46 protein-coding genes and 1 pseudogene (1 of these 47 only partly in view) are annotated in these 57671 nt (G+C 46.1%); 29 read left to right on the top strand and 18 right to left on the bottom strand.

Annotated elements, in window-relative coordinates; all coding sequences use genetic code 11:
* Together SO_RS01865 and SO_RS01860 are read right to left on the bottom strand one after the other, a co-directional pair.
* Positions 1–416, bottom strand: partial view of a hypothetical protein gene (locus SO_RS01865; protein ID WP_164925596.1) — the 5' portion only. It extends 196 nt beyond the left edge of the window; the window shows 416 of its 612 coding nt (coding positions 1–416); it begins with the start codon at positions 414–416; its stop codon lies off the left edge, out of view.
* Positions 400–1689 (bottom strand): tyrosine-type recombinase/integrase, encoded by a 1290-nt coding sequence (locus SO_RS01860; RefSeq protein ID WP_011070748.1) that lies wholly within the window; start codon positions 1687–1689, stop codon positions 400–402. Before SO_RS01860 ends, SO_RS01865 begins: the two co-directional genes overlap by 17 nt.
* 290 nt (positions 1690–1979) lie before the next feature.
* Between SO_RS01860 and SO_RS01855 the strand changes: the two genes are divergently transcribed.
* From SO_RS01855 to SO_RS01815, 9 genes are all read left to right on the top strand, one after another.
* Entirely contained in the window at positions 1980–2804 is an 825-nt protein-coding gene (locus tag SO_RS01855) for a DUF6387 family protein (protein WP_011070747.1), read from the top strand.
* 107 nt (positions 2805–2911) lie between these two features.
* Positions 2912–3160 carry an AlpA family phage regulatory protein gene (locus SO_RS01850; protein WP_011070746.1) on the top strand — a complete coding sequence of 83 codons (249 nt, stop codon included), beginning with the start codon at positions 2912–2914 and terminating at the stop codon, positions 3158–3160.
* On the top strand, positions 3147–3371 hold the full coding sequence (locus SO_RS01845; protein ID WP_011070745.1) for a helix-turn-helix transcriptional regulator: 225 nt from the start codon (positions 3147–3149) through the stop codon (positions 3369–3371). Before SO_RS01850 ends, SO_RS01845 begins: the two co-directional genes overlap by 14 nt.
* Before the next feature lie 128 nt (positions 3372–3499).
* Entirely contained in the window at positions 3500–4150 is a 651-nt protein-coding gene (locus SO_RS01840; protein ID WP_164925594.1) for a YagK/YfjJ domain-containing protein, read from the top strand.
* Between the two features lie 428 nt (positions 4151–4578).
* The gene (locus SO_RS01835) at positions 4579–6408 is read left to right on the top strand and encodes a type I restriction-modification system subunit M (RefSeq protein ID WP_011070743.1); all 1830 of its coding nucleotides are present in this window, start codon (positions 4579–4581) and stop codon (positions 6406–6408) included.
* Complete coding sequence (locus SO_RS01830) at positions 6398–7717, top strand: restriction endonuclease subunit S (protein ID WP_011070742.1); 1320 nt, start codon at positions 6398–6400, stop codon at positions 7715–7717. The genes SO_RS01835 and SO_RS01830 overlap by 11 nt, the downstream gene beginning before the upstream one ends.
* An 87-nt stretch (positions 7718–7804) precedes the next feature.
* The gene (gene rhuM, locus SO_RS01825) at positions 7805–8803 is read left to right on the top strand and encodes a virulence RhuM family protein/type II toxin-antitoxin system death-on-curing family toxin (RefSeq protein WP_011070741.1); all 999 of its coding nucleotides are present in this window, start codon (positions 7805–7807) and stop codon (positions 8801–8803) included.
* A 269-nt stretch (positions 8804–9072) separates the two neighbouring features.
* Positions 9073–12174, top strand: a complete 3102-nt coding sequence (locus SO_RS01820; RefSeq protein WP_011070740.1) for a type I restriction endonuclease subunit R — start codon at positions 9073–9075, stop codon at positions 12172–12174.
* 2 nt (positions 12175–12176) lie between these two features.
* Positions 12177–12890 (top strand): M48 family metallopeptidase, encoded by a 714-nt coding sequence (locus SO_RS01815; protein WP_011070739.1) that lies wholly within the window; start codon positions 12177–12179, stop codon positions 12888–12890.
* 39 nt (positions 12891–12929) lie between these two features.
* On the opposite strand, the gene SO_RS01810 is transcribed toward SO_RS01815, so the two are convergent.
* From SO_RS01810 to SO_RS01800, 3 genes and pseudogenes are all read right to left on the bottom strand, one after another.
* The gene (locus tag SO_RS01810) at positions 12930–14132 is read right to left on the bottom strand and encodes an IS256-like element ISSod4 family transposase (RefSeq protein WP_005054087.1); all 1203 of its coding nucleotides are present in this window, start codon (positions 14130–14132) and stop codon (positions 12930–12932) included.
* A gap of 105 nt (positions 14133–14237) precedes the next feature.
* A complete protein-coding gene (locus SO_RS01805) occupies positions 14238–14531 on the bottom strand; it encodes a glutamine amidotransferase (RefSeq protein WP_011070738.1) in 294 nt (97 codons plus the stop codon).
* Positions 14532–14929: 398 nt separating this feature from the next.
* Positions 14930–15361 (bottom strand): annotated as a pseudogene (locus SO_RS01800) (tyrosine-type recombinase/integrase); the annotation flags it as partial.
* 82 nt (positions 15362–15443) lie between these two features.
* On the opposite strand from SO_RS01800, the gene SO_RS01795 reads away from it, so the two are divergent.
* Positions 15444–16603, top strand: a protein-coding gene (locus SO_RS01795; protein ID WP_141135407.1) for an IS3-like element ISSod1 family transposase whose coding sequence is annotated in 2 segments (ribosomal slippage) — positions 15444–15693 and positions 15693–16603 — 1161 coding nt in all. Because the reading frame shifts where the segments join, the coding sequence is not laid out codon by codon here.
* Here SO_RS01795 and SO_RS01790 read toward each other — a convergent pair.
* From SO_RS01790 to SO_RS01775, 4 genes are all read right to left on the bottom strand, one after another.
* The gene (locus tag SO_RS01790; protein ID WP_164925593.1) at positions 16576–17544 is read right to left on the bottom strand and encodes a tyrosine-type recombinase/integrase; all 969 of its coding nucleotides are present in this window, start codon (positions 17542–17544) and stop codon (positions 16576–16578) included. The genes SO_RS01795 and SO_RS01790 overlap by 28 nt on opposite strands.
* 409 nt (positions 17545–17953) lie before the next feature.
* Entirely contained in the window at positions 17954–18658 is a 705-nt protein-coding gene (yjjG, locus tag SO_RS01785) for a pyrimidine 5'-nucleotidase (RefSeq protein WP_011070735.1), read from the bottom strand.
* Positions 18659–18837: 179 nt separating this feature from the next.
* Positions 18838–19299 (bottom strand): DMT family transporter, encoded by a 462-nt coding sequence (locus SO_RS01780; protein ID WP_011070734.1) that lies wholly within the window; start codon positions 19297–19299, stop codon positions 18838–18840.
* Between the two features lie 22 nt (positions 19300–19321).
* Entirely contained in the window at positions 19322–19813 is a 492-nt protein-coding gene (locus SO_RS01775) for a DMT family transporter (RefSeq protein ID WP_011070733.1), read from the bottom strand.
* Positions 19814–20047: 234 nt separating this feature from the next.
* Between SO_RS01775 and SO_RS01770 the strand changes: the two genes are divergently transcribed.
* Entirely contained in the window at positions 20048–20935 is an 888-nt protein-coding gene (locus SO_RS01770) for a LysR family transcriptional regulator (RefSeq protein WP_011070732.1), read from the top strand.
* A gap of 11 nt (positions 20936–20946) precedes the next feature.
* Here SO_RS01770 and SO_RS01765 read toward each other — a convergent pair whose 3' ends face one another.
* Both SO_RS01765 and SO_RS01760 read right to left on the bottom strand, forming a co-directional pair.
* The gene (locus SO_RS01765) at positions 20947–24114 is read right to left on the bottom strand and encodes a DUF3427 domain-containing protein (RefSeq protein ID WP_011070731.1); all 3168 of its coding nucleotides are present in this window, start codon (positions 24112–24114) and stop codon (positions 20947–20949) included.
* 220 nt (positions 24115–24334) lie between these two features.
* Complete coding sequence (locus SO_RS01760) at positions 24335–25450, bottom strand: Fic family protein (RefSeq protein ID WP_011070730.1); 1116 nt, start codon at positions 25448–25450, stop codon at positions 24335–24337.
* A 304-nt stretch (positions 25451–25754) separates the two neighbouring features.
* On the opposite strand from SO_RS01760, the gene SO_RS01755 reads away from it, so the two are divergent.
* Positions 25755–26573, top strand: coding sequence for a sulfotransferase family protein (locus SO_RS01755; RefSeq protein WP_011070729.1), 819 nt, complete (start codon positions 25755–25757; stop codon positions 26571–26573).
* A 15-nt stretch (positions 26574–26588) separates the two neighbouring features.
* Here SO_RS01755 and SO_RS01750 read toward each other — a convergent pair whose 3' ends face one another.
* The 4 genes from SO_RS01750 to SO_RS01735 all read right to left on the bottom strand — a co-directional run bounded on the left by SO_RS01750 (position 26589) and on the right by SO_RS01735 (position 31697).
* Positions 26589–28013 (bottom strand): MFS transporter, encoded by a 1425-nt coding sequence (locus SO_RS01750; RefSeq protein WP_011070728.1) that lies wholly within the window; start codon positions 28011–28013, stop codon positions 26589–26591.
* A 105-nt stretch (positions 28014–28118) separates the two neighbouring features.
* Entirely contained in the window at positions 28119–29183 is a 1065-nt protein-coding gene (locus SO_RS01745) for a phosphotransferase enzyme family protein (RefSeq protein WP_164925592.1), read from the bottom strand.
* Positions 29167–30048, bottom strand: a complete 882-nt coding sequence (locus SO_RS01740) for a nucleotidyltransferase family protein (protein ID WP_011070726.1) — start codon at positions 30046–30048, stop codon at positions 29167–29169. Before SO_RS01740 ends, SO_RS01745 begins: the two co-directional genes overlap by 17 nt.
* A 158-nt stretch (positions 30049–30206) precedes the next feature.
* On the bottom strand, positions 30207–31697 hold the full coding sequence (locus SO_RS01735; protein WP_011070725.1) for a hypothetical protein: 1491 nt from the start codon (positions 31695–31697) through the stop codon (positions 30207–30209).
* 638 nt (positions 31698–32335) lie between these two features.
* Here SO_RS01735 and gmk point away from each other — a divergent pair.
* Genes gmk through SO_RS01715 form a run of 4 tightly spaced genes read left to right on the top strand, consistent with a single transcriptional unit; the run spans position 32336 to position 35853 of the window.
* Positions 32336–32959 carry a guanylate kinase gene (gmk, locus tag SO_RS01730; protein WP_011070724.1) on the top strand — a complete coding sequence of 208 codons (624 nt, stop codon included), beginning with the start codon at positions 32336–32338 and terminating at the stop codon, positions 32957–32959.
* A 58-nt stretch (positions 32960–33017) separates the two neighbouring features.
* Entirely contained in the window at positions 33018–33296 is a 279-nt protein-coding gene (gene rpoZ / locus SO_RS01725; protein ID WP_007651394.1) for a DNA-directed RNA polymerase subunit omega, read from the top strand.
* Positions 33297–33339: 43 nt separating this feature from the next.
* Positions 33340–35445 (top strand): bifunctional GTP diphosphokinase/guanosine-3',5'-bis pyrophosphate 3'-pyrophosphohydrolase, encoded by a 2106-nt coding sequence (spoT, locus tag SO_RS01720; RefSeq protein WP_011070723.1) that lies wholly within the window; start codon positions 33340–33342, stop codon positions 35443–35445.
* A gap of 24 nt (positions 35446–35469) precedes the next feature.
* On the top strand, positions 35470–35853 hold the full coding sequence (locus SO_RS01715; RefSeq protein ID WP_011070722.1) for a RidA family protein: 384 nt from the start codon (positions 35470–35472) through the stop codon (positions 35851–35853).
* 199 nt (positions 35854–36052) lie between these two features.
* On the opposite strand, the gene SO_RS01710 is transcribed toward SO_RS01715, so the two are convergent.
* Together SO_RS01710 and SO_RS01705 are read right to left on the bottom strand one after the other, a co-directional pair.
* Entirely contained in the window at positions 36053–37906 is a 1854-nt protein-coding gene (locus SO_RS01710) for an alkyl/aryl-sulfatase (protein WP_238560542.1), read from the bottom strand.
* Between the two features lie 106 nt (positions 37907–38012).
* Positions 38013–39215 carry an IS256-like element ISSod4 family transposase gene (locus SO_RS01705; RefSeq protein ID WP_011070721.1) on the bottom strand — a complete coding sequence of 401 codons (1203 nt, stop codon included), beginning with the start codon at positions 39213–39215 and terminating at the stop codon, positions 38013–38015.
* Positions 39216–39689: 474 nt separating this feature from the next.
* Here SO_RS01705 and SO_RS01700 point away from each other — a divergent pair, with 474 nt between their 5' ends.
* The 5 genes from SO_RS01700 (at position 39690) to SO_RS01680 (ending at position 45122) form a co-directional block, all read left to right on the top strand.
* Entirely contained in the window at positions 39690–41354 is a 1665-nt protein-coding gene (locus SO_RS01700; protein ID WP_011070720.1) for an AMP-binding protein, read from the top strand.
* 170 nt (positions 41355–41524) lie between these two features.
* Positions 41525–42475, top strand: a complete 951-nt coding sequence (locus SO_RS01695; RefSeq protein ID WP_011070719.1) for a calcium/sodium antiporter — start codon at positions 41525–41527, stop codon at positions 42473–42475.
* 185 nt (positions 42476–42660) lie between these two features.
* Entirely contained in the window at positions 42661–43359 is a 699-nt protein-coding gene (locus tag SO_RS01690; protein WP_011070718.1) for a tetratricopeptide repeat protein, read from the top strand.
* Between the two features lie 87 nt (positions 43360–43446).
* Positions 43447–44526 carry a sensor histidine kinase gene (locus SO_RS01685; RefSeq protein WP_011070717.1) on the top strand — a complete coding sequence of 360 codons (1080 nt, stop codon included), beginning with the start codon at positions 43447–43449 and terminating at the stop codon, positions 44524–44526.
* Entirely contained in the window at positions 44526–45122 is a 597-nt protein-coding gene (locus tag SO_RS01680; RefSeq protein WP_011070716.1) for a response regulator transcription factor, read from the top strand. The genes SO_RS01685 and SO_RS01680 overlap by 1 nt, the downstream gene beginning before the upstream one ends.
* A 16-nt stretch (positions 45123–45138) precedes the next feature.
* On the opposite strand, the gene SO_RS01675 is transcribed toward SO_RS01680, so the two are convergent.
* Positions 45139–46254, bottom strand: coding sequence for a DUF1963 domain-containing protein (locus SO_RS01675; protein ID WP_011070715.1), 1116 nt, complete (start codon positions 46252–46254; stop codon positions 45139–45141).
* A 216-nt stretch (positions 46255–46470) separates the two neighbouring features.
* Here SO_RS01675 and SO_RS01670 point away from each other — a divergent pair, with 216 nt between their 5' ends.
* From SO_RS01670 to prpF, 8 genes are all read left to right on the top strand, one after another.
* On the top strand, positions 46471–47997 hold the full coding sequence (locus tag SO_RS01670; protein ID WP_011070714.1) for a YifB family Mg chelatase-like AAA ATPase: 1527 nt from the start codon (positions 46471–46473) through the stop codon (positions 47995–47997).
* 100 nt (positions 47998–48097) lie between these two features.
* A complete protein-coding gene (locus tag SO_RS01665) occupies positions 48098–49000 on the top strand; it encodes an acyltransferase (RefSeq protein ID WP_011070713.1) in 903 nt (300 codons plus the stop codon).
* 7 nt (positions 49001–49007) lie between these two features.
* A complete protein-coding gene (locus tag SO_RS01660) occupies positions 49008–49949 on the top strand; it encodes an acyltransferase (RefSeq protein ID WP_011070712.1) in 942 nt (313 codons plus the stop codon).
* Between the two features lie 454 nt (positions 49950–50403).
* Positions 50404–51168 (top strand): GntR family transcriptional regulator, encoded by a 765-nt coding sequence (locus SO_RS01655; protein WP_011070711.1) that lies wholly within the window; start codon positions 50404–50406, stop codon positions 51166–51168.
* A gap of 63 nt (positions 51169–51231) precedes the next feature.
* Positions 51232–52110 carry a methylisocitrate lyase gene (gene prpB, locus SO_RS01650; RefSeq protein ID WP_011070710.1) on the top strand — a complete coding sequence of 293 codons (879 nt, stop codon included), beginning with the start codon at positions 51232–51234 and terminating at the stop codon, positions 52108–52110.
* Between the two features lie 234 nt (positions 52111–52344).
* Positions 52345–53472 carry a bifunctional 2-methylcitrate synthase/citrate synthase gene (gene prpC, locus SO_RS01645; protein ID WP_011070709.1) on the top strand — a complete coding sequence of 376 codons (1128 nt, stop codon included), beginning with the start codon at positions 52345–52347 and terminating at the stop codon, positions 53470–53472.
* 80 nt (positions 53473–53552) lie between these two features.
* Entirely contained in the window at positions 53553–56156 is a 2604-nt protein-coding gene (gene acnD, locus SO_RS01640) for a Fe/S-dependent 2-methylisocitrate dehydratase AcnD (RefSeq protein ID WP_011070708.1), read from the top strand.
* Between the two features lie 86 nt (positions 56157–56242).
* Entirely contained in the window at positions 56243–57436 is a 1194-nt protein-coding gene (gene prpF / locus SO_RS01635) for a 2-methylaconitate cis-trans isomerase PrpF (protein ID WP_011070707.1), read from the top strand.
* Positions 57437–57671 lie beyond the last annotated feature (235 nt).

The raw sequence follows: 57671 nt of genomic DNA, 5'->3' as shown, positions 1-57671 counted from the left end.
AACATTGATATCGCCTTATCTGCTGCCATTTTGGCTGCATCACACTTGTTCACACCACAGTAACTAATCAGTAAAACCATCCACCGTAATTCATTCCAATGGATGCTTTCCTTCTCGATTTTTTTTATTGGTACATTTCTTTTTGCTGACCCATTCAATCTCAAGAACGCTGCACGAGTTAATTGTTTTTGAAGTAATTTAGGGATCGGTTTTCCTGCATTATCTAGCTGAAAAAGCGCCACATCTAAGTGGGATGACTCTCCTTCTAAAAGCCATCGCCATACTCGGTTACTTACATTCCGCTCCACATCATAGGGAACACCAAGCTGATCTAACTCATCCTGTAAGGCATCAGCATAAGACATCATCCCTAATTCAGGTCTACATTTTAACCATTCCTCAGCTTCTTTTGTCATTGCTCGCCCTTAGTAAAAACACGTTGCAATCCTCACCACTAAGCAGTTCATCTAACCTGTTACACCACAACTCAAGCGCTTGCCGCTTCTCTGGTAAGTAATGGCTGCGGTTGTAAATGCCTGCCACCCCCTGAATTGAATGACCTAACAACGACTCAACCACGTGCGGGGCTACACCTAAATCATTTAGCCCTGTAGCCACTGTTCTACGTAAATCATGCAAGCGCCACTTTTGCTCATGCCCCAGCTTTTTCCAGATATTGCCGCCCCAAGCCGATACTGCAGTAGGCTCTTTGAATTCACCGAGTAAGTAACCGCCTTTATTCGCCTCACACAAGGCCACCAGCAACGGCTTAATGCTGTCGGGTATCGGCCTCTTTATCTCGCCACTATCGCCCCTAGCTTGGTCTTTAGCTTGGGTTTTGTTGTGCTCTGCTGGCACTGTCCACACACCTGTTTCAAAATTAAATTCTTTGGTTGTCGCCAATCTTAACTCTTGGGTTCGTGCGCCAAAAGTAATCAATAGTATCAGTAGGTTTTTGTAGTAAGGCAGCATTTCCCCCGCTTCAATCCACTTAAGCAGGTCAATGAGTCGCTGCCAAGAATCATCCTCCACGAGTCGTTGTGAACGTTTGGCTTGGTGTTTTGCACCAATATCATCTAAATCAATATCGAACACTGAACGGTCAAACTCATGCCCAGACTTAGCGCACCACTTTAGCGCCTGCTGTAAGTTTCGGAGAACATAGCCTGCCGCCACAGGGTATTTCTGCGAGCGTTTTTTTAATGCGGCAATCCAATGAGGTTTCTTAATCTCGGCTAAAGGCAAACTGCCAAGGTGGGGAACTATCCAGCGTTCAAACTGCTGTTTGTGCTTACTTGCATTAACTCTTTTGCCATTCGCATACTCACTAATCCAATTGTCCAATACTTCTGCCACCGTTAACGGCTTCACAGCTTTACTCAACTCTAGCTCTAGTTGCGTTTTGGGATCTTTCCCATCGGCAATCCATACCTTGCAGCGTTCGCGTTTTTCTCTAGCACCTGCCAATTTCAAATCAGGATACTTACCAAACACTATCGTTCTTTGTGGCGTCTCTCGCCCACCCATGCGATAACGAAAGATCCACAGCACGTTATTACCCTTACCGTCTTTAGCGGGGGTAGCCCTAGCGGCTAAGCCTCCGCTATCACTTAAGGTCGTTGGTTTGTCCAGCGGCTTATTAGTAAGGCTCACAAGCGCTGTATTGGTCATATTCTTTTTAGTTGCCATAGTCACTAGAGTTACACACCGAGTTACACACAACTAAGAGTCTAACCTAGAACAACCTTAAACAAAACTAAACATTAAATAAACTAAATGATTGAAATAGAAGATATTAGCAAACGTAGCCTGAACATTGAAATACTACGAAAAACATCAAATCACTTTCTACGGCATGAACTAATCTTTTAGATTAAGTGATTGTTAAAAAAGGGGTTAACCTGCAAGGGTTAGCCCCTTTTCGCATTATATGTACCCCCATATGTACCCCGAGATAATTCCTTGCCGAGTTTATATCGATGAAAACATCCACAGCTAACTCAATACGAATTAAGACATCAGACCATCCCAAATGGCCTAATTGGTTTTCAATTAAGAACTATGATTGCCTTGCTGATCTCACTGCTGCGCAATTTCTTAATGAGCTAGAGTTCAGGTTGACCCTTCATAACTCACCGACTTTACCTAATGGTAGAAAGCTGACTGACAGTAAACGGTGGCAACTGATCCAGAATGGCTATGTCATCATCAATTCGAATCCAGTCACACAACCAGACTTTCCGACAGTCATCGCATTGAACCATGTTGATCTTCTCGGGATAACTGAAGAGATTAAACTCCGCAGTGGTGATGACTACTTAGACTTAGAGCCGCAACAACTAATGCCTTTGCAGGGGCAGAGTCGAGACTTAACAGTGGTAGGTATAGACTTAACTAAACCCAATAAAGCGATATTGGGTGACTGTGAGTTCCTGATTAATCAGTTGCGCAAAACCCTATCAATCCCCGAACCCAAAGTGCCTGACAATTTTCAAGCAAATGAGAAAACCTTCAAAAAGCTGCTGACTTATAAGTTGATCCCCTACCTTGATCTCATGATGTATTGCTATAACCATATCCCTTTTTATGAAGATAATTGGCAAAAGCTGGAATTTACACAAAATGTGCTGAGTGAATTACTGCTTGGGGAAGAATCTAAACAAGAGCTTAGAATGGAGCTATATAAAAAAACCTATGCACCGTTTTATCGCAAGATTCTCAGTAACGAATCTCATCTAATGCAACTGCTTGCGAATATCAGGCAAAATACGTGGGCGTTAGGCACTAAAATGCAGGATATTTAAGGGATTAAATTTGGGGTAAAAATCAAATTTCGTTTTTACCCCGAAATCACAATTGCAAACAGGCAAGATACTCCTAAGCCAAACAGAGACAATCTATAGGAGCTTCCATGTCCCTCTTTAGTATCGAAAAATCAGCCATTCAAGACCGTATAGTGCGAGAAACTGAGCGTAAACTAATCACCTCTATCAGTCGCTCACAAGCTTTTCAGCTAGAAAGACTTAACCGTTTCCCTAAACGCATAAAACTTGGCAATCGTTCTGTCGGTTGGCGTCTTTCAGAACTGATGCAATGGGTTCACTCTGGCGGAGAACTATCCGAACAAGTTACTGAGGGGGCAAGGTATGAAACCGAGTAAAAGAACTCAATTTGCCCAATTGCTCCACCAGCAGCGACCAATGGAGCGAATAATCCGAATCACTGAAATGTGCCAATTACTCGGCATCGATAGAACAACACTATACCGACGAGTAAAAAGAAAGGTCTTTATTCAACCCATCAAAAGCCAAAATCGAACAATTGGCTGGTCAGAATCAAGTTATATCAACTGGCTAAACGGCACTAAGTAATATCTAACCAAGGCGGCATTTGCCGCCTTCTTTTGGCCTGTAAACGCAACAAACTGCGACAAAGCTCAACCGAGTGCGATTAAATGCTGACGAATGCAGGCTCTAAATCACGTTTAACCAGCAGAAAAATGCAATCTACGCATCTGCAATACTATGGTAGGTCTCGCTTTACGCCACTTTACAACCCTCACTACGAGCAGGTTATTTATAATATTTCCGCTCTTCGCTTTCCCTTAGAAGATTTTCTATATCAAGAAACCTTATTTAAAGTGATGAGCTTTGAACACGGCATCAGCTCCAGCATTATGAGTGCAGCGATTGATCAACTGCTAACAGCTCTGAGTCACTATTCTAAAATCCTACTCGTCAGATTCGATCTACGAGTCTATACCGAAACACCCAATAACAGCTTAATCAGCAAATACCGCAAAACCCTGTTGAGATTCCTAGATAAGAAGTACCAATCTAAAGCATGGTTATTTTGGGTTAGAGAACAAACACCAAGAAGCGACAAAGCACATTATCACTGTTTCATTCTACTCAATGGGCATAAGGCCAAGTCAGGCTGGGGCGCATTTCAACAGGTTCAGAAAGCATGCTATATGCATCCAGACACTTCAGCGTGGCTACCTGAATCGGCAAGCTACAAAATTGAACGTAACGGGCTTAAAGGTGTTGAGTCTGCAATTCACAGGATCAGCTACCTTGCCAAGCATTACAGCAAAGAACTGACACCGAACAAAATAAAGCGCTTTCAAACCAGCACTAGCCGGAGCTAGTCAAAATTAACAATTTCACAGCAGTTAGGTAAAAGGAAAAAGTTGATCACATGCAGTAAAGCTGATCAACTATGTGTTGATCAGCATAGCGTTAACCTCAAATCAAAACCAAAATAAATTATTATTAAACAATAGATTAACCATGTAAAAAATGAGCGGCCATCAATAATAAAACGCCAAAGATCCAAAACATAAAGACGGTTGACATTTTATTAACAATTCATGTTAATAAAATGTTTCTTTGATTTGTTTCATCTAAAAGACACGACTAAACATCTACCTCCGACTATGACTTAACGCGCATATTTCCCCGCCATAGCGTTGTACCCCTCCCCCCTTATCAGTACACTTTGGCGCATCAATGCACAGGGGACTTTTATCAGCATCACTTAACCCACAGTGCTTACCAAATTCATTAGAGAAAACCAGTGCCAAATCAAATCACTCTCCAACAATTAGAATTGTTCCTATGGGAAACGGCGGATATTCTTCGCGGCAATATGGATGCATCGGAGTTCAAAGACTACATCTTCGGCATGATGTTCCTTAAGCGTCTATCAGATTCATTTGATGAAGCCCGTGAGCAGGTGTTCGAATACTATCTTGCCAAAGGTAAAACCCAAGTCGAGGCCGAAGCACTTGCCAGTGATGAAGATGAGTACGACAGCACCTTCTATATTCCTGAAGTTGCCCGCTGGTCAGCCCTTAAAGACTTAAAGCACAACATAGGTGAAGCGCTCAATACCGCCGCTGAAGCCATTGAAGAGCACAATCCAAACCTTGAGGGCGTGTTAGTCTCTATTGACTTCAATATTAAAAACAAGCTCTCCGATAATAAGCTGCGCGACCTGCTCAGCCACTTTAACAAGTACCGCCTGCGCAATAGTGATTTCGAACGCCCCGATTTACTCGGCACAGCCTATGAATATTTGATTAAAATGTTTGCCGATAGTGCGGGTAAAAAAGGCGGTGAGTTCTATACCCCGAGCGAAGTGGTGCAATTGCTGGTGGCATTGCTCAAACCCCATGCAGGCATGCGAATTTACGACCCCACCGCAGGCTCGGGCGGTATGCTGATCCAAATGCGTAATTATCTTGCGACCCATAACGAGAATGCCGCTAACCTGTCTTTATACGGTCAAGAGATGAACCTCAATACATGGGCAATCTGTAAGATGAACATGTTTTTGCACGGGGTACAAAGTGCCGACATTCGCAAGGGCGATACCCTACGCGAACCTAAGCATACTATTGATGGCAGCCTAATGACGTTTGATCGCGTTATTGCCAATCCGCCGTTTTCGTTATCGAAATGGGGCAAAGAAGACTGCGATAAAGATAAATATGGCCGCTTCCCCTATGGCACACCACCAAAAGACTCAGGCGACCTCGCCTTTGTGCAGCACATGATCGCCAGCACCAATGATGATGGCATGGTCGGCGTAGTCATGCCCCATGGCGTGCTGTTTCGAGGCTCCAGCGAAAAAGACATTCGTAAAGGCATACTCGAAGACGACTTATTAGAAGCCGTGATCAGCCTACCATCAGGCCTATTCTATGGCACAGGCATCCCCGCCTGTTTGTTGATTATCAACAAACAAAAGCCGAGCGAGCGCCAAGGCAAAGTACTGTTTATTTATGCCGAACTCGAATATCACGAAGGTAAAAACCAAAACAGTTTACGTCCGCAAGATATCAATAAAATCGTCACAACCTTCGACAGCTTTAGCGAAATTAAACGCTACTCAGCCGTAGTCAAACTAAAAGATATCCGCGATAACGACTACAACCTCAATATCCGCCGCTATGCCGATACCTCGCCACCCGCAGAAATATTTGATGTGCGCGCCATTCTTCACGGCGGCATTCCAGTGCGTGAAGTAGAAAACGATTATATTCAGGAAGAAATTCTTAAGGGTTTTGATGTCAGCTGTGTATTTGAGCCTAAGCTCAACCATGCAAGCCAGAGCACAGACCAACAGTATTACCAGTTCAAAGCCGAAATCACCACCAAAGAGCAGATCCGCCCGCTTGTAGAAAACAGTGTTGAGCAAGTTAAGGCCATTGAAGACTGTGCTACTGATAACTCAGCAGAGCAAACATCTACAACGGAGCTTGCGTCAGTAACACTCATCGTTGGCCAGTTCGAACGCTGGTGGGACAAGTATCAAGTGTCACTGCACCAACTCGATGCCGAAATGGCAGAAGCAGAACAGGTGATGCAAGGTTACTTGAAGGAGCTGGGTTATGAGTCATAGTATCCTTAGCCCATTTGGTAAAATACCCAATGACTGGGAGTATCAGATAATTATTGATAATGTTGAGTTTTTGACAGGTCCAGCTTTTGATAGCAGCTTATTTAACACCGAATCGCGTGGTGCTAGGTTGGTTCGTGGAATTAACTTGACTCAAGGTTCAACTCGTTGGGGAGAAGATAAGACTAAATATTGGGATGTCGAGTTAAATAACCTTAAAAAATACCAATTAGCCATAAACGATATATTGATCGGTATGGATGGTTCATTAGTTGGTAAAAACTATGCTTATTTAAAACAGTCAGATTTACCAGCATTATTAGTACAGCGAGTTGCTCGACTTAGAGCCAAAAGCAATCTGCACTCTAAGTATCTGTATTATATGTATGCTACTGATTTTTGGTTGGATTATGTAGAGGTTGTAAAAACTAACTCAGGTATTCCACATATCTCTAATGGTGATATTAAGAATTTTAGATTCCCATTTCCTCCACTCCCAGAGCAGCAAAAAATTGCGGCAATTTTGACTTCTGTGGATGAGGTAATTGAAAAAACACAGGCGCAAATCGACAAGCTCAAAGATTTAAAAAGCGGCATGATGCAGGAACTGCTCACAAAGGGTGTTGGCATCAAGCAAGGTGATAAATATGTGCCCCACATCGAATTTAAAGACTCCCCCGTTGGCAAAATCCCAAAGAGCTGGGAAGTTAAACCGTTAAACTCCGTTGTACTCAAGATTATTGATTGTGAACATAAGACCGCTCCATATGTCGATAAATCAGAGTACTTAGTGGTTAGGACTAGTAATGTTAGGCACGGCGAACTTGTATTAGACGATATGAAATACACTCATGCAGATGGTTATGCTGAATGGACAAATAGAGCTATCCCCTCGTTAGGAGATGTCCTTTTTACTAGGGAAGCTCCCGCTGGTGAATCTTGTCTTGTGCCAGAGAATACAAAGGTCTGTATGGGACAACGTATGGTACTTCTTCGACCAGACGCTAATGTGATATTTTCAAATTTTTTCTCTTTATTTTTAACTTCAGAAGCTGCTTCATGTGCTATTTATGAGCGATCTATTGGTACAACGGTTAGTCGGATCAATATAGAGGATATTAAGCGTATCCCATGCATTGTTCCTCCATTAAGCGAGCAACAAGAAATCTCAAAAGCGATACAAAGCGTTCAAAACTCAATTTTAAACAAACAGGAAAAGCTACAATCGTTGAAAAACCTCAAAAAAGCCCTGATGCAGGATCTATTGACGGGTAAAGTGCGGGTTAAGGTCGATAACGATTTAGTAGTCTAATCCCTAGGGACGGCAAAGCATTAACCGCTGTAGCAAAGATACGCAAGCATAAGCGCAGTACAGCCCCTTGAGTTAAAAGGATAAACAGTGGATCACCAACTATCACAACATGATATTTTTATCAGTCAAGACGGTCAGTTGCAGCTTACTGTGGCTGTCGATACCGAGACGGTTTGGTTAACCCAAGCGGAAATTTGTGTATTGTTCGACCGTGAGCGTTCGGTGATCACTAAACATATCAACAACGTCTTTAAAGAAGGCGAACTCGAGCGGGATTCAGTATGTGCAATATTTGCACGTACTGCTGATGATGGTAAAACCTACCAAACTCAATACTTTAACCTTGATGTAATTATTTCTGTTGGCTATCGGGTAAAGTCTAAACGCGGCGTGCAGTTCCGCCAATGGGCAACCAATACCTTAAAACAGCATTTACTCCAAGGTTACACCCTAAACCAGCAACGCCTTGTACAACGTGGTATTGAGTTTAATCAAGCATTAGCGCTCCTTTCAAAGACCTTAACCAACCAAGCCTTGATCAATCCAGACGGTCAAGCGGTTGTGAACGTGATTGCCGAGTACGCCCGCTCTTGGTCACTGCTACAAGGGTACGATGAGCAAAGCCTGACGGAAATCACCCACAAACAGCAACAGATGCAGCCTTTGGCGCTTGATGAGGTATTAGCCGCAATTGCAGCCTTAAAAACGAATCTGATAGCAAAAGGTGAAGCGACTGACTTGTTTGCTCAGCTACGGGGCAATGGCTTAGCGTCCAGCATTGCAACCATTGAACAAGGGTTTGGTGGCGAATGGTTTTACCCGAATGTGGCTAGCCGCGCCGCCCATCTATTGTATTTCATCATCAAAAATCATCCCTTTGCCGATGGTAATAAGCGCACAGGTTCGTTTCTCTTTTTGTGGTACTTACAGCAAAATCAGCATCTGTTAGCTAAACCCGTGAGCGAGCAAATTAATGACACGACCTTAGTAGCTTTAGCTTTGCTGGTGGCCGAAAGTTTGCCAGACCAAAAAGAACTGATGATCCGCTTGATTGAACACTTTATTTTATTGAAAGACTCGGAGTAAACCATGAGAGCGAAATTGATAAAAAATGCTCTAGCGCACTCAACAAATCCAATATAAGTAGCATGATAAAAAGTAATAAGTCAGCGAGGATGCCTACACGAGTCGTCTAAATTTGCATATTTTTGAATTTGCCCCGTATTCAATTGATTTTGTTAGCTGTTATTTGTGCTATGCCTCTGTAATATAAGAGCCTGCATGATTGCATCAAAATCAATCGTATAAAAATCAGATACAAAAGATGTCGTTAATCATCTGGTAAAGGGATGGATATGGATCAGGATGAACTACATAAGGTCGAGTTACCCGCTATTGCCCAATTATCGCTATTAGGTTGGCAGTACGTTGCGGGAGCTAAACTCACGCCTGAATACCATGAGAGACCCTATCTACGGGATGTCGTGCTGGTGGGACGGCTCGAAGCCGCCATTAAAAGAATTAACCCTTGGATCAACGATGAAAACCTGCGCAAGGTTTGCCGTGATATCACCCATCCAAACTTTGTCGGCTTGATGGAATACAATCAGGCCATCTATCAAACCTTAGTGAATTACCTTTCAGTAGAGCAAGACGTTGGTAAAGGGCGTAAAGGCCAAACCGTTAAGTTGATTGATTTTGATAACCTTGCAGCCAATGAGTTTATCTGTACATCACAGTTTAAAGTGGAAGGCGTAAACCAAAATATCATCCCTGATATTGTATGCTTTATTAATGGCTTACCGCTGGCAGTGATCGAATGTAAATCCCCCTACATTTCAGCACCAATAAGCGAAGGGATTAACCAACTACGCCGATATGCCAACCTACGCAATAGCGTCGATGATGAAGGCGCACAGCGGCTTTTTTGGTATAACCAGCTGATGGTATCGACCTGTCGCGATCAGGCCAAAGTGGGCACAATTAGTTCCAATGCATCCCACTATGCTGATTGGAAAGATGCCTATCCCTTTACCGATACCACATTAAGCGAACAAAATTTATCTCAGGCTTTTAGCCGTAATAGCCTCGACGATATGCAGGTTAACGATAACCCTGCACTGTACACCGCCACCAGCTCAAACTACGATGCAATCACTGCGGTAACAGCACAACAACGCTTGATTGCAGGTATATTCAGCCCTGCTAGCTTTCTCGATATATTGCAAAACTTCATTATATTTGAGCCAGTAGAAGGCAAGCTAATCAAGAAGGTTGCACGTTACCAGCAATATAGAGCCGTAAATAAAGTGATTGAGCGGCTTAAAACAGGCCAAGACCGCAAAGAGAAGTCGGGCGTGGTATGGCATACCCAAGGCAGCGGCAAATCACTAACCATGGTTATGCTTGCTGTTAAAATGCGCCGAGATCCTGTGCTTAAGCAATACAAACTTGTGTTTATTACTGATCGTACTCAGTTAGATGAACAACTATCTAGCACCTTCCGCGCTGCCCAAGGCGAAACAATTTATAACGCGGGTTCAGTTGCGGAGCTAAAAGCACTGCTGAAAAAAGACAGCTCAGATCTTGTGACCGCAATGGTGCAAAAATTCTTAGACCTAGAGAAAGAGCTGAGTACTAACAATGAAAACGAAGGTTTTATTAACTTAAACCCAAGTGACAAAATTATCGTTCTTGCCGATGAAGCCCATAGAACTCAGTTTGGCGGCCTTGCCATGACCATTAACGCTGCCCTACCTAACGCTCCTAAAATTGGGTTTACAGGCACACCACTACTAAAAACCCAAAAAATGGATAAAGCTTTTGGGGGCTATATTGATGAATACAAGATCAATCAAGCGGTGGATGATGGCGCAACAGTTCGTATTTTGTATGAAGGCCGCCAAGTAAAGACCGAAGTTGCAGGAGAGTCATTAGACAAACTGTTTGAGGCTTACTTTGGTAGCTATAGCAAAGAAGAACAGCGGGAGATTAAACAAAAATACGGTGTTGAGCGCGCCGTTCGCGAAGCACCTGCCCGCATTCGCTGGGTTTGCATGGACTTACTTGAACACTACCGAAAGCACATACAACCAGACGGTTTTAAAGCCATGATAGTGGTGGGTAGTCGCCATGCGGCCACCATATTTAAAAAGACCTTAGATGAGTTAGGTGCGCCACCTAGTGAAGTGATTATCTCGGGTTATCACAACGATGAAGCTTATATTGCTGTTCATACCGACAAGACAAAGCAAAAGAAGATTATCCAAGACTTTACTAAACCATTATCGGAAAACCCTGTCGCATTCTTAATCGTGAAAGACATGCTACTGACAGGGTTTGACGCACCGATAGCACAGGTGATGTACATCGATCGTAAACTACAAGACCATACGCTGATGCAGGCCATTGCTAGAGTGAACCGTACCTATGCAAAGAAAGAATGCGGCTTTATTGTCGATTACTTTGGACTGTCGAACCACCTTATCGAAGCGATGGAAATGTTCAGCAGTGATGATGTAGAAGGCACGTATCAAAGCCTTAAAGATGAAATTCCCAAGCTAAAAGCTACACACACCCTCGCCATTTCATTTTTTAGACATATCAAGAATAAAGACGTTGATAGTTATGTACTGGCACTCAAAGAGGAAACTGTTCGAGCACAGTTTGATATGGCATTTAAGCGATTTGCAAAGCAAATGAACATCGTTCTGCCCGATGTTGCCGCCGCACCATTTTTAGCCGATATGAAACTGTTGGGCAAAGTCCATAATTCCGCGCGAAACCAGTACCGTGATGCTGGTTTAGATATGACTGATATCGGCGCTAAAGTCCGTAAGCTGGTGGACGAACATATTTTAAGTACAGGCGTTGATCCCAAAATACCGCCTATTGACCTACTTGCCGCAAATTTTAAAGAGAGTATTCGACCAGAAAAATCGGCTGAATCTAAAGCTTCTGAAATTGAAAGCGCGATTAAGCACCATATTACCGTCAAGCTTGAGGAAGATCCCGAGTATTACAAATCACTCAGCCTAAGACTCAGAGACATTATCGAGAAGACCGCAGGGCAATGGGAACAGCAATTAGAGCTGTTATTGGCTATGGTCGACACGATTGAGATCGACCGTCGTAGAGCCGCAAAAGATGCAGGACTTTCCGAAACCGAGTTTGCCTTCTACAACATACTTACTGCTGAAGTGACCCAAACAAGCGACATTGAAGTCATAGACGAGCACCAGTTAATTGAGATAAAGACAATTACTCAAAACCTTGTCGCAATGTTTGATGAAGCTACGCAGATAGTCGACTTTTTTAACAAGGGGGATGAGATAAAGCGGTTGAAAAAAGAGATAAAACGCGCCGTTATTGATGCATCATTTAGTAACGTAGAGTTGATATCTAACCTGCAAGATAGATTTATGGAATTGGCAAAACACAAGTTTAATAAGCAGTGACCATGAGTATGAAACAAGCTGAATTCATTCAAGCTAAAGGTTATCAAGCACGCGTTACCCGAACCGCGAGAGCCAAAACAGCCTCCATAAAAGTTGAAGAAGGCATGGTTAGTGTAGTCGTACCCAAGGCATTACCCATAGAACGAATTGAGCGAATATTACAAGAAAAACACCAATGGATTATCGATAAGATAGCCCTGCACAAGGGGCTAATTACCTCATCAGAAAAGCAGTTTGTCTCTGGTGAGGCTATGCCATACCTTGGCCGCAATTATCGCTTAAAGGTACATGCAGGCAGTTTTGAGCCAGTAAAGCTGGTGCAAGGACGATTAGTCGTTATTGTCCCCGAAGGTTCAGTCCGTTCAAACTTAGTCAGGGAAGCACTTATAGGCTGGTATAAACGCAGTGCATTACTCAAACTCAGGGAAAAGGTTCGACGTTATGCAAAGGTGATTGGAGTTACCCCTAAATCCGTCAATATCAAAACCTTCAAAAGCCGTTGGGGTAGCTGCAATCCTAAAGGTGATTTAGATTTTAACTGGATTATTGTTATGGCTCCTAACCGCATTGTCGACTACGTGGTTGTCCATGAATTGTGCCATTTAAAGCAACTCGATCACTCCCCACTCTTTTGGAAGGAGGTTGAACGAGTAATGCCTGATTACGCGGAATGTAAAGAATGGCTCAAGAATAACGCCCCAAAACTAACATTCTAGTACCACGAGGGCGTTCAAAATTCTGTGTCAGGCTAATTTTTAAATTTCTAGCACGCTATCTAAACGCCCTTCAAAATAAATCGCTAACTGTGATAAACAAAGGCTCCAATTGTGGATTGGCATGGTCCATTTATCTGAGGCGTTTAATATGCCTGCGTAAAGTAGCTTCAACAAGCTATTTTCATTAGGAAATGCACCTTTGGTTTTGGTGAGCTTTCTAAATTGGCGATGCACAGCCTCAACTGCATTGGTCGTGTAAATCACTTTCCTGATATGTTCTGGGTACTTAAAATAATGGGACAAATTATGCCATTTGCGACGCCAAGAGTTGATTACCAGCGGATAAGCATCACCCCATTTGGCCTCCAGTTCGTCCAATGCCATCTCTGCGGCTTCTTTACTCACGGCTCGATACACAGGCTTTAAATCAGCCATAAACGCTTTCTGATTTTTTGAGGCGACATACTTCATTGAGTTGCGGATCTGGTGGATAACGCATAGCTGTGTTTCCGTATGAGGGAAGATACTGGCTATGGCCTCAGGGAAACCGGTCAAGCCGTCAACACAGGCGATAAGAATATCTTTTACACCACGATTATTAAGATCGGTCAGTACGGATAGCCAGTAATTAGCGCCTTCATTTTCGGATAAGTGAAGCCCTAAAATTTCCTTTTTTCCTTTCATATTAAGCGCTAACAATGTGTAAACGGCTTTACTGACGTAACGCCCATCCTCTTTGACTTTATAATGTATCGCATCAAGCCACACGATAGGATAATGGCTATCTAATGGGCGCTGTTGCCACGCTTTAAGTTCGGGGATGAGTTTGTCAGTGATAGCACTGACTGTTGCGTTAGACACATTGAGTCCATACATATCTTCAACATGTTGATTAATATCGCGATAGCTCATACCTATACTGAACATCGATAACACTTTACGTTCGATTTCATCGGTTAGCGTAGTTTGATTTTTCTTAATCAACTGAGGCTCAAAGGTGCCATTGCGGTCTCTAGGCGCGTCTAACTCAAAGTTACCGGACGGATGCTTAATGGTCTTAGGGGTTTTGCCATTTTTACGATTAGGCTGAGGATCATGCGCTAAATGCTGCTCAAGCTCAGCCTGGAGAGCCGCTTCAGTGAGTTGCTTGATCAGTGGGCCAAGAATGCTGTCTTTACCTGTGAGGCTTTTACCTGATTGCAGATCTTTAAGGGCTTGTTCGAAGTTAAAAGGTTGGGTCATGTGTCATTCCTGTTTTTGAATATTTTACTGAAATGACACAGAATTATGAACACTACCAGTACCACTCAAAAAGACCACTGCAAAGTGGTCTTCATTCAATCTTAACTAAAACACGACTCCTTTAGGCAACTCATCATCTTCATCTATTATGGGCTCTACGTATCCCTGAGCTTCAACATCATAACCAAGCTCACGTAATCGATTGATAATTGCCCATGGTGAGGCTTTACCGTTGCCAGCCATGCTTATACCGTAAACATCACAGCCACCAATCATAACTCGCTTCAACATAGCATCTATCTTAGGATCTTGCGCTCGATATGGCGCAATCTTAAATGCTTCTTCGGTATCTACAGTTATAATGATGTGCTCTGTTAAACCTAGCGCGTCAATGATCATGTGTTCACCTCTTAAATTGATAACTTACTGCTGGCATATAAAAACTTGCGCTATGAATACTTTAGCTTTTGCCTTTGCTCTTGAAAGCTAGCACCCCAGTAGTAGCGTTGATTACCACACATATAGCAGGAGCAAATACATGGAGTCCCCAAACAAATCCCAAGAAATTGGGTTGATTGTTTTGGCCTACCTCCCCAATAAGTAGCCCTATATTTTTTGAGACGAACATTATGATGGCGACGAATTGCACGTTTCGAAATTTTCACTTTTACTCTCCCGAACTGGACTGACTATTCGGGTGGTCACTCCTTCGAATGACCACCACATTCGGTATCGGGATTTCTTTAACAAAAACATAAAACCTCTCACTAAAAAGTTGGATCGTGGCAGATTAATATTTATGCTGTCCGTTTCAAAATGGACACATTATCAGGCTTATCCGCCAGAATTTTTAAATGTTCAACCCACATGTCTAAAGCAACTTTCTTTTCAGGTATATACTGACTTCGGTTATAAATTTTCATTACGCCCGCAAGTTCATGTCCAACAAGTTGCTCAACGATATAAGGTGCAACGCCTAGGTCATTCAATCTAGTAATAAAAGTGCGACGTATATCATGCAGCGTCCAAGCTTCTCTATGCTTCAACCTACGATAAATTTTTGCACCAGAACCACTCACGGTTTCACAACTCCTTAGCTCTCCTAGAAGATAGCCTGTTTGACCGTGACGTCGAAATAAAAATTCCACGAGCAATTTTACTTCCTCAGGAATTGGGCGAATAATTACCTTCTTACTTTTACTATGTAACTTTGGAACCGTCCATATCCCATTATCTAGATCCCATGTTCTGGTCTAATCCCATCGGACACTTAATTTTGAGACAGTATGGTCAATAAATTAAGAGGTCTATATGAGTCTGAAAAAATCACATAAGAGTTATCCGCAGGCATTTAAAGATGAAGCCGTCTTGATGGTGCTGGAGCAAGGTTATAGCGTTGCCGATGCGGCAAAGTCTCTTGGAGTTAGCACGAGCCTGCTTTACAACTGGAAGGAAAAACACGAAGCCCTGCAACAAGGCATCACCTTAGAAGAGTCTGAGCGTGATGAGTTGAAGCGATTGCGTAGAGAAAACAAAGAATTACGCATGGAGAAAGAAATTCTAAAAAAGGCAAGCGCCTTCTTTGCGAGAGAAATGAAGTAAGATTTCGTTTCATCAAACTGCAATCTCACCTGTTTCCCATAACACTGTTATGTCGAGTAATGAGTGTCAGTAAGTCAGGCTATTACGATTGGCATAAACGCCCTGCAAACGTGATAAGCGTTGAAACACTGAAGCTTTATCGCCTTGTTCGACAGCTATTTAAGCAAAGTCGAGGCAGCTTAGGGAATCGTGAAATGGTGAAGAAATTGCGCAAGGAAGGCTACCAGGTTGGTCGCTATCTCGTTCGTAAAATTATGCACCGCCTTCGACTCAAAGCAACCCAGCGATGTGCTTACAAGGTGACGACACAGCGAAAACACTCAGATGCAGTGGCTGATAACCTGTTAAACATGAACTTTAATCCAGTATCGGCTAATCAGGTCTGGGCGGGTGACGTGACCTATTTAAAGACGGGTGAAGGCTGGATGTACTTAGCTGTGGTGATGGATTTATATTCACGCCGGATTGTGGGATGGCGCATAGACAAACGCATGACCACAGATTTGATATCCAAGGCATTAATAAAAGCCTACAACCTGCGACAACCAGCGCGAGGGCTGGTATTTCACAGTGACCGAGGCTCGCAATATACCAGTAAACAATTCGGTAGGCTGCTATCGAGCTATGGTATCCGAGCCAGCATGGGTGATGTGGGTGCGTGTTGGGATAATGCCGTTGTTGAGCGATTCTTTGGTAGCTTGAAACACGATTGGATTTTTAAAGTTGCTCAACCAACAAGGGAGTTTATGAAGCAAGATGTGACGGCTTACATCAAATATTACAACTTGGAGCGACTTCATTCTGCTAATAACGATCTGTCACCTGTAGAGTTTGAGAATTCTCAAGTAAAAGTGTCCAGTTTGGGTTGACCAGTACACCACTCATCAAATTTTGAAAGCCGAACTTCTCCAGTTCTCGCGCCATAAATGATTAAAAACCTGCATAAACAACGTAGGTAAAATGACATTTTCCGGCCATTTATGTGATTGAGTAACTCTCGAAGCTCCATATCAGATAAGATTCTATCGCCTTCATTCTGCTTTGTACCAACATCGGCTCTAGTCAAATCATCTAGGGCATGGCTAATCGCGTAACGTCGAACACGACAAAACTTTAACGCTTGTTTCGCGCTCTGGAGTACTGAACCAGCCGTGTATGGGCATGCCTTTTGACCTAATTTAACGTCACCTCTTCTTATCCGATCAAAGCACTCAATCCAATGACGGGTTTCAGTGTCAACAAGTGAGTAATTACCAATATATGGATATATATGCTTTGCAAATTGCAACCTGACTGCATCAGGGGTTGCACGATTATCTTCTACGTATTCTTTGATCCAGTAATCTAAAGCCTGTTTAACTGTCACAGGAACTAAAGACTCTTGTCGTGCCATATCTCTTCTGATTTTCGGATCGAACCCTTGAGCAAGCCATGTTCGACATTCTTCCATAACATCCCGAGCCTGCCTAAGTGATAAATCTGGGTAATCTCCCAAATCTATACGCTTGTTTTGCCCCTTAATCTTGTAACGAAACTGGAATCTCATTTTTCCAGTAACAGAGACTCTAACCCCTAACCCTTTTCCATCAGAGAGAGTTAAAGTTTTATCTTGGGGCTTGCCATGATATGCACGTAAGGACTTTTCAAAAAGCATGTTTTTTTGCTCACTAACGGTTAAATTCGGGAAAATTCCATGACCCCCATATGTACCCCCATTTAACCATAAGAACCAAAACAACCCAAGACCATTAAAAACCAAAAACGACATTAACAATTGATAAATAAGGATTATTTTTTCAAACAGAATCAAGAGAAATCAATTAAAAACATAGAAACAGATAATACGGCATGAACTAATCTTTTCGATTAAGTGATTGTTAGAAAAGGGGTTAACCTACAAGGGTTAGCCCCTTTTCGCATTATATGCCCCCCATATGTATCCCGAATATCGCCTTATACCAATCACATTAAATATCTAATCAGTTCAGAGCCTCACAGGCATCTCAATCCAAGGCGCATTGACGAAGAAATGGTTATTCCCTTTTAAGTCAATGTAACACAGGAGTGAGATGCCTGTGAGGCTCCCGAAGGGCGGGGTTGAACGTGCTTTATACTGCGTTTAAGGCTTTCGACAGAGCGCCACTATGCCTTCAAGCCTTCGCCTTGTCTAAAGCCCGTTTAACTCCCGCTGAATGAACAGATATTTAATACGATTGGTATTAAAGCCCCAGTATCTGCTGCAGCTCTTGGTGCGAGCTCACTTGATAATGTGGGGTGATCCCCGCAGGCGCAGCATGGCCATGGACGTTGTACCAGCAAGTATGAATACCAGCATTGATACCACCTTGGATATCGGAATGCGGGTTATCACCCACCATTAATACTTGCTCACGCGCTGGCCGCCCCATTAACTCAAGCGCATGCTCAAAAATACCCACATCGGGTTTGGCGATGCCGACTTTTTCTGAAATCACTAAAATATCAAAATGATGCTGCAAGCCTGTTCGCTGTAAACGCACCGTCTGCAACTCAGTAAAGCCATTAGTGATAATCCCCAGTTTAGCCTTACCATGCAGCGCCGAGAGCAATTCGCGCGCCCCAGGCAGCGGCGCACAAATCTCAGCCATGGCAGTTAAAAATGCACTGTTTAAGATTTGTGGCGACACGTTAAGCTTTGCCGACCAAGGCTCAAAACGGACAGTTTGCAGCTCGGCGGCGCTGATATTGCCATCCTGATAAGCAACCCAAAGCGGTTTATTTACCCTTTGGTATTCCTCAAAATCGGCCTGAGTAAACTCAACACCAAAGCCAGCAAACATCAAGGTTAGTCCTTCAAAGGCATCGAAATAAAATAGCGTTTCATCGGCGTCGAAAAGCACCCAAGCATAGGGTGTGGCCGAGGAATAGGTTTGGTTTGAGGACAAAATAACACTCCCAATAACAAACGGAATCAATTAATAAGCACGAAAATAACTATGCTACAAACCCCAAAATGATCAACACAACTGCCAATCGCAACCTAGACTAAGTTCTCGCGTATCGTAGATAACTAAGCAACCAGCTCGATACAAGATGATGAGATTGAACGGCAATTAACGCCATATCACAACGAGCAATTCGCGTGCTTTACCTGCGGCGTAGGTTGCTTCAACCGATTAAGGAACACGACACCCGCTAACATCAAACATACTCCAACGAGCGACGCCCAATGAATGCCGTTAGCGCTAGATATTATATCCAGCACAACGCCTGTCAGCATCTGCCCACATATCACGAGTAAAGTACAACGCATCACCCCTAACGATGGCAATGCCCAACTATTTAGCACGACAAATAAAGCACCAATGACTCCACCAAGGTACAAATACACTGGCGGCTGCCCTTGTAACTGATTTGCACCATTCTCTAGGCAAATTATCCACGCACTCAACAATACAAATCCCACAATATGATTACAGCAAGATGCGATTAACGCATGGCTATGTTTTGCCAAAGCACCATTAAAGGTTCGGCTTAAGGCAATTAAACCGCCATTAAGCAGTGCGATAAGTACCATCAATTCCATTCAATTTCCCCTGATACACCAGCTAGTGTGAATAAATCACTAACATGGCTCCCAACAAAATCATTACCATAGCAATGACTTCCGTGAATCGAATGCGCCGCTTAACGACACCGAAATAACCGCAACAGTCGAATATACAGCTCAAGATTAACTGCCCCACAAGCATCAATGCTAAGGTGCCAGCCAAGGCTAATTCACTGTTGACTGTGACAGCTGCCAACACAACCGTCGCAGCACCAGGAACACCACCTAAATACGCCCACCAAGGTAACCGTGATAGATTCGCATCGGCATTCAAAGCCGACTTGGCTTCTTTACCCATCAGCATTTTTCTCAGTAAAAACAGCATCAACAATACCGTTATTGCCCCAATACCATGAGCCATCCAAGATGCCCAAAGCGGTGAGCTATACATAGCAAGCTGGCTATTGAGTTTAATCATTAATGCCAGTAAAACGCCGGAACAGAGCGCCACAAAGGACATCAATAAGGTCAGTTTGTTTGACACTTGCATCAAAACAGTCCATCCACTTTTGTTGCAAAATAGTCTACAGTGATAGTTTATGCTTTATAATCCACCGTAATAGAAACTTATTGTTGAGTTATAGCTAACAATTAACATTGATGATTTCCGCTTTAAGCAAGATGCAAGTGAAGCTCTAAATCCCCTCAGACTCAACTTAAAGTTATAAGATACCTACAGCCGAGTCTCGGCTGTTACTACATCGTTTTATAAAGGAAGCCCTGCATGGAACATTTTTCAGCTCTGCCCATTTTTGTCACTGTGGTCGAATGCGGTAGCTTTTCATTGGCAGGACAAAAGCTTGGACTCAGTAAATCGGCGATTAGTAAACGTATCAGTCAGTTAGAGCAGCACTTAGGGATTCAACTATTACAACGCACCACCCGCAGCTTGAGCCTAACCGACGCTGGCGCGCGCTATTTCGAGTACATTCGCCCAGCGGTGCAGCTCACCCAAGAAGGATTAGATGCCATCTCCGAATTGCAGCAAACACCTAGAGGCAATTTGCGGATTTCAGTACCTATGGTGTTTGGCCGCTTGTATATTGCACCTTTAATAGCCGAGTTTTTAAAACGTTACCCCGATATCCAGCTGCAAATGCAGATGGATGACAAGATCACAGATTTAATCGCAGGCGGCTTTGATTTAGCCATTCGTATCGGCGAACTGCCCGACTCCAGCCTTATCGCTCGCAAAATTGCCCCTTGTTTGAGCGTGATTTGCGCGTCCCCCGCGTATCTAACTCAGCACGGTTTACCCATGACGCCCTGCGAGTTAACTCAGCATAACTGCTTGTTTTACAGTTACTTTCAAGATGGTGTGGAATGGAGTTTCCACAGTCCCGATGGCATGCAACGTGTTCAGCCCAAAGGCAACTATCAGGTCAATAATAGTGATGCAATCAATCAGGCCTGTCTCGATGGTCTCGGCATCGCCAACCTACCACGTTTTATTGTTGAGCCGGATCTGCAAACCGGACATTTACAGGCGTTACTTACAGACTATCCGCTACCCGAACATGGCATTTACGCCGTGTATCCACAGCGAAAATACCAACCGACCAAAGTGACGGTATTGATTGAGTTTTTGATGGCGAAGTTAGGACAATACTAGGAAAATAATATTTAACCCACTGCCAGTTTAGCCGCGTCATGCCACATTACATCAGGGATTGGCTGTTCTAATCGCCATGTAACATTCATGGGTTGTGAACCGTTATGGCTGACATAATGTACTTTGCCAAAATTCACAAATCCCATAGTGCGGCCATTTCCATCTTTTGACTGCTCTCGAACAAACAACAACACGGTTTTCCCCAGCTTTTGTTGCTCAATATAACTCAGACCTCGACCACGTTCTGGCCGTGCACTATTTTGCGATTGCCAGTGGAATAGATGCTCACTAATCGCATAGTCGTGATACATGGTTGTCGGTGAAAACTGCTTCTCTGATTTATTTAACGTCACAAATAAACACTCAAGGTTTTGCTCACTAATCGCAAGCACACCTTCCCTTGAAGGCGATTTAGCTGCAAATGTGCTTGCACCCATCGCCGCTAAAATTTGCTCACGAGTATAACGAGAGTGCACTTTCAACGCTGTGGGTTGGAGTAATTCCAAATCCATTTCTTGATGATGTATTCGGTTAATCAATATAACCAATACAGACAACAATTCTTCCTGTAACGGTTTATTGCGTAACATCTGCAAGCTAGCCGCTAAACTGTTAACGTTTAAAGCCGCTCCTGACTTATCCCAAAAGTTGTAATGACACATCAAAGCAAACTGATTTTGAATAGGATCCAACCCATTAAAGACAAAATCATTTTGGCATAACTGTTTGATAAAGATTAAATAGGATATTGAAGTACAACTGAGTAAGTGGAAGTTAATCGCGCGATAATAAGCCTTGGCTAAATCAGGCTGAACTGCAGGCTCTGCAATCTTATTTCCCTGTACGGCCTCGGCTAATAAGGTCCATCCACTTTGGCCATTAATCTTTATGCGATAAATGTCTTCAAGACTCACTTGCGGGTTCATGCGTAAAAAGTTGCCTAACGTGAGCGGCAAGTCAGTTTGATGTTTAAAGTTTGCCATTAGACTAGTTAATCGATTGGCATTGAGCGTTGCGCGGCTAATATTACGCAAAATCATCGACTGCGCTTTCTCCTCAAGTTCAATTCGGCACCCTAATGGTAGATGCGGAAAATCATTGAGAATTTCATCTTTAATCGACTGATTGGTTTTACCGACTAACGCTCTAAATTTCTGTGAAAAATCATATTCATCACGTGAATTGCCAACAAAATCTAATATCGTACAGCACTGTTTATCATCAGTAAGACGCAAACCTCGCCCAAGTTGCTGCAGGAATATGGTCAAACTTTCCGTTGGCCGTAAAAATAACAAAGTATCCACCTCTGGGATGTCGACACCTTCGTTGAAAATATCCACCACACACAAAATGGATAATTTGCCACTAACTAAGCTCTGCCGCTTTTCGTGGCGCTCTTCACTATTATCGCTGGTCAGCACATCGGCGCTAATCCCCGATAAATTGAACTTTTTCGCCATATACTCGGCGTGTTCCCTACTGACGCAAAAGGCTAACGCCTTAATACTGTCTATATCAGTTACGGTTTCAGCTAGGCTGCGAATAATACGCGTCACACGCTGATCATTATGAGTGTATAAATTACTCAGTTCAGCAACGTCATATCGGCCACGACTCCAATTTAAGTTGCGAAGATCTGTCTCATCATCGATCGCAAAATATTGAAATGGGCATAAATGCCGTTGATTGATGGCTTCGGGTAAACGTATTTCTGCGGCAATCACACCGCAGAAGTCAGCCAAAATATCGACACCATCATGCCGTTCAGGGGTTGCAGTGAGCCCAACTAAAATAGTTGGCTCAAAATGCTCTAATAGTCCTCGGTAACTACTCGCAGCAACGTGATGGACTTCATCAATCACAATATAATCATAAAAATCAGCCGCTAATGGCAGGTTATCAAGTTGCAGATTCAAGCTTTGAATAGATGCAAATAAGTGCTTGTAACTATTTGGTGTATGCTCTGCCACCCATAGCTCGCCAAATTGATTGTTCTTTAACACACCGCGATAAGCGCCGAGGGCTTGCTGTAATATTTCTTGCCTATGGGCAACAAATAGAAAATTGGCTTCTGGATGTTGTTTATAAAATCGCGCGAAATCGAACGCAGATATAATAGTCTTGCCCGTGCCTGTGGCCGCGACGATGAGATTTTTAAAACGACCATGAACGCTTCGCTCTACTGCAAGCTGTTCGAGGATTTCTCGCTGATGCGCAAACGGCTTAATGTCAAAATGAAATGAGCTCGGTTCAGTGCTACTGCCTTTCGCTTCTTTGAGCGCATTGTTTAACTTTTCTTTACTGCTCGCATCACCGCTAAAAAGCTCAAATTCGTTCGATTCCCAGTAAGTTTCAAAGGTACTGAGTGATTTATCAATAATGTGGGGAATTTCTTGGGTGGTGATCTTAAGGTTCCACTCAAGCCCGCTGGTTAATGCAGAATGCGATAAATTTGAAGAACCGATATAACCAGTATGAAAACCCGTATTTCGTAGGAATAAATAGGACTTTGCATGCAGCCTTTCACGTTTAGTGTTGTAACTTAATTTGACTTGGGTATTGGGTAAGCAGGCTAGAAACTCGACAGCTTTAGCATCAGTCGCGCCCATATACGATGTCGTGATGATGCGTAACTCTTTACCACTGCGTGTAAATTCCTCAAGTTCATGCTTAAAGATGCGAATCCCCGCCCACTTGATAAATGACACCAGCCAATAGATTTTATCTGATGAGCGGATCTCACGTTTAAGCTCACTTTCAAGTGATAATCCCGCATTACTCCCGCAAAAGAGCTCACTCTGAGAGAGCCCCGTTAATGGAAATATAGCGGCCGTATATTTAGGTAAATCAGTCGCTATCGGGTTTTGTTTGTTAAAAAGAGCCGTGAGTATCCGACCTTGGCTATCAATGAGATTTTCATCAATAAAATCATCATCGTTAATGTGCTCTTTGAGCCACATCACTAACCGATTAGCCAAACTGATTTGATTGATAACTTGGTTTTCATCTGCAGGAACAGAATTAATCACATATTCAATTACTTTGGTCAGAAAACGCGAAAGCCAGACACTTGCCTCAGCAACCTCTAGCTTCCTTTCTCCAACAAAAAATATGTCCTTATCTAAACGCTGCTCAATGAGTTGAGTAATAAGCTTTTCGTAAATCCCGACCTGTTCCATAGCCAGATATGCCCCAAGACTAACAATCAAAGTTGTAGCGAATATATCACATAACAATTTGATTCAAATTGCGATTTGTAGAATGGTTTTGTCTTTTTCGATAGGGAGTTAATACAGCCTAGGCTTTAAACTAATCGATTACTTACGACATAGGCCGTAATTACACACGGGAAAGATGTTCGGCAAATGAGTATTCCTCCCCACAAAGGTAAACTAGCCTCTACTGCCCACTCGGCAATAAGTACCTCGTACTTCGGCCGCCGGCGTCGGCTTTTACTAAAAAGCCTTGTTCGACCATTTGCGCAAGGTGACGGGTGGCGGTGGCGCGGCTCACCTTAGCGACTTTTTGATACTGGCTACTATTCATCCCTAATTCAAAATCGCCATCTAACATCCGATTGAGCACTTTGGCTTGATCTTGACTCAATAAGGATTGATCGACATTTTGCCAATACTGCGTTTTCCGCAGAGTCTTGTTCACATCTGCCATCGCATTGAGTAAACAATCATTGAGGATTTCAAAAAACCATACTAACCAAGGAGTAATATCGACATCGCCCCTTTGAGTGGACTCTAAAATGTCATAGTAGGCTTGGCGACGCGCAAGAATACTGACCGACATAGCGTAAAAACGAATCGAGCGTTTTTCCGCTTGCGCCAAAGCTAAATCGGTCAATAAACGCGTGATGCGCCCATTACCATCATCAAGCGGATGCAGAGTCACAAACCAAAGGTGAGTTATCGCCGCGCGGATAAGCGGATCTAAACCCAGATCTTGCCTTGATGCATTAAACCATTCGATAAACTGCGATAGTTCAGCGTCCAAAGTCGCTCGAGAGGGGGCCTCAAAATGCACCGTTGGTTTATCAATCCGGCCAGAGACAACCTGCATAGGTGTATCGCCACGCAGCGCTCCACCAATAACGGGGTTAAACAGCGTATAACCCTGGAGAAATAACTGTTTATGCCAACCTAATATCCGCTCAAGGGTTAACTCTGTATCTAAATTTTTTAAGGCATCTAGCATAATGTCAGCCAAACCATCGGTTTGCACTGTTGTCGGATACGGTTTGTCTTCGGACACACCGAGTTTTTTCGCCAAGGATGAGCGCACCGAAGCCGCATTGAGCTTTTCACCTTCAATGGCACTGGAATGGATAATATTAGCGAGTAAGGTGTCGAGTGCCGCCGCTGATGTTAACTGGCTGTCGTCGTGACTTAGCATTTGCTTGCCAAGCAGTTGGCCCTGATTGAAATAGACCTGACGTAGCAGGGCATCAACTCTGCTGGCATTCCAATGAAATTTAGGCCAATCGGCTTGCTGCCAAATCCACATATCCTACCCCATGAGTCAAATAACAAGCCTATTCTACTCACATAATGAGTCAATTAACAAACCTATTCGCCTCACTAAATGAGGCAAATAATACAAGTAATCGCCTCACCTTGCCCAAATGCTTCTAACATAAAGGGATTTATGCTGTTGATTGCCTCTACAAAGCAATACCGACGCAACGCCAGCTTTGCGCTGCCAAAACCTGTGCACTGCGATATACTGCCAACGTTGATAAAACGCTAATGTTAAACCCCAATTTACACACCCATCGCGACCACGCTGACAACAATGCTGAGCCCAATCCATGCCTGATAACCCAACTATTGCCACCCTTCCCGATTCTCAAGGGCATAACCATCGTGCAGATGTGCAGCTCAATCAGCTACAGTGCGATTCAACTAAACCAAATGACATCAGGCCAAATGCAATTATGCCAAGTGCAATCGAGCCAAATGCAATTAAGCATGAATCGGTTGTTGCCGAGCAAAAACAGAAGGTTATTTTTATCGGTTTGCCCCGCACAGGGACGACGAGCGTAAGCGTGGCATTATTAGAGCAAGGCTTAAAAGTGGCACATATGGCTTTTACTAAAGCAGCCTTTATGCAGGCAGATGCGATTTCCGATGCGCCTTGTTTTAGCGATTTCAAACAGTTAGATAAACTCTTCCCCGATGCCAAGTTTGTCTATATTGAGCGCGAGTTAGACTCTTGGGTGCCGTCGATGCAGATGTTACTCAGCCGAATGCTGCCACATTTGGATGCCAAAAGCGGTCGATTCCACCCAATCATGAAGCGCAGCTTTCGCCATAGCTTTGGCGTAGGTGTAGTCGAAAATCCGCAGGATGAACAACATCTTATCGATTGTTATCAACGTCATAAAACTGAGGTGGTTAACTACTTTGCGGGCAGACACGACTTACTCTGTATCGATGTTAGCCAACAAGGTGCCCTCGGTCAGCTATTGGCTTTTATGGGCCTAGCCGCTACCGAAAATCAGCAGAACTTTCCTAAGCTCAATGTCGGCCGCAATGTGGCCAGTTGGGATGAATATAAACACCCGAATAAGATCAGCGCCAATGCCTCGGGGCCAGACAAACGTAAGTTCTTTGATTATAAAATCTAGAGCCTAGATTCTAGATTAATCATTATTTTTCCGACGCTTGACCACAGTTAACCAGTCGAGGCTCACGCCCGAGATTGCGTTAAAGCCGCGGATACGGAAGATAAGTTGCAGTAACTGCGGCCGAGGCCTGACTTTAGGTTCAACAGAGCGCGGAATAAACCACAGTGTCACAAATGCGCGCAGTATGGTCGACACTAAAAACACCACAAAAATCGGGCTACTGAGCCAAGTATTCCAACCCGACCACACTAAAAAATCCGCCGCATGGGAGGCAATCGTGCCGCCAACCATCGCCCCCACAAATACGAATCCCGCACTGAGTGACGCTTGCAGCGCTGCATAGGTCGCAAAGTCACTGCGAAAGGGACGAATATCATAAAGGTAATTGGCGGTACTTAAGGTAAAGCCGCTCCACGCCAGCCCAGAAAATGCCTGAATGAGGAGAATATACAGATAGTTATCGGAAAACAGCCATAACAATGGCAAGCTTGGGATCATGCAACTGGTAATAATCATCACCAAACGATTGCCGAATTGATCGCTAAATCGCCCCCAAAACTTTAGCGTCACAAATTGAGTCGCTATCGAGGCCACGCTCGCGAGCACAAATTCGATGTAGCTAAAGTGCAGGTCTTCCAGCATATACACGGCGAAAAACGGCGCCGATATGGCCACCATTGCCTGCATACTGGCCACAAACAAGCTGTACTGGCGAAAGGTTTTATCCTTCCATGCGCCGCGAAAATTGCGAATGGTTTGGATAAACACGCCGCGCTGCTTGGCTGCGCGCGGTTCGGGATCGTGCATTTGCAGTAATAACCAAGCCGAGACAAAACGCCCCATGGCGGCGATCGAAAACAGCAGCGTAAAACCCAACCACGCCATTTGCAGCGAATCGGTAAAGGTCAGAATGCCGCCACCAATAAAGAACACGCTTAAGGATGCGCCCATCGTGAGTCGCGTGCGCGCCGCAAAAAAAGTACCACGGCGACGTTCAGGTACAATCGACCCCATCCACGCACGCCAATGGGGTTGGATAAGATTAATAAAACCGTGATACCCCACGGCAAGTGCGATAAATATCCATACAGCGTGATCGGGACGAAAGGCCGCTAACGCGCCCATCGCCAATACCACAACCGCCTGCAAAGTTGCGCAGCAAACGATAAAACCGCGACGGGAAAAATGGCTCGCTAACCAAACAGACACCAACTGTGAGAGCGCACCAAATAACTGCGGCAATCCGGTCACAAAGCCCATTTGCGCAAGACTGGCACCGAGAAAAATCGCGTAAGCGTTAAAAAAGTTATCGCTGGTTGCCGTCATCATCGATGAGGCAACGGCTTCCTGCTGTGAGCGACGCAGGGTACATCTTAACCAGAGATTTCTGGCGCTACGGCGCGCGCAAGTTAACGCAGTGGGTGCAACATGGGAGCCCATTCCAAACCAAATCCCTATGAAATTTGAAAACTTATTGGGCGATTATGTCGTATATAGGCGAAAAACAAAACGCCCCATTCGGGGCGTTTGCTAAAAGAAAGCAGACTAGAAACAGGCTTTAAGTTCAGCCTCTTGGTCGAGCAGGCTTTGATACAAGGTAAACTGATTCGCCGCTCTATCCAGATTATGGCCCTCACGGTGCACGTGGAAATATACGTCGCCATTCAGATAATCCGTTAAAAAACGCACGCCGATCATCAAGCAAATGACTCGCGCCCCAAGCCAAAGGCTGCGTTTTTCGACCTCAGTTAGTACCTCGGCGAGCTCACTTAAATAGCCACGACAAATGGCAGCAAAGATCGACTGGCGCACTTTAACATTTTCAAGGGCGGTAGAATCTTCTTCCTCGGGCGAACAGAAAGTACGCACCATATCGCCAAAGTCATACATCAGATGACCCTTCATGCAAGTGTCTAAATCGATAATCGCCATGCTCGACATGTCGCGCTTATCAAACAGCATATTGTTGATTTTAGTGTCGTTATGGCAGATCCGCAGCGGCAACTGTGGCGAGATTTCGGCTAGTTCATCCAATAAACTCTGCTGCGACAGCGCGTAATCAACCCATTGACGGCACGACTCTAAACGTTTGGCTTTATCCTGCTGCACCGCTTGGCGCAGCATTTCCATCCGCCCAGGCAAGTGATGAAACTGCGGGATCACATCTTCAAGCTCAGTGGCGTCAAAATCACTTAATGCACAGGCAAAATGACCAAAAGCCTTGGCGGCCATTTCGGCTTGCGCTTCAGACTTCACCACTTCGATACTTAAACTATGGGGTAAATAACTGATCGCACGCCAAAACCCCTGCTCACCTAAGTCGATAGCAAGTTCACCCTCTTGGGTAAGACAAGGGCTGACCACTTGCAGACCATATTGCTGCTGTAATGCCTTGGCGCATAAATGATGGCTAATTTTATCGGCATTCCTCACCAGCGCCTGCGGCGTCTTAAACACTTGAGTATTAATGCGTTGTAAAACCAGCTCACCCGTAGGCCAACGCACTAATAAGGTGTCGTTAATATGACCATTCCCTAACGCTGAGATTTTTGCCTCGTCGGCTTCAATTCCAAAATGAGGCAACACTGACTGCCTAATGAGTTTTATCACCCAATAACTCCATTAATTTTTGCTTTACCCAGACAGTATCCTGCGGATAGGTCACACCGAGCCAAGGCTCGCTGGCCACATCAACATAGACGGGCACACCTTGCTCAATTGCCGCCTGAACCACCGCGGGCAAATAGCATTCCGATTTCGGCAATTGGCCCTGTTGTTCAATAAATGCGGTTAATTGCTGTTTAATAACATTAAATATGCTTGGCGAGAAGCCCCAACAGGTCATGGATACCAGCGACTGTAGAGGAAGCTTTGCCAATCCATTTGGGCCTTCGCCAACAAAACCATCATCTTGCGCTTGAATATTTAACCACTCGGCGACAGAGCGTAACTGCCCCTGTGCAACTTGGCATAAGCCACGATTTACTCCGCCATGCTCAGATAACGTCAGCTCGATAGGATAAGCCACCATCATCCAATCGTTAGGTCTGGCGGTTAATCCCTTCGCGAGTGAGGCAAAGGCGCTGTCACCGTAAAAATCATCGGCATTGATCACCGCCATTGGCCCTTTTACCCAATCGCGGGCACACCAAAGCGCATGTGCTGTCCCCCAAGGTTTTAAACGATGGCTGAGATCAGCAAGCTTTGCGTCTTGTGGCAAATCACTTAATGACTGGTAACAAAAGTGATATTCAAAGTTTGCGGGTAAAAACTGCGTCAATATCCCAGTAAGTTCCGCCTCAAGCTCTGGGCGGATCACTAAAACAGCGCGCTGAAATCCACTGCGGATAGCCGATAAAATAGATAACACCAACATGGGTTCGCCCGAAGGGCCAAGGGAGGCCAATTGCTTGTCGCCACCAAAACGGCTTCCTAGCCCCGCCGCCATAATGACTAAGGTCAAATCTGTATTCATGTGGGATTGAGTTTTCAGTTCGTATTAAAGAAATTTTCCCGAACCTCGCCGTCATCGGCTATGCGAGCGCATGTAACACAAGATCGGAGAAAAAGAGGAGCAAAAGTGTAATCTACCCCTCTAATCCTGACTAGCATTTAAGCTGATTTTTTATCTATTTAACGGGCTAAATAAGTTCCAAAGGCACGGTTTGGCTCTAAAACTGCTTGGCTGCCCTTTAAACTGAACTTGTAGCCACACAAACCAATGCTGCCACGGCGGGCTAAATCGGTAATGATACTGGCGGTATCTAGCGGCGTGAAACGCGCCTCAGTTGCAGAATCGGCAAGCAAATCCACTGTGATAGTGCGATATTCAGTGCCATTATTAAACACTAATGCACTACAACTCTTATCGCCCTTTGCCGTGGCAATAGACCACAGATTTTGCGGCTTACCCTGTTCGCCCAACCAGCGAATAATTAACACATCTTGCTCTAACGCCACCGAAAAACCGTCGGGCAGATCTAAGGTCACACGATCGCTTGCAGCAATAGGTGCTGAAGGCACGGAAGGAACGGCTTCTTCGGCCGGCGACTCATCGGAACTAGGCCATAATCCCCACACTAACAGCACTAACAATACCGCACCCGCCCCGCCGCCAACCGGTAACCAGTAACGGCGTTCCAGCTTAGGTAATTTAGGCAATTTAATGTAACGACGATAAGGGGCGAAAAACTCCGCAACGCCCCTAAACAATTCGGTCATAGAACCGGATTCTTTAGCTTCGGCGCGGCGACGACGTACTTCTTCAGCATGCTCGGTATCATTAAATACCTCAGCATCGTCATTGGGATCAAAGCGCCATACCGGCTCATCACGTTGCTCAGCATCAAGCGGCGCTCGTTTAACATCTTCGTCCGGTAAATTGACCTGCACTCGATCCACATCGGCGATGTCGATTCGGGCTTGCTCCACTCGGCCCTTATTCGCGGGATGAAAATCGGCATGACCTTCAACTACGGTATCAGGCACCACAAAATCCGCTGGATTGGCAGTCATCTTGGTTAAGGCGTCAAAGCGAAGCTCATCTTGTCTTAGTACTTCAAGCTCTGGAGCAGTCACCGATGGTGCAATGGTTGGCTCTGCGTGGGTATCAGCCACTACCGGAGCAGTAACAGGAACATCCACTGACGCATTAGGCGCCGCATTTTGCGCCGCGGCCGCCTTTGGCGTGATCACAGGTTCAACTCGGCGGCGAGGGATCGCCTGCGAGGTTGGCGTATCGAATGCCGGACCATAATAACCAAAACGGTAATCCACTAAGGTTGGCGAACTAAAACGAGCGCCCCAAAACGTTGCGCCAGCACCCAACACTAACCCTAACATTGCCAATACTGGCGGTGCCGCCACGATATGCAGCGCTAATAACACAATAAGCGGCAGAATAAGCACCACCACTAAGGCCTTAGGCTTAGCCGCATCGGTTAAACGACGCAGCGCAGTTAAGCTAAGCAAAGGTAGGCCCACTAGCGCTAAAAGATACATTAAAAAGTTCGCCCCAAATGCGGCGACAGCCAATGAAATGCCTAAATAGACACCAACACTGATAGCAACAAAGCGGGGGCGGGAATCACGCCCGTGAAGGCAGAAAAGAGATTTTAACAGCACGACCCTTCCTTTATAGTGAAATAATCCAAGCGCACACGACCTTAAATGCCGTATAGGCATGAGCGTAACGAATTTAGCTGCAATTGTCAGTGCAATATGGCGCTAGACATATAAAAATGCTGATAATAGGGCGTGTTGACGTTTCAGGGTTATTTTTGCAGCAATTTGGCTGACTTTTATGCAAGGCAAAGTCCGTGCAGTGTAGTTATTCTACATAAACGGACGATAACGCAGCAGAAACGTCAGCCAAATGCTGCCCGAAGGGTTCGTCTGGCAAGCCCTTGCTCTTTGTCACTCGTCATTTGAGTAGAATAACTACACATCATTCCTCGTTTCGCGAGCACGAGCTTGCCAGAACGAACAAAATTTAATCTCGAAACGTCAACACGCCCTAATAGGCTAAAACTAAATTAGGCTTAAATCTCAAGTTCACTAAGCCTTAGATACCTCTGATTTTAAGCATCAGTACTTTAAGTCACACTAAACAATAAAATGAACCAACAAGACCCGTTAACAATCGTAACAAACAAATAGACTACAATTGCCGGGTAACTACCCCTAGCGTTTTTAAGGTCAAAATCTGTATAATACTCGGCTTTCTGGGCCCTTCTTGCGTTAACCAACTGGATATTTAGCTCATGACCGCACGCGGAAATTTATTTATTGTGTCAGCGCCAAGTGGTGCGGGTAAATCCTCGCTAATTTCGGCATTGTTGAAAGACAAACCTGCCGATATGCAGGTTTCAGTGTCGCACACCACCCGCGCGCCACGCCCTGGTGAAATCAATGGTCAGCACTACCATTTTGTTAATGTTGAAGAATTTAAAGCACTGATCGCGCAAAATGCCTTTTTTGAGTGGGCAGAAGTGTTTGGCAATTACTACGGCACATCGCGCCATGTGATTGAGCACACCTTAACCCAAGGTATTGATGTGTTCCTCGATATCGACTGGCAAGGCGCCCAGCAAGTCAAAGCGGTTATGCCAGAGGCCATTGGCGTATTTATTCTGCCACCCTCACGGGATGAGCTAGAGCGTCGCCTGACCGGCCGTGGCCAAGACAGCAAGGATGTGATCGACAGCCGTATGGCACAGGCGGTTTCTGAAATGTCGCACTATAAAGAATATGATTTTATTATCGTCAATGACGATTTTGACACAGCACTGGCGGATCTGCGGGCGATCATTCGCAGCCAACGCTTAACGGGTGCTAGTCAGATCCACGCGCAAAATGATATGCTTAACGATCTGTTGGCAGGCTAACTGCCATAGTGTACAATTTTGCGTCATTTTTTCCCTAGATAAACTGGAGTTTCAACACATGGCTCGCGTAACTGTAGAAGACGCCGTAGAACAAATCGGCAACCGTTTTGATATGATCCTGGTTGCGGCGCGTCGTGCTCGCCAAATCGCCGTGCAGGGTAAAGACCCTATGGTTGAAGAGATGAACGACAAGCCAACGGTTATCGCCCTGCGTGAAATCGAACTAGGTTTAGTGAATGCTCACACTTTAGATGCTGATGAGCGTCAAACCGTGCGTGAGCGCGAAGCTGCTGAAATCGCAGCTGTTGCAGCCATCGCTGAAGGCCGTTCACTATAAGTCTCATTGAGTCACACCTGTTTGGGTAAAGGAGAGCTGCCACTTGTATCTGTTTGAAGGTCTAAAGGAGTCTGCTTCCGGTTACTTAGAACCTGAACAGGTAGAATTGCTCAAGCAGGCTTACCAAGTTGCGCGTGATGCCCATGAAGGGCAAATGCGCACTAGCGGCGAACCTTATATTACCCATCCGGTTGCGGTCGCCCGCATCCTCGCCGAAATGCGTCTCGACCATGAGACGCTGATGGCGGCATTGCTGCACGATACCATCGAAGATACCTATGTCACCAAAGAAGATTTAGCCGAGCGGTTTGGCGAATCGGTGGCTGAATTGGTTGAAGGGGTGTCTAAGCTCGACAAGCTGAAATTTCGCGATAAGAAAGAAGCTCAAGCAGAAAACTTTCGCAAAATGATGATGGCAATGACGCAGGATATCCGCGTTATTCTCATCAAGCTTGCCGACCGCACCCACAATATGCGCACCTTAGGCGCACTTCGTCCTGACAAACGCCGTCGTATTGCCCGTGAAACCCTAGAGATTTATGCGCCGATAGCCAACCGACTTGGTATTCACAATATCAAGACTGAGCTAGAGGATTTAGGCTTTCAAGCCTATTATCCCATGCGCTATCGAGTGCTGAAAGAAGTGGTGAAAGCCGCCCGCGGCAACCGTAAAGAACTCATTCAAGGTATTGAGGCTGCGGTGTTAACCCGCCTAAACGATGCGGGCATTAAAGGCAAAGTCAAAGGCCGCGAAAAAAACCTCTACTCCATCTACAACAAGATGCAGAGTAAAGAGCTGCAATTTCAAGAAGTCATGGACATCTACGCCTTCCGGGTGATTGTCGACTCCATCGATACCTGTTACCGCGTGCTCGGTGCCATGCATGGCCTGTATAAACCGCGTCCTGGTCGCTTTAAAGACTATATTGCTATCCCAAAAGCCAACGGTTACCAGTCGCTACATACTTCCCTGTTCGGCCCACATGGTGTGCCCGTCGAGATCCAAATACGTACCGAAGATATGGATCAAATGGCCGACAAAGGGGTTGCGGCACATTGGGCCTACAAAGGCGGCGCCGAAACCGGCCAAGGTACAACAACCCAAGTCCGCGCCCGCAAATGGATGCAAAGCTTGCTGGAACTGCAACAGAGCGCCAGCACCTCCTTCGAATTCGTGGAAAACGTTAAAACCGAACTCTTCCCCGAAGAGATTTATGTGTTTACTCCCGAAGGCCGTATTTTAGAATTACCGGTTAACGCCACCGCCGTCGACTTTGCCTATGAAGTCCACACCGATGTGGGTAACACCTGCGTTGGTGCCCGCGTGAACCGCCAAGCTTATCCGTTAAGCCAGCCATTAATCTCCGGCCAAACCGTTGAGATCATTACCGCCAAAGGCGCGCGCCCGAACGCTGCTTGGCTGAACTTTGTGGTAACAGGTAAGGCCCGCGCTAAAATCCGCCAAGTACTGAAAAGCCTTAAGGGTGATGACGCGATTGCACTCGGTCGCCGCCTGCTCAACCATGCACTCGGCAAGACTAAGCTCGATAGTATTCCAGCGGAACAGATTGAAAAAGTCGTGCGCGATACTAAGCACGCTAGTTTAAACGCCTTACTCGCCGATATCGGCCTTGGCAATGCCATGAGCATTGTGATCGCCCAACGTTTGATTGGCGATAATCTTGAGAATCAAGAAAGCCGCGATTCCCACCAGATGCCAATCCGTGGCGCCGAAGGTATGTTAGTCACCTTCGCCAATTGCTGCCGCCCCATTCCGGGTGATGCGGTGATTGCCCACGTGAGCCAAGGCAAAGGCTTGGTGGTGCACATGGAAAACTGCGCTAACATTCGCGGCTATCAGAGCGAGCCAGATAAATATATTCCCGTCCAGTGGGACAATGTCGAAGGTGTTGAATATCAAGCGAATCTGCGGGTGGAAATTGTTAACCACCAAGGCGCATTGGCCAAAATCACCTCGATTATCGCCGCCGAAGGCTCGAACATTCACAACCTCAGCACCGAAGAGCGCGATGGTCGGGTTTATCTGATTAACCTGCGGATTTCGGTGAAAGACAGGATCCATTTAGCTAACGTGATGCGCCGTATCCGGGTACTGCCCGAAGTGCTCCGCACATCCCGTAATCGTTAATCCACTTATTTTAGAGAGAACGTCATGGCAGAAAAAATCATTATCGCGACTGAAAACGCCCCTGCGGCAATTGGCACTTATTCTCAAGCGGTAAAAGTGGGCAACACTGTGTATTTATCAGGCCAAATTCCGCTAGTGCCAAGCACAATGCAAATCGTGAGCGATGATTTTGAAGCGCAAGTCGTGCAAGTGTTTGAAAACTTAACCGCTGTTTGTACCGCTGCTGGCGGCACTATCAACGATATCGTTAAGCTCAATATCTTCCTGACGGATTTAAGCCACTTCGCCAAAGTGAATGAAATCATGAGCCGCTATTTCAGCCAACCTTATCCAGCCCGTGCCGCTATCGGTGTGAAGCAGTTACCCAAAGATTCGCAAGTCGAAATGGACGGCGTGATGGAGCTGTAAACTCTTCAGTTTTAAGTTTTAAATAACCCATCAATCAAGGTTGTCGATGAATTGACAACCTTATCTAAAGACTGCTCCCCCCTCTGACTCTTAGCACAATACCAAACAACCTGAAAATGCAGGCTTAAAGTTGTTAGGGCCACAAAGAAATCTGCCTCATTTACTGAATGAGGCAGTGATCTGCTAGCAATGCGCTACATCATGGGGTAACGATGTTGAACCAGAAGTTGAACTTATCAAGCATGCTGAAGAAGTCGTTAAACTTCTGCTGATCCCCTTCAATCTTAATATCACCGCTGGCAATCTTTTGCTCCAACGTGACCTGACCGAGCTGAATATCATCCATCACTTTTTTGCTTAAGGTAATAGTTACATCAGGCTTAGTTGCATAGCGTGTCGTATGATTAAGCACAGCGTTTTCCAGACTCAGGGTATGTTTCTCGCCGATGTCAGTGAAATTCATGTTGATGATCATCTTTTTACCAGCAGCCTTTTCTGGATTGATACGCACAGACAGATACTCAAACAACATAGTTGGGGTCATTGCACGAATGGTATCTGGTGTAGCAGTCACAGTGCCACCACCGGAAGGAACGCCATTACGTAACTCATAAGCGCCTTGCAGATAGACTGAGCGCCATGGGCCAGACTCGGCCTGATAGCCCAGCTGTTCCAACGCATCAGCAAGCAAGAGCTTGCCCTCTTTATTGTCTGGATTAGCAAAAACTAGATGCTTGAGCACTTCTGCGACCCAACGATATTCACCCTTATCAAAGGAAGCTTTGGCTTTTATCAATACCTCCTTTTCGCCGCCCATAAACTCGATATATTTGGGACCGACCATTTCAGGTGGTAGATTGTCCAAATCCGAAGGGTTGCCAGAGTACCAACCCATATAGCGTTGATAAACGGCGCGACTGTTGTGACGCAAGGTACCGTAATAGCCACGGTTCGGCCAGAAGTCATTGAGCTCAGGGGGCAAAACAATTTGCTCCGAGATCTCTTCGCCAGTGTAACCCATGTTCATCAGGCGTACTGACTGGTCGTGGATGTATTTATATAGATCCCGCTGCTTCTTGAAATAATCAACAATATAGGTGTTTCCCCAACGTGGCCAATGATGGCTCTGGAATTTAACTTCTGCCTGAGAGCCCCAAATTTCAATTGTTTCATTGAGGAAGCTTGCCCACTTCAGAGAGTCACGAACCTGAGCTCCCCTTAAAGTGAGAATATTGTGCATAGTGCTAGTGGTATTTTCTGCCATCCAAAGAGCCTTGCTATCGGGGAACCAAGTGTTCATCTCAGCAGGGGCCTCAGTGCCAGGTGTCAACTGGAACACCATGCGAACTCCATCTACGGTGACCTCTTCCTCTGTTTTTTCAATTAATTTAGTTGGCAGCAGTAAAGAAGGTATTCCTGTTGAAGTCGTTTGCCCTAAACCACCATTGACTCCCCCTTGAGGATTACGGGGTAATAAAGCTCCATACATATAGATAGCACGACGAGCCATGGCATTACCCGCGATAACGTTTTCAGAAACTGCGTGCTCAGTAAATCCCTCTGGAGCAATGATTTCGACCTTATTTCTCAACACTTCATCTGGCGAAGCAAATAACCCAGCAGCACCGCCGTAATGGTCCACATGAGAATGACTATAAACCACTGCAGTCACTGGACGCTCTCCCAACGTCTTGTTAATAAAAGCAAGTGCAGCTTTGGCGGTTTCTGGAGAAATAAGCGGATCGAAAACAACCCAGCCCTTTTCCCCCTCAATAAAGGTAATATTTGAAAGATCAAACCCACGAATCTGATAAATCTTATCAGTCACTTTGAATAAGCCGTACTGCATATTGAGCTGGGCATTACGCCACAGGCTGGGGTTGACAGTATTCGGTGCAACCTTATCGAGGCCTATATAAGTCTTATATTGCTCCAGATCCCAAACGACATTGCCCTTGTCATCCTTAATAGTCAGAGTTTCAGGTTTAGCAATAAAGCCTCGTTGAGCGTCCTCAAAATCTTGTTTGTTATTAAATGGCAAAGTTTTTTGCACATTTTGATTAGCTTTTATCGTGAATTCAGAGGCTGGTTTAGGAGAAACAACGGCCCATGCTGACTGCAGTAATGAGGGCGTTCAAAATTCTGTGTCAGGCTAATTTTTAAATTTCTAGCACGCTATCTAAACGTCCTTCAAAATAAATCGCTAACTGAGATAAACAAAGGCTCCAATTGTGGATTGGCATAGTCCATTTATCTGAGGCGTTTAATATGCCTGCGTAAAGTAGCTTCAACAAGCTATTTTCATTAGGAAATGCACCTTTGGTTTTGGTGAGCTTTCTAAATTGGCGATGCACAGCCTCAACCGCATTGGTCGTGTAAATCACTTTCCTGATATGTTCTGGGTACTTAAAATAATGGGACAAATTATGCCATTTGCGACGCCAAGAGTTGATTACCAACGGATAAGCATCACCCCATTTGGCCTCCAGTTCGTCCAATGCCATCTCTGCGGCTTCTTTACTCACGGCTCGATACACAGGCTTTAAATCAGCCATAAACGCTTTCTGATTTTTTGAGGCGACATACTTCATTGAGTTGCGGATCTGGTGGATAACGCATAGCTGTGTTTCCGTATGAGGGAAGATACTGGCTATGGCCTCAGGGAAACCGGTCAAGCCGTCAACACAGGCGATAAGAATATCTTTTACACCACGATTATTAAGATCGGCCAGTACGGATAGCCAGTAATTAGCGCCTTCATTTTCGGATAAGTGAAGCCCTAAAATTTCCTTTTTTCCTTTCATATTAAGCGCTAACAATGTGTAAACGGCTTTACTGACGTAACGCCCATCCTCTTTGACTTTATAATGTATCGCATCAAGCCAAACGATAGGATAATGGCTATCTAATGGGCGCTGTTGCCACGCTTTAAGTTCGGGGATGAGTTTGTCGGTGATGGCGCTTACTGTTGCGTTAGACACATTGAGCCCATACATATCTTCAACATGTTGATTAATATCGCGATAGCTCATACCTATACTGAACATCGATAACACTTTACGTTCGATTTCATCGGTTAGTGTAGTTTGATTTTTCTTAATCAACTGAGGCTCAAAGGTGCCATTGCGGTCTCTAGGCGCGTCTAACTCAAAGTTACCGGACGGATGCTTAATGGTCTTAGGGGTTTTGCCATTTTTACGATTAGGCTGAGGATCATGCGCTAAATGCTGCTCAAGCTCAGCCTGGAGAGCCGCTTCAGTGAGTTGCTTGATCAGTGGGCCAAGAATGCTGTCTTTACCTGTGAGGCTTTTACCTGATTGCAGATCTTTAAGGGCTTGTTCGAAGTTAAAAGGTTGGGTCATGTGTCATTCCTGTTTTTGAATATTTTACTGAAATGACACAGAATTATGAACACTACCGCAGTAATACTGAACTTGATAGAAATAACATCGCTATAGTTTGCGGTATAAGCTTAAGTTTCATTTGTATAACTCCAAAAGACCATTTAGGGATGGATGCTATCAAATGTTAGTATCTCGCTAGGAAATGTAAAATAAGCTAACAGTTGTAAATTAACTACGATATCAACATCTATGATTTATCAGTAAGTAATCAGTCTCATCAATACATCTTATGTAGACTGAAAAGAATTCCATTTATTTTCATTGGTATGACCTCTCTTAAGCTTCATTTTAATTTCATACTACCTTTGTAGCCTTTAGCCTCATTTAAGTCTTCCACCATTCCGTAAATTATTTGCGCTACATCACAAAAATAGCCATACTGATGCCTAAGGTGAAAGAGTCAAAATAACAATAAAGAACAGGGAATTGCCTATGGATAAAGCGATTAAGACGCCAATTGAAATGCTGGCGCACTGGGCGAATACGCGTGGGGATGAGATTTATTTGCGCCAGCCAATCAAGGGACAGTACCTTGATTTCACTTGGAATGAAGTACAAGAAAAAGTCCAGCAACTCGCCGGAGCACTGCGTCATTTAGGTCTAGAGCCGGGTGATAAGATTGCCGTTCTGTCTAAAAACTGCGCCGAATGGTTTATCACCGATCTCGCCCTGATGCACGGCGGCTATATTAGCGTTCCAATCTACCCTACCGCGAATCCAGATACTATCCGCTATGTGTTGCAACACAGTGGTGCGAAAGCGATTTTCCTCGGTAAACTCGATCATTGGGCTGACCAAGAGGCTGGCGTCGGTGGCGAATTATTGCGCCTAGCGATGCCCTACGACACCATGCCAGCCCAATATCAATGGGAACAATTGCTCAATATGGGCAATCCATTAATTGAAGCGCCATTGCCCGAACCCGACCAGATAATGACGCTGATTTATACCTCGGGCTCAACAGGCCAACCTAAGGGTGCGATTCAAACTTTTGCTAGCTATGGCTGGACCTGCCAAGCGGTTGTGCGCGATCTACGTACTAATGGTAATGATAGATTGTTATCCTATTTGCCTTTAGCCCACATTACCGAGCGAGTCGCGATCGAAGGATCGTCCTTTTATTCAGGCAGCGTAGTCGCCTTCGTTGAAAGTTTGGACTCCTTTGTGGCCGACGTGCAACGTGCTAAACCGACGGTATTTTTCTCTGTTCCACGCCTCTGGAGCCTGTTCCAAAAGAACATTATCGACAAGATTGGTGTCAGCAAACTCAATTTACTACTCAAGATCCCGCTCATCAGCAGCTTGGTGAAACACAAAATCCACAAAGGTTTAGGACTCAACCATTGCCGTTTACTCGGCTCTGGTTCTGCGCCTATTCCACCTTCACTCATTCACTGGTATCACAGTATTGGTCTGAATATTTGTGAGGCCTGGGGGATGACGGAAAACTGTGCTTACTCCATCATTAACTACCCGTTCGATGTGCGTAAAATCGGCACTGTGGGTAAACCGGTGCAGGATTGCCAAATCCGCCAAGGTGAGGATGGTGAGCTGCTCATCAAGAGCCCTGGTCTAATGACAGCCTATTATCTGCAACCTGAAGCGACTGCAGCGGCCTTTGATGCGGATGGTTTTTTCCATACGGGCGATCTCTGCGCCATAGATGCCGATGGTTGTGTCACGATAACGGGTCGGGTGAAAGATAACTTTAAAACCGCTAAGGGTAAATACGTTGCACCAGTGCCGATTGAGCGCAAACTCGCGCAAGATCCCCATGTTGAACTGATTTGCGTCATAGGTTCAGGTTTGCCGCATCCTGTCGCATTAGTGCAGCTTTCTGAAGGTGCCAACTTACAAGCCCGCGAAGAAGTGCGCGCCTCCCTAAAAGCGACACTAGATAGTGTGAATCCACATTTAGAATCCCACGAACATGTTGATGCCATTGTAGTAGTGAATGAGCCATGGTCTATCGAAAACGATGTACTAACGCCAACGCTTAAGATCAAACGCCATGTACTCGAGAAAGCCTTTAGCGAACGTGTCGATGGGATCCGTGGTGCTCAAGTACGTTGGGAAGATGAGTTAGCGAAAAAATAATTGCTCAAAACCCTAAGCTTTTATCAAAGTAACTAAAGCACACCTTTTAGGTGTGCTTTTTATGACATATTCTGTCAAAACAGGTTAAACACAAGTATCATGTGTGCCTGCCAACTTAAGGTGAAACACCTTAAAATCAATTCACTCAATCAGGTTTAACAGAGTCCAAAATGCTTATTGCACTTTCAATTATCGGCGGCTTTCTTATTTTAACCTTAGGCGCAGAAGCCTTAGTTCGCGGAGCAACCACAATTGCGCTGCGTTTAGGCATAACTCCCCTAGTGATTGGCTTAACCATTGTCGCCTTTGGCACCAGCGCTCCGGAGCTTGCGGTCAGCGTTAAAGCGGCACTAGCAGGCAACAGCGGTATCGCACTTGGGAATGTCATTGGCTCCAACATTGTCAACATTGGCCTGATCCTCGGGATCACCGCGTTAATACGCCCTATCGAAGTCAAATCAGAAATGGTTAAGCGTGATATTCCTATCATGATCTTGGCATCTATGCTGTTTTGGGGTTTGCTGTTAGATGGCGAACTCAGCCTGATTGATGGGGTGATTTTATTATCATTCATGCTGGGCTACTTAGTTTTCAGCTATTTCAGCGCTAAAAACACTAACGATGCTGATGGTGAGGTTATCGAAGAAGGCCCCAAGAATCCCTTATTATCGCTGCTATTCATTGCTGTCGGTATCAGCATGCTTGTCGGCGGAGGAATTCTATTTGTGAATGGTGCGGTTGATTTAGCAAAAGTCTTTGGCGTAAGTGAAATCATTATCGGACTTACTATTGTCGCTATTGGTACAAGTATGCCTGAATTAGTGACTTCAGTTTTAGCGGCACTCAAAGGCCAAAGTGATATTGCAATAGGCAATATTGTGGGATCTAACATATTTAATATATTAGGTATTCTTGGGGTAACCGCCATTGTTTATCCCGTGTCGGGTCTTGGTTTCCAATCCTTAGACTTTATCGTAATGCTCGCCTTTGCCGTGGTCATTTTACCTTTTGCTTGGACAGGACTACGTATTGGCCGCCGTGAAGGTGCCACGCTGCTTATAGCCTATCTTGGCTATTTGATTTACCTCGTTAACCAAGCCAGTACCCAAGCAGTAGTCTAACGATTTAAGCGTTCACCTAAGCTTACTAAAACACCGGAGCCACTCCGGTGTTTTGCTATTTAGCCGTTAAGGAATGACATTTGTCATGCCTAATTGATGACCTTTGTGTCTGCAATCGTGTCGAGGGATTTCTGATAATGAAGCCGTACCCAAGCAATGGGCTATCTCTTCAATAAGGAAATACCATGAAAACACTATTACTCCTCTCAAGCCTTGCACTCGCTTGCACATCGGTTGTCGCCGCATCGAGCATGAATATCACAGCGATAGATAACGCGGCCAATACGCTGGGTCTCGATAAATTACAACAACTCAGCACTGTTAGTCAGGACTATGATAGCGCCTACGCCAATTACCGTTTAGCCATTTCTGCCAATGTAATGGGGCAAAAAGCCTTGGCAAATAGTGCCTTAACTTCTGCGCAAACCAGCCTTGAAACCTTAACCAGCAGCCAGGAAAATGCCGAATCACTGGCGTTATTATCATCCGTTTATAGCATGCAAATCGCTTTAGACAATAGCAAAGGTGCAATACTGGGTATCAAATCTGCCAAAGCCATTGCCAGCGCCGAACAACTCGAGCCACAAAATCCTCGCGTTGCATTAATTAAGGCAATTGCCGCCTATAACACTCCCGCCATGTTTGGTGGCAGCATGCAAAATGCTAAAACACTTGCCAGTACCGCTATTGAGCACTTTGCCCAGCCCTGTGACACTATTTGCTGGGGTGAGGCAGAGGCTTACACTTGGCGTGGACTTGCCAAGCAGGAATTGGGTGATACCCAAGGCGCGATGGAAGATTGGCAACAGGCATTGAGTCTTGATAAAAATTACGGCTGGGCTAAGTTTTTACTTCAACAAAATCAGCAAATAAGTGCAAAATAACCGCGAAGCGACCTGAACAGCGGATTGGCACAATTTTGCTGCCAATCCCGCTATCAGCAGCCACAAAAGGATCTAAGGCGAAGCGATATGACAAACACCCCCCTACAATTGGAACAAAAGCTCGCATGGGTCTATCTGATAAACCTCGTGTTTTATCTGATCCCGCTGTTTATTACGCCTTATTCTAGCTGGCAAATCATATTAATCTTAGCTGTACTGGTTCCCTTTATTTACTGCTATTTTTGGACCTACCGCTGTAATTTTCGTAGCGCCTATCGGCCGATTATCGCCATGCTAGTCTTGGCCACCGTGGTCACCCCAATCAATCCAGGGTCCATATCGCTTTTTACCTTTGCAAGCTTCTTTATTGGTTTCTTCTATCCCATTAGAGTCAGCGTGTTTTGCTGGTTTGGTGTCGTAGTTTTGTTATTCTTACTCAACTATTTGAATCAATTTAACAATCTGTATTTTCCACTCTATGGAACATTATTAGTGTTAGGTGTTGGCATGTTAGGCGTGGCGGAACGAAGACGTTACCACCACAAACTGAAGGAGCAACAAAGTGCTCAGGAGATCAGCACTTTAGCCACTATGGTTGAACGGGAGCGTATCGCCAGAGACTTGCACGATATTATGGGGCACAGTTTGTCATCGATTGCTCTAAAGGCTGAATTGGCCGAAAAACTACTGGCGAAACAAGAATATCAACTTGCAACGACTCAACTGCAAGAGCTAGGACAAATCGCCCGGGAAAGCTTGAGCCAAATCAGGCACACGGTTTGTGACTATAAACATAAGGGGCTGGCCAGCTGCATCACTCAGCTATGTCACTCACTCCGGGATAAAGGCATCTACGTTGAGCTGATTGGAGAATTACCAAAACTGCCCGCCAGAGCAGAAAGCCAGCTAGGACTCATTTTAACCGAGCTTGTGAATAATATTCTGCGCCACAGCAGCGCCAGCCAATGCAGTATCACGTTTCGCGAGCAAGAAAATACGCTCTTCGTTGAAGTCAAAGATAATGCCTCAGCAAGCCCCTTTATCGAAGGCAATGGCCTAACGGGGATCCGTGAGCGTCTCGATAGCCTCGGAGGTCATTTCAGTTATAATCTTGAGCAGGGATACGCCTTTACCGTCAGTCTACCTTTGCAGGGAGCAACAGTTTAATGAAGATTCTATTGGCGGAAGATCAAGCCATGGTGCGCGGCGCACTGGCGGCACTGTTAACCCTTGCTGGCGGTTTTACCATTACCCAAGCCAGCGATGGCGACGAAGCATTAACCCTTCTCAAACAACAGCATTTTGACCTGTTACTGACGGATATTGAAATGCCGGGACGAACAGGTTTGGAGCTAGCCGCTTGGCTAAAGGAGCAGCACAGCCAAACCAAAGTGGTGGTGATCACGACTTTTGGCCGCGCGGGTTACATTAAACGCGCTATCGAAGCGGGTGTCGGTGGATTTTTGCTAAAAGATGCGCCCTCAGAAACCCTAGTCAGTTCAATTCAACAAGTGATGGCGGGTAAACGCGTCATCGATCCTGAGCTTGCCATGATGGCAATTGGTGATATCGACCCCCTCAATGATAAAGAACGCCGCGCCTTACGGTTTGCCAGCGAAGGCAAATCCACCGCCGAAATTGCCGACATGCTCTTTATTGCCGAAGGCACTGTTCGTAACTATCTATCCGAGGCCATCGCCAAACTCAATGCGAGCAACCGAATCGATGCTGCCCGCATCGCAAAGCAAAAGGGTTGGCTGTAGCCAACCTTTCAATGAACTAATAATCATAAATGCAGTAAATGCGATCGAATTTTCCTAACGCTAAATCGTCCCGGTGGATAATATAATTCAATTCATTATTCAGCTCACTGTGACGGACTTTAAGCAACACCAGATAATCTTCAGCATTGCCACCTAACGCAGAAGCGGCATGAAATTCGGGGGCTTCATGCTGACTAAAACCATAGTCGTTAATGCTGGCAAACCCATCATAATAGGGCAGCGGCTGTTCGGGGGTGATCAATTTCTGCCAGCAGGATAACTGTTTATCGGCTAAGGCTGCCCATTGTGCTTGAGTGACAATCTGACCGGGGATCAACCCCAGATGGCTCATTTTCACTTTGTCTGGCAAGTAAAACTGATCCTGCCACTCAGGTGCCCCGTCATAATCCTCATCCTCGATGGCTTCCATCACCCTCGCTTGCTGCGACTGAGGTAACGCATGTAAACGCGCCTCGGCTAACCGCAATAAATGCGGGTTTTGACGACTAATCATGTGAGAGCTAATCGTCTTAATGCTTGCAACCCCTTGAAGTTGATAAGCAGTCTCATAGATTTCACACATATCACCGTCAAACTTAAGCGCGGGCATAGCTTGTCCTGGGTTAAGTTTCTGTCCCTCAGTAACGTAATAAACGTGACCTCTAAGCACTCCCGAAAAACGCCACTGCTCCAAAAAGAACAGTAACAGCCCCTCTCGGGGCAAGTAGGATTGTAACTCCTTCAGCTCACCACAATTGAGTTGCCCGATAAATTGCATTGGAACGTGAAAGGCTTGCGCGGCCTCGTCCCAATGGTAATCCTCTTCAGCCCAATCTTCCCGCCAACAATCAATGATATGTTCACGGTCGAATTCCTCAGCGTAAACATCAAGCATCGCCTCCCGCCCGACCAGAGTGACAGGGTAATCCATTCCCACAGGCAAATCCGGTAAACCACCCAGCCGACTATTGCCTAACTGAGCATAATCTTCGATTGCACAGGGATAGAGATCGACACTACTGCGAATAAATGCCGATAGCGTATGGGCAAGATGCGGGTCTTTAAACTGCGCCAGCTTTTGCTCTAGCAGCTGCTGACGAATGGGAGAATTTTCTGCTAACAACATATCCATATTTACCTCACGACTCCAATGTTTGCTTTTTATCATTTCTATCAACTATTTGCTATCGTCCAATAAGGCAAATTGCCAAAGCTATCACAGTAACTGCAAAGTCAGAGTAAAGGGTTTGCTTACGAGGCAAGCAACGACCTAGGCGATAAGAAACCCCTTGCGTTAATTACTGCTACACTAAAATTCAGCTAAAAAGATCAACAAAAGGATTTGTTTATGGCGATAGCCTGCGTGCATACCCGAGCCAGTTGTGGTGTTGAAGCGCCCGAAGTCACGGTTGAAGTCCATCTCAGTAATGGCCTGCCGGCTTTTAATCTGGTGGGTTTGCCAGAAGCTTCAGTTAAAGAAGCCCGCGAGCGGGTGCGCAGCGCCTTGATCAATGCAGGATTCGAGTTTCCGATGCGGCGAATAACCGTCAACCTCGCCCCTGCGGATTTACCCAAGCAAGGTGGCCGTTACGATTTACCTATCGCCATCGGCATTCTAGCCGCTTCAGAGCAAATCCCCGCCACGAGCCTTAAGGATACCGAATTTGTTGGCGAACTTGCCCTCTCAGGGCAAATCCGCTACTGCCAAGGATTACTACCAGCAATCATTGCGGCTAAACGCCAAAATAATCAGTTAATTCTGCCGCTTGAGAATCGCCACGACGCTGAGTTAGTTGGTTACCCTAAGGTCTACTTTGGCTCCCATTTGCAAAGTTTAGCGGCGTTTCTCCATGGACAAGCGCCACTCCCCATGCTGGAGCAGCAACTCGAGTGGATCTCGAATGAGCCAGTGGAATCCACACCTTGCCTTAGCGAGGTGATAGGTCAATACCAAGCTAAACAAGCACTTGAGATCGCCGCCGCAGGCAACCATAACCTATTGATGCTAGGCCCACCCGGCACGGGGAAAACCATGTTAGCCAGCCGCATGATGGCACTATTACCTGCACTCAATTATGAAGAAGCCTTAGAAGTGGCTGCAATTCATTCCGTCGCGGGCATCAATATCAAACCGCAGGATTTTCTTAAGCGGCCATTTCGTGCGCCGCACCATACTTGCTCCTCTATTTCCTTAGTCGGTGGCGGCAGCATTCCTAAGCCTGGCGAAATTTCGCTGGCCCATCGCGGAGTATTATTTTTGGATGAGGTTGCTGAATTTCCTCGTAAAGTGCTCGACTGTCTGCGTGAACCTATGGAGACAGGTGAAGTGGTGATCTCCCGCGCGGCGGCAAAACTGACCTTCTTAAGCCGCTTTCAATTGATCGCCGCCATGAACCCCAGCCCGAGCGGCGATATCGACGGCCCCAATCGGGCAACGCCAGACCAAATCCAGCGCTATCTCGCCAGACTCTCTGGCCCGTTTATAGATAGATTTGATCTCACTATCGAAGTCCCTAAACTCCCCGCAGGCACCCTAACGCAACAGTCGGCGCAAGGCGAAACCAGCCATCAAATCGCCAAACGAGTGAAATGCGCCCGCGATATTCAACTCGCCAGAGCTGGCGTACTAAACAGTGAACTATCAGGCAAACAGCTTAAGCAATTTAGTGGCCTCACTGATACCGATCTGAGTTTTTTAGAACAAAGTGTCGTCAAACTCGGGTTATCCGTGCGCAGCTTCCATCGTATTCAACGGGTCGCCCGCACCATTGCCGACCTTGAGCAGGCCCCCAATACCGAAAGGCGTCACCTAGCCCAAGCCTTGGGATATCGGGCTATGGATAAATTATTGGCCCGTTTATCCCAACAGTATTGAGGCTCGAAATGTTAACAAATGCCCCAACCAGCTGCTGTAAGATTGAGCCAAACGCCGACACCGAGTAACATAGGCCTCCAATTTTTATCAGGAGGCACGAATGGGGACCTTGTTTTCACAATTAAAAGGGTGCATAGCTTTCTTAGGCTATGTCGTGAATACGCTGTTTTGGGTTGTACCCATTGTTCTTGGCAGCTTCATTAAACTTATTCCTTTGCCTTCGCTAAGAACGGCGACGAGCTATTTTCTCGACTTTTGTGCCAGCGCTTGGATAAGCGTCAATGGGGTGATTGAACGTGTGCTGCACCCAGTGCAAATTGAGCTGTCGGGCGAGACCCAATTCTCCACCAAAGAATGGTATATGGTGATTGCGAATCATCAGTCTTGGGTGGATATTTTGATCCTGCAGCGCGTATTTAATCGCCGTATCCCATTTTTGAAATTCTTTCTTAAACAAGAACTGATTTATGTGCCCGTGTTAGGGCTAGCATGGTGGGCATTAGATTTCCCCTTTATGCGCCGCTATAGCACGGCACAGCTCAAAAAGAATCCGAAACTCAAAGGCAAGGATATCGAAATCACCCGTAAAGCCTGCGCAAAGTTTAAAACTAAGCCCGTGAGCGTGATGAACTTTGTCGAAGGAACACGCTTTACCAAGGCCAAACATACAAAGCAAAACTCACAGTTCCAACATCTGTTAAAGCCCAAAGCGGGCGGTATGGCCTTTGCGCTATCAGCCATGGGAGAGCAAATCCACAAATTAGTCGATGTCACGATTTACTACCCAGATATCACACCAAGCTATTGGGACTACCTGACAGGCAAGCTGCCAAAGGTTAAAGTACACATAACAGTGACGGATATTTCGCCAGATATGCGTGGCGATTATATGAATGATCGCGATTTTAAAATTAGCTTCCAAGAACAATTGAACGAACTGTGGCTCGCTAAAGATCAAGTGATTAGCCAACTCGCTAGCCAAGCAGACAAAGAAGTAAGGTAACACTCCTATGTTGAATTTTCTCCCCGGTCCAGTGCTGTTTATGCTCAGCCTGAGCTTGCTGATCATCAATACTGCCCTTTGGGGAAGTTTGGTCTGCCTTGGTGGTTTGGTGAAAATGTTGATGCCAGTTCAAAGCGCGCGTAATGCCGTCACGGCGTTAATGAACCGGTTTATGTGGGCGTGGGCGACCTGCAATGGCGGTATTTTGTATTTAATTGCCAAAATCGAATGGGATGTTGAAGGACTTGAATCACTGAATCAAAACAGTTGGTACTTGCTGATCAGTAACCACCTCAGTGGCTTTGATATTGCAGCGCAGACTTACCTACTGCGTAACCATATCCCCATGCTGAAATTCTTCCTCAAGAAAGAGCTGATTTATGTGCCTATTATGGGCCTAGGTTGCTGGGCGCTCGACATGCCGTTTATGGACAGAACCAGCCCGGCAAAACTCAAGAAAAATCCAAAACTTAAGGGTAAAGATTTAGCCACCACTCGCCGTGCCTGCGAAAAGTTTAAAAATATGCCCACATCAATTATCAACTATGTTGAGGGTAGCCGCTTTACCGAAGATAAACGCCAGCGCCAAGATTCGCCTTACCGTCATTTGCTTCGGCCTAAAGCAGGTGGTATTGCCTTTACACTTTCCGCCATGGGTGAGCAATTTACCAACCTACTGGATGTGACGTTAGTGTATCCGGATGCGCCAGACGATGTGTTATTTGGGGTAATGAACGGCAAAGTACGCAAGATTATCGTTCGCGTACGCGCTCTGCCAGTACCTCAGGTCGATGCCACGCGCTATTTTTCAGAATCGGAATATCGCGTCGATTTCCAACGTTGGTTAAACCAAGTTTGGGCGGAAAAAGATGAGCAAATCACCGAACTTTTAGCGCAACATCAACAACTAACGGATAGCGCCACCAGCGCGCGCACTCAAGCACACTAGACACAATACAATCTAAAATGAACCGGGTTAGGCTTTGCTTAGCCCGCCAGTTCAGCCACTCATTTTAGCCAATCTAGCCGCCATCACGGCTCCCCGCCTGCTCGAGTAAGCACGTCATCGACTAGCATGACTCCGCTTCATCCTCCAATCAAAACGGCTCAATAAATCTGCGTCAACGATCATCGACTACTAAATTGCACCCATTAGCAGTCAACCATGTCCCCCGTCAGGTTAACTCAACATCACATTGTCGACAATTATCAATTAAAAAATATAAAATAAAAATTTAACGACATAGCATAAATAAAAAATAATAATTAAATACAATCAATTAAATCAAAATCCATTAAAGTATAGACTTACGTCTAAGTAAACATATTGTTGACAATAATATTTAACGGGACTATTTTTTACCCATTGTCGACAATCCAGCAATCAATAAGTGATGCGCAGCATGTTGAAGCAAGATTCTACATTCACGATAGATAGCAGCCTAAGCAGTGTGAATAAGGTGAAATCCCTCGCCAGCGAAAAATCGTCGACTACCTTAGCCGATCAAATTTTGGTGCAAATACAAACCAGCATCATCAAGGGCGAACTGCCTGCCGGCAGTAAGATCAACGAACAAGCCCTCGCCGAAAAATACGGCATCAGCCGCGGCCCGACCCGCGAAGCGCTGCAAACCTTAGAAAGACAACGCCTTGTAGTCCGTGCGCCCCATGTCGGTGCCCGTGTCGCTCAACTCACAGTGAGTGAGTTAAACGATTTATATCAATTACGTAGTGTGCTCGAAGGCATGGCCTGTGAACTCGCCGCCAGCCGTATTACTCCAGAACAACTGGCCAAGTTAGAAGACTTACTCGCGGTGCAAGAAACCGCGCTGGCCAATGGCGATACCTATTTCCAAGAGGAAGGCGATGTCGACTTCCACTATCAAATCATCCAAGCCAGCGGCAATAAACATCTACAAGAAACCTTAATTGGCGGGCTTTATCATCTGCTGCGGATGTATCGCTATCAGTGCACCAATAAGAACCGCCCAGTAAAAGCCATTGCCGAACACAGACGCATAGTCGAAGCCATTGCCCAGCGTGATGGTGAACTCGCTAGCCTGTTGATGCGTCGCCATATTGAGCAAGGCCGTAAAAATACCGAATTACGCTTGATTGAATTGCAAGCTAACGCCGCCGCGAAAGAAACCTTAGCCAATATCAGCTAAGTCGCAGCCCATAAGCATCGAATACTGATCGTTCAGTACTTTTTATTGGATAAGGACAAGACCATGACCCAAAGCGCAGGATTACGTTTTCGCCAAGCTCTTGCTAACTCAAAACCCTTACAAATCGTTGGCACCACCAATGCGTATTTCGCCTTAATGGCGGAGCAAACCGGTTTCCAAGCCCTGTATCTGTCGGGAGCAGGCGTAGCAAACGCCTCCTACGGTCTACCGGATTTAGGTATGACCTCGATGAATGACGTGCTGATCGATGCAGGCCGGATCACCTCAGCAACTCAACTGCCATTGCTGGTCGATATCGACACCGGTTGGGGCGGCGCCTTTAACATCGCCCGTACCATTAAAGAATTTGAGAAAATCGGTGTTGCCGCTGTGCACATGGAAGACCAAGTCTCACAAAAACGTTGTGGCCACAGACCAAACAAAGCCGTTGTTAGCACTGAAGAAATGGTTGACCGTATCAAGGCCGCCGTCGATGCCCGTACCGATCCTAACTTTGTGATCATGGCGCGTACCGATGCGGTTGCCGTTGAAGGTTTAGAAGCGGGTATCGAACGTGCAAAAGCCTATATCGCCGCTGGCGCCGACATGATTTTCGCCGAAGCCCTAACTGAACTTGACCAATACCGTCACTTCAAGGCTCAGGTTAAGGCGCCGATCCTGGCGAACATGACAGAATTTGGCCAAACCCAATTGTTCAACAAAGAAGAACTCGCGCAAGCGGGCGCCGACATGGTGCTTTACCCACTCGGCACTTTCCGCGCTGCCAACCAAGCCGCGCTGAAAGTGATGCAAGCGTTGATGAATGATGGTCATCAACGCAATGTCTTAGACACTATGCAGACCCGTGCGGATCTGTATAAGTACTTGGGCTACCACGCCTTTGAAGACAAGTTAGACCAATTATTTAGCCAAGATAAGTAAAAGATAAGTACAGACCATGGACGTCAGTAGAAGCTCAGGCTTCGCGTTGTTACTGATACCCAGATGCACAAGCTGTGACCTCAAATAACGGCTTATGCATCACCGATACGCTGCAACCCTACATAAGGCTAACACTCTGTATTTAGTCAACATTTATGCAGCTTTAACCAAAAAGGTAGACGGTGATATTGAGCCTGTCTGCAATAACCATAGCGTTAACGGAAGGGAAGGATTATGTCAGACGCAAAAAAATTAACGGGTGCAGGATTACGTGGCCAAAGCGCGGGTGAGACTGCACTAAGTACTGTAGGTGTATCGGGCAGCGGCCTGACCTACCGCGGTTACGATGTGAAGGATCTGGCCGAAAACGCCACCTTCGAAGAAGTCGCTTACCTCATCCTCTACGGCGAATTACCCACCACAGCACAACTTGCGGCCTATAAAACCAAACTCAAAGGCATGCGCGGCCTACCACAGGCATTAAAAGAAGTGTTAGAGCGCATTCCTGCCGACGCCCATCCAATGGATGTGATGCGTACCGGTTGCTCTATGCTGGGTAACCTCGAAGCTGAGCACAGCTTTAGCGAGCAAAGCCAAATTGCCGACCGTTTACTGGCGGCCTTCCCATCGATTATCTGCTACTGGTATCGCTTTAGCCACGATGGCGTACGTATCGACACCGAAACCGATGACGATCAAATCGGCGCCCATTTCTTACACCTGCTGCACGGCAAAGCGCCTTCTGCCCTGCACACCAAAGTAATGGACGTTTCGTTAATTCTGTATGCAGAGCATGAGTTTAATGCTTCAACCTTCACCGCTCGTGTGTGTGCATCGACGTTATCGGATATGCATTCTTGCGTGACTGGCGCAATCGGTTCACTACGTGGCCCACTGCATGGCGGCGCCAACGAAGCGGCGATGGAACTGATCCAAGATATGAAAGACGAAGCCGATGCCCGCGATGTGCTCATGGGTAAACTCGAGCGCAAAGAAAAGATTATGGGCTTTGGTCACGCCATCTACCGTGACTCAGACCCACGTAACGCCATCATCAAAGAATGGTCAGAAAAACTGGCAGCAGATTATGGCGATGATCGCCTCTATCGCGTATCGGTCGCCTGTGAAGCACTAATGTGGGAACAGAAAAAACTTTTCTGCAACGCCGACTTCTTCCATGCCAGTGCTTACCACTTTATGGGCATTCCAACCAAGCTGTTTACTCCAATCTTCGTTTGTTCACGGGTAACGGGTTGGACGGCACATGTGATGGAGCAGCGCTCAAACAACCGCATCATTCGTCCAAGTGCCGATTATGTGGGTGTATCGCCACGCAAAGTGATCCCCATTGCCAACCGTTAAGCACAACTGACCACACTTAGCGCGAGACTTAACTCAATGTGCGTCTCGCGCCGACTTCATTTTCCGAAATGGATGATGTTATGAGCACTGTTATGAACACCCAATATCGCAAGCCTTTACCCGGCACAGCACTCGACTATTTCGACACCCGCGAAGCCATTGAAGCCATTGCCCCCGGCGCCTACGCGAAATTGCCTTACACCTCGCGCGTGTTAGCGGAAAATTTAGTGCGTCGCTGCGAACCAGAAATGCTCACCGCCTCACTAAAACAAATTATTGAATCAAAGCAAGAACTGGATTTCCCATGGTTCCCTGCCCGAGTCGTGTGCCACGATATTTTAGGCCAAACCGCACTGGTAGATCTTGCAGGTTTACGTGATGCGATTGCTGCTAAGGGTGGCGATCCAGCGCAGGTTAACCCAGTTGTTCCGACTCAACTGATTGTTGACCACTCATTAGCAGTGGAATACGGTGGTTTCGATAAAGATGCCTTCGCCAAAAACCGCGCCATCGAAGACAGACGCAACGAAGACAGATTTCACTTTATCAACTGGACCCAAAAAGCCTTTAAAAACATCGATGTGATCCCGCAGGGTAACGGCATCATGCACCAAATTAACCTGGAGCGTATGTCACCCGTGATCCATGCTCGCAACGGTGTGGCCTTCCCCGATACTCTAGTCGGCACCGACAGCCATACTCCCCATGTGGATGCGCTGGGTGTTATCGCCATTGGTGTGGGTGGTCTTGAAGCCGAAAGTGTAATGTTAGGCCGCGCCTCATACATGCGTCTACCCGACATTATCGGCGTGGAGCTAACAGGTAAACCTCAGCCGGGCATCACTGCAACCGATATCGTGCTGGCTTTGACCGAATTTTTACGCGCCCAAAAAGTGGTTTCTTCATATTTAGAGTTCTTCGGCGAAGGCGCTGAGGCCTTAACCCTTGGGGATCGCGCAACCATCTCGAACATGACGCCAGAATTTGGTGCCACGGCCGCCATGTTCTACATCGACCAACAAACGCTAGACTACCTAACCCTCACGGGCCGCGAAGCCGAGCAGGTTAAGCTGGTTGAAACCTATGCGAAAACGGCTGGTTTGTGGAGCGATGATCTCAAGCAGGCTGTCTACCCACGCACACTGCACTTTGACCTGTCGTCGGTTGTGCGCACCATAGCTGGGCCTTCTAACCCCCATGCACGCGTACCAACCTCAGAGTTGGCCGCACGCGGTATCAGTGGCGAGGTTGAAAACGAGCCAGGGTTAATGCCAGATGGCGCAGTGATTATTGCGGCCATCACCAGCTGCACTAACACCAGTAACCCACGTAACGTGATTGCGGCGGGCCTGCTTGCACGCAACGCCAATGCCAAAGGTTTAACCCGTAAACCTTGGGTGAAGACCTCACTCGCCCCTGGTTCTAAAGCGGTACAACTGTATTTAGAAGAAGCCAATTTACTGCCTGAACTTGAGTCCTTAGGCTTTGGTATTGTCGGTTTTGCCTGTACCACCTGTAACGGTATGAGCGGCGCCCTCGACCCCGTTATCCAGCAGGAAGTGATCGACCGCGATCTGTACGCTACCGCTGTATTATCCGGTAACCGTAACTTCGACGGCCGAATTCACCCTTATGCTAAGCAAGCCTTCCTCGCATCGCCACCGTTAGTGGTGGCCTATGCGATTGCGGGCACCATTCGTTTCGATATCGAGAAGGATGTCTTAGGCCTCGATAAAGACGGCAAGCCAGTGCGCTTAATCAATATTTGGCCGTCGGATGCTGAAATCGATGCTGTGATCGCCGCAAGCGTTAAGCCTGAGCAGTTCCGCAAGGTTTACGAACCCATGTTTGATTTGAGCGTCGACTACGGCGATAAGGTCAGCCCGCTGTACGACTGGCGTCCACAATCAACCTATATCCGCCGCCCACCTTACTGGGAAGGCGCATTAGCGGGCGAGCGGACTCTCAAGGGCATGCGCCCACTGGCAGTATTAGGTGACAACATCACCACCGACCATTTATCGCCATCAAACGCGATTATGATGGACAGTGCGGCGGGTGAATACCTGCACAAAATGGGCTTGCCTGAGGAAGACTTTAACTCCTATGCGACCCACAGGGGCGACCATTTAACCGCCCAGCGCGCCACCTTCGCCAACCCTAAACTCAAAAACGAGATGGCAATTGTCGATGGCAAGGTGAAGCAAGGCTCACTGGCACGTATCGAGCCAGAAGGCATAGTCACCCGCATGTGGGAAGCCATTGAAACCTATATGGATCGCAAGCAGCCGCTGATTATTATCGCCGGCGCAGACTATGGCCAAGGCTCATCCCGTGACTGGGCGGCAAAAGGTGTGCGCTTAGCGGGAGTTGAGGCCATTGTTGCCGAAGGCTTTGAGCGTATTCACCGCACAAACTTAGTCGGTATGGGTGTGTTACCGCTTGAATTTAAGGCGGGCGAGAATCGCGCGACCTACGGCATCGATGGCACTGAGGTATTTGATGTTATTGGTTCAATCGCGCCAAGAGCAGATTTGACCGTTATCATCACCCGTAAAAACGGTGAGCGCGTTGAAGTGCCTGTGACTTGCCGTTTAGATACCGCCGAAGAAGTATCAATCTATGAAGCTGGCGGCGTACTGCAACGGTTTGCGCAGGACTTTTTAGAGTCGAACCTGAAGTAAGACTCGCGCTAAAAGGCGGCAATGCCGACAGGCTTGCCGCCTATATCGACGCTAATCTTTTCGCTATTCCCCTTGGAGTTAATAGCATGAGTAATAAACTTTTCCCGCCCCAGATTAAAGTGGCAGCGACCTATATGCGCGGCGGCACCAGTAAAGGGGTGTTTTTCCGCCTGCAGGACTTACCCGAAGCAGCCCAAGTGCCCGGCCCTGCGCGTGATGCACTGCTGCTGCGCGTCATTGGCAGCCCCGACCCCTATGCTAAGCAAATTGATGGTATGGGCGGCGCAACTTCTAGCACCAGCAAGACGGTTATACTGTCACACAGCAGCAAAGCCAACCATGATGTCGACTACCTCTTTGGCCAAGTGTCTATCGATAAACCTTTTGTGGATTGGAGTGGTAACTGCGGTAACTTAACAGCCGCCGTAGGCGCTTTTGCCATCAGCAATGGGCTGATTGATGCTGCACGTATCCCGCGAAACGGTGTCTGCACCGTGCGGATCTGGCAAGCCAATATTGGCAAAACCATTATTGCCCATGTACCCATCACAGATGGTGCGGTGCAAGAAACGGGGGATTTTGAGCTGGATGGCGTGACCTTCCCCGCCGCCGAAGTCCAAATCGAATTTATGAACCCTGCCGCCGATGATGACGGTGAAGGGGGCTGCATGTTCCCCACGGGCAACCTTGTGGATGTGCTGGAAGTGCCGGGCATTGGTCGCTTTAACGCTACTATGATTAACGCGGGCATCCCGACCATTTTTATCAATGCAGAAGACTTGGGTTATACAGGCACTGAGCTGCAGGACGATATCAACAGCGATAACGCTGCCCTTGCCAAGTTTGAAACTATTCGCGCCCATGGCGCACTGCGTATGGGGCTTATCAAACATATTGATGAAGCCGCATCACGCCAACACACGCCAAAAATCGCCTTTGTCGCTCCGCCCAAAAGCTATGCGTCATCGAGCGGTAAAACCGTGGCGGCAGAAGATGTCGATCTTCTAGTACGCGCGCTCTCCATGGGCAAACTGCACCATGCGATGATGGGCACCGCCGCAGTTGCCATTGGCACTGCCGCAGCGATTCCCGGTACATTAGTGAACCTCGCCGCAGGTGGTGGAGAGAAAGAAGCAGTACGCTTTGGCCATCCCTCTGGCACGCTACGCGTGGGTGCGCAGGCCGTTCAAGAAAACGGTGAATGGACAGTGATTAAAGCCATTATGAGCCGCAGCGCCCGTGTGCTGATGGAAGGTTTTGTTCGCGTGCCTAAGCCTTAGACCAATATATAGAGTTCAACCAAAGGCCTTGCTTCTCCCCCTTCCGGCAAGGTCTTTTTTATTTCTCTGCCCAGTTAATCCCGATATGTTGGCATTCAGTAAAAAATGCTAAACTTGCTTTGGTTACAGCTGCTAATTATAAAATCCTTTGGGCTGCATAAACCTGTGAATAAATTAATTATTATTTTGAAACTGAGTTCGCGTCTACCTTATTCTTAACGCGATATCCCCAAAG

It is taken from the genome of Shewanella oneidensis MR-1 (assembly GCF_000146165.2).
Lineage (GTDB): Bacteria > Pseudomonadota > Gammaproteobacteria > Enterobacterales > Shewanellaceae > Shewanella > Shewanella oneidensis.
Note: the sequence above shows the minus strand (reverse complement) of the source record. Positions and strands in the feature narration are given on the sequence as shown.

What these genes read in the sequence shown, in the direction of transcription:
- SO_RS01860 (WP_011070748.1), bottom strand. Translation starts at nt 1,689, where the DNA reads ATGGCAACTAAAAAGAATATGACCAATACAGCGCTTGTGAGCCTTACT.
- SO_RS01855 (WP_011070747.1), top strand. Translation starts at nt 1,980, where the DNA reads ATGAAAACATCCACAGCTAACTCAATACGAATTAAGACATCAGACCAT.
- SO_RS01850 (WP_011070746.1), top strand. Translation starts at nt 2,912, where the DNA reads ATGTCCCTCTTTAGTATCGAAAAATCAGCCATTCAAGACCGTATAGTG.
- SO_RS01845 (WP_011070745.1), top strand. Translation starts at nt 3,147, where the DNA reads ATGAAACCGAGTAAAAGAACTCAATTTGCCCAATTGCTCCACCAGCAG.
- SO_RS01840 (WP_164925594.1), top strand. Translation starts at nt 3,500, where the DNA reads ATGCAATCTACGCATCTGCAATACTATGGTAGGTCTCGCTTTACGCCA.
- SO_RS01830 (WP_011070742.1), top strand. Translation starts at nt 6,398, where the DNA reads ATGAGTCATAGTATCCTTAGCCCATTTGGTAAAATACCCAATGACTGG.
- SO_RS01820 (WP_011070740.1), top strand. Translation starts at nt 9,073, where the DNA reads ATGGATCAGGATGAACTACATAAGGTCGAGTTACCCGCTATTGCCCAA.
- SO_RS01815 (WP_011070739.1), top strand. Translation starts at nt 12,177, where the DNA reads ATGAGTATGAAACAAGCTGAATTCATTCAAGCTAAAGGTTATCAAGCA.
- SO_RS01810 (WP_005054087.1), bottom strand. Translation starts at nt 14,132, where the DNA reads ATGACCCAACCTTTTAACTTCGAACAAGCCCTTAAAGATCTGCAATCA.
- SO_RS01805 (WP_011070738.1), bottom strand. Translation starts at nt 14,531, where the DNA reads ATGATCATTGACGCGCTAGGTTTAACAGAGCACATCATTATAACTGTA.
- SO_RS01780 (WP_011070734.1), bottom strand. Translation starts at nt 19,299, where the DNA reads ATGGAATTGATGGTACTTATCGCACTGCTTAATGGCGGTTTAATTGCC.
- SO_RS01775 (WP_011070733.1), bottom strand. Translation starts at nt 19,813, where the DNA reads ATGCAAGTGTCAAACAAACTGACCTTATTGATGTCCTTTGTGGCGCTC.
- SO_RS01770 (WP_011070732.1), top strand. Translation starts at nt 20,048, where the DNA reads ATGGAACATTTTTCAGCTCTGCCCATTTTTGTCACTGTGGTCGAATGC.
- SO_RS01765 (WP_011070731.1), bottom strand. Translation starts at nt 24,114, where the DNA reads ATGGAACAGGTCGGGATTTACGAAAAGCTTATTACTCAACTCATTGAG.
- SO_RS01760 (WP_011070730.1), bottom strand. Translation starts at nt 25,450, where the DNA reads ATGTGGATTTGGCAGCAAGCCGATTGGCCTAAATTTCATTGGAATGCC.
- SO_RS01755 (WP_011070729.1), top strand. Translation starts at nt 25,755, where the DNA reads ATGCCTGATAACCCAACTATTGCCACCCTTCCCGATTCTCAAGGGCAT.
- SO_RS01750 (WP_011070728.1), bottom strand. Translation starts at nt 28,013, where the DNA reads ATGGGCTCCCATGTTGCACCCACTGCGTTAACTTGCGCGCGCCGTAGC.
- SO_RS01740 (WP_011070726.1), bottom strand. Translation starts at nt 30,048, where the DNA reads ATGAATACAGATTTGACCTTAGTCATTATGGCGGCGGGGCTAGGAAGC.
- gmk (WP_011070724.1), top strand. Translation starts at nt 32,336, where the DNA reads ATGACCGCACGCGGAAATTTATTTATTGTGTCAGCGCCAAGTGGTGCG.
- rpoZ (WP_007651394.1), top strand. Translation starts at nt 33,018, where the DNA reads ATGGCTCGCGTAACTGTAGAAGACGCCGTAGAACAAATCGGCAACCGT.
- SO_RS01715 (WP_011070722.1), top strand. Translation starts at nt 35,470, where the DNA reads ATGGCAGAAAAAATCATTATCGCGACTGAAAACGCCCCTGCGGCAATT.
- SO_RS01705 (WP_011070721.1), bottom strand. Translation starts at nt 39,215, where the DNA reads ATGACCCAACCTTTTAACTTCGAACAAGCCCTTAAAGATCTGCAATCA.
- SO_RS01700 (WP_011070720.1), top strand. Translation starts at nt 39,690, where the DNA reads ATGGATAAAGCGATTAAGACGCCAATTGAAATGCTGGCGCACTGGGCG.
- SO_RS01695 (WP_011070719.1), top strand. Translation starts at nt 41,525, where the DNA reads ATGCTTATTGCACTTTCAATTATCGGCGGCTTTCTTATTTTAACCTTA.
- SO_RS01690 (WP_011070718.1), top strand. Translation starts at nt 42,661, where the DNA reads ATGAAAACACTATTACTCCTCTCAAGCCTTGCACTCGCTTGCACATCG.
- SO_RS01685 (WP_011070717.1), top strand. Translation starts at nt 43,447, where the DNA reads ATGACAAACACCCCCCTACAATTGGAACAAAAGCTCGCATGGGTCTAT.
- SO_RS01680 (WP_011070716.1), top strand. Translation starts at nt 44,526, where the DNA reads ATGAAGATTCTATTGGCGGAAGATCAAGCCATGGTGCGCGGCGCACTG.
- SO_RS01675 (WP_011070715.1), bottom strand. Translation starts at nt 46,254, where the DNA reads ATGGATATGTTGTTAGCAGAAAATTCTCCCATTCGTCAGCAGCTGCTA.
- SO_RS01670 (WP_011070714.1), top strand. Translation starts at nt 46,471, where the DNA reads ATGGCGATAGCCTGCGTGCATACCCGAGCCAGTTGTGGTGTTGAAGCG.
- SO_RS01665 (WP_011070713.1), top strand. Translation starts at nt 48,098, where the DNA reads ATGGGGACCTTGTTTTCACAATTAAAAGGGTGCATAGCTTTCTTAGGC.
- SO_RS01660 (WP_011070712.1), top strand. Translation starts at nt 49,008, where the DNA reads ATGTTGAATTTTCTCCCCGGTCCAGTGCTGTTTATGCTCAGCCTGAGC.
- SO_RS01655 (WP_011070711.1), top strand. Translation starts at nt 50,404, where the DNA reads ATGTTGAAGCAAGATTCTACATTCACGATAGATAGCAGCCTAAGCAGT.
- prpB (WP_011070710.1), top strand. Translation starts at nt 51,232, where the DNA reads ATGACCCAAAGCGCAGGATTACGTTTTCGCCAAGCTCTTGCTAACTCA.
- prpC (WP_011070709.1), top strand. Translation starts at nt 52,345, where the DNA reads ATGTCAGACGCAAAAAAATTAACGGGTGCAGGATTACGTGGCCAAAGC.
- acnD (WP_011070708.1), top strand. Translation starts at nt 53,553, where the DNA reads ATGAGCACTGTTATGAACACCCAATATCGCAAGCCTTTACCCGGCACA.
- prpF (WP_011070707.1), top strand. Translation starts at nt 56,243, where the DNA reads ATGAGTAATAAACTTTTCCCGCCCCAGATTAAAGTGGCAGCGACCTAT.